The organism is Nocardioides marmorisolisilvae (genome assembly GCF_003725775.1).
Taxonomy (GTDB): domain Bacteria; phylum Actinomycetota; class Actinomycetes; order Propionibacteriales; family Nocardioidaceae; genus Marmoricola; species Marmoricola marmorisolisilvae.
Genome location: NZ_RJSG01000001.1, coordinates 402,746 through 458,353, shown reverse-complemented (window position 1 = coordinate 458,353; position 55,608 = coordinate 402,746). Strand labels below are relative to the sequence as shown.

58 protein-coding genes (1 of these 58 running past the window's edge) are annotated in these 55,608 nt (G+C 70.0%); 42 read left to right on the top strand and 16 right to left on the bottom strand.

Annotated features, from left to right (window positions below; translation table 11 throughout):
- From EFL95_RS02350 to EFL95_RS02300, 11 genes are all read left to right on the top strand, one after another.
- On the top strand, nucleotides 1-598 hold the 3' portion of the coding sequence (locus EFL95_RS02350) for an ABC transporter permease (RefSeq protein ID WP_221176289.1). 122 nt of this gene lie to the left of the window's left edge; only the last 598 of its 720 coding nucleotides appear in the window; its start codon lies off the left edge, out of view; the stop codon is at nucleotides 596-598.
- Nucleotides 599-735: 137 nt separating this feature from the next.
- Nucleotides 736-1,677, top strand: a complete 942-nt coding sequence (locus tag EFL95_RS02345) for an ABC transporter substrate-binding protein (protein WP_123232433.1) — start codon at nucleotides 736-738, stop codon at nucleotides 1,675-1,677.
- A gap of 120 nt (nucleotides 1,678-1,797) precedes the next feature.
- The gene (locus tag EFL95_RS02340; protein WP_123232432.1) at nucleotides 1,798-3,024 is read left to right on the top strand and encodes an AMP-binding protein; all 1,227 of its coding nucleotides are present in this window, start codon (nucleotides 1,798-1,800) and stop codon (nucleotides 3,022-3,024) included.
- A gap of 122 nt (nucleotides 3,025-3,146) precedes the next feature.
- Nucleotides 3,147-4,076 (top strand): Rossmann-like and DUF2520 domain-containing protein, encoded by a 930-nt coding sequence (locus tag EFL95_RS02335; RefSeq protein WP_123232431.1) that lies wholly within the window; start codon nucleotides 3,147-3,149, stop codon nucleotides 4,074-4,076.
- Entirely contained in the window at nucleotides 4,073-4,954 is an 882-nt protein-coding gene (gene panC, locus EFL95_RS02330) for a pantoate--beta-alanine ligase (RefSeq protein ID WP_123232430.1), read from the top strand. Before EFL95_RS02335 ends, panC begins: the two co-directional genes overlap by 4 nt.
- On the top strand, nucleotides 4,954-5,376 hold the full coding sequence (gene panD / locus EFL95_RS02325) for an aspartate 1-decarboxylase (protein ID WP_123232429.1): 423 nt from the start codon (nucleotides 4,954-4,956) through the stop codon (nucleotides 5,374-5,376). Before panC ends, panD begins: the two co-directional genes overlap by 1 nt.
- Nucleotides 5,377-5,385: 9 nt before the next feature.
- Complete coding sequence (locus tag EFL95_RS02320) at nucleotides 5,386-7,050, top strand: L-aspartate oxidase (RefSeq protein WP_123232428.1); 1,665 nt, start codon at nucleotides 5,386-5,388, stop codon at nucleotides 7,048-7,050.
- A complete protein-coding gene (gene nadC / locus EFL95_RS02315) occupies nucleotides 7,047-7,937 on the top strand; it encodes a carboxylating nicotinate-nucleotide diphosphorylase (protein ID WP_123232427.1) in 891 nt (296 codons plus the stop codon). The genes EFL95_RS02320 and nadC overlap by 4 nt, the downstream gene beginning before the upstream one ends.
- The gene (locus EFL95_RS02310; protein ID WP_123232426.1) at nucleotides 7,934-8,719 is read left to right on the top strand and encodes a type III pantothenate kinase; all 786 of its coding nucleotides are present in this window, start codon (nucleotides 7,934-7,936) and stop codon (nucleotides 8,717-8,719) included. Before nadC ends, EFL95_RS02310 begins: the two co-directional genes overlap by 4 nt.
- Nucleotides 8,720-8,754: 35 nt before the next feature.
- Nucleotides 8,755-10,281: a lysine--tRNA ligase gene (gene lysS, locus EFL95_RS02305; protein ID WP_123232425.1), complete on the top strand. Its 1,527-nt coding sequence runs from the start codon at nucleotides 8,755-8,757 to the stop codon at nucleotides 10,279-10,281.
- 74 nt (nucleotides 10,282-10,355) lie between these two features.
- On the top strand, nucleotides 10,356-10,667 hold the full coding sequence (locus tag EFL95_RS02300) for a histone-like nucleoid-structuring protein Lsr2 (protein ID WP_123232424.1): 312 nt from the start codon (nucleotides 10,356-10,358) through the stop codon (nucleotides 10,665-10,667).
- Here EFL95_RS02300 and EFL95_RS02295 read toward each other — a convergent pair whose 3' ends face one another.
- Complete coding sequence (locus EFL95_RS02295) at nucleotides 10,668-12,188, bottom strand: lysyl oxidase family protein (protein ID WP_123232423.1); 1,521 nt, start codon at nucleotides 12,186-12,188, stop codon at nucleotides 10,668-10,670. It abuts the gene before it with no gap.
- 210 nt (nucleotides 12,189-12,398) lie between these two features.
- Between EFL95_RS02295 and EFL95_RS02290 the strand changes: the two genes are divergently transcribed.
- Nucleotides 12,399-14,906, top strand: a complete 2,508-nt coding sequence (locus EFL95_RS02290; RefSeq protein ID WP_123232422.1) for an ATP-dependent Clp protease ATP-binding subunit — start codon at nucleotides 12,399-12,401, stop codon at nucleotides 14,904-14,906.
- Here the strand turns inward: EFL95_RS02290 and EFL95_RS02285 are convergent, their stop codons facing one another.
- Nucleotides 14,907-15,776, bottom strand: coding sequence for an HhH-GPD family protein (locus tag EFL95_RS02285; protein WP_246004755.1), 870 nt, complete (start codon nucleotides 15,774-15,776; stop codon nucleotides 14,907-14,909).
- Nucleotides 15,777-15,841: 65 nt separating this feature from the next.
- On the opposite strand from EFL95_RS02285, the gene EFL95_RS02280 reads away from it, so the two are divergent.
- The gene (locus EFL95_RS02280; RefSeq protein WP_148044944.1) at nucleotides 15,842-16,588 is read left to right on the top strand and encodes a hypothetical protein; all 747 of its coding nucleotides are present in this window, start codon (nucleotides 15,842-15,844) and stop codon (nucleotides 16,586-16,588) included.
- Nucleotides 16,589-16,694: 106 nt separating this feature from the next.
- On the opposite strand, the gene disA is transcribed toward EFL95_RS02280, so the two are convergent.
- Nucleotides 16,695-17,780: a DNA integrity scanning diadenylate cyclase DisA gene (gene disA, locus EFL95_RS02275; protein WP_123232420.1), complete on the bottom strand. Its 1,086-nt coding sequence runs from the start codon at nucleotides 17,778-17,780 to the stop codon at nucleotides 16,695-16,697.
- Nucleotides 17,781-18,006: 226 nt separating this feature from the next.
- On the opposite strand from disA, the gene EFL95_RS02270 reads away from it, so the two are divergent.
- The gene (locus EFL95_RS02270; protein WP_148044943.1) at nucleotides 18,007-18,600 is read left to right on the top strand and encodes a hypothetical protein; all 594 of its coding nucleotides are present in this window, start codon (nucleotides 18,007-18,009) and stop codon (nucleotides 18,598-18,600) included.
- 4 nt (nucleotides 18,601-18,604) lie between these two features.
- Here the strand turns inward: EFL95_RS02270 and radA are convergent, their stop codons facing one another.
- A complete protein-coding gene (gene radA / locus EFL95_RS02265; RefSeq protein WP_123232418.1) occupies nucleotides 18,605-20,008 on the bottom strand; it encodes a DNA repair protein RadA in 1,404 nt (467 codons plus the stop codon).
- 107 nt (nucleotides 20,009-20,115) lie between these two features.
- Here radA and EFL95_RS02260 point away from each other — a divergent pair, with 107 nt between their 5' ends.
- Nucleotides 20,116-21,153 (top strand): LacI family DNA-binding transcriptional regulator, encoded by a 1,038-nt coding sequence (locus EFL95_RS02260; protein ID WP_123232685.1) that lies wholly within the window; start codon nucleotides 20,116-20,118, stop codon nucleotides 21,151-21,153.
- Here EFL95_RS02260 and EFL95_RS02255 read toward each other — a convergent pair whose 3' ends face one another.
- From EFL95_RS02255 to EFL95_RS02245, 3 genes are all read right to left on the bottom strand, one after another.
- Nucleotides 21,154-21,837, bottom strand: coding sequence for a class I SAM-dependent methyltransferase (locus EFL95_RS02255; protein ID WP_246004754.1), 684 nt, complete (start codon nucleotides 21,835-21,837; stop codon nucleotides 21,154-21,156).
- Nucleotides 21,838-21,853: 16 nt separating this feature from the next.
- Nucleotides 21,854-22,492 (bottom strand): VOC family protein, encoded by a 639-nt coding sequence (locus tag EFL95_RS02250; protein ID WP_123232417.1) that lies wholly within the window; start codon nucleotides 22,490-22,492, stop codon nucleotides 21,854-21,856.
- A gap of 71 nt (nucleotides 22,493-22,563) precedes the next feature.
- Nucleotides 22,564-23,337 carry a DUF3109 family protein gene (locus EFL95_RS02245; protein WP_123232683.1) on the bottom strand — a complete coding sequence of 258 codons (774 nt, stop codon included), beginning with the start codon at nucleotides 23,335-23,337 and terminating at the stop codon, nucleotides 22,564-22,566.
- A gap of 72 nt (nucleotides 23,338-23,409) precedes the next feature.
- Between EFL95_RS02245 and EFL95_RS02240 the strand changes: the two genes are divergently transcribed.
- Nucleotides 23,410-24,351: a Ppx/GppA family phosphatase gene (locus EFL95_RS02240; RefSeq protein ID WP_123232416.1), complete on the top strand. Its 942-nt coding sequence runs from the start codon at nucleotides 23,410-23,412 to the stop codon at nucleotides 24,349-24,351.
- A gap of 13 nt (nucleotides 24,352-24,364) precedes the next feature.
- Complete coding sequence (locus EFL95_RS02235) at nucleotides 24,365-25,147, top strand: sugar phosphate isomerase/epimerase family protein (protein ID WP_425463953.1); 783 nt, start codon at nucleotides 24,365-24,367, stop codon at nucleotides 25,145-25,147.
- An 18-nt stretch (nucleotides 25,148-25,165) separates the two neighbouring features.
- Here the strand turns inward: EFL95_RS02235 and EFL95_RS19150 are convergent, their stop codons facing one another.
- Complete coding sequence (locus tag EFL95_RS19150; RefSeq protein ID WP_148044942.1) at nucleotides 25,166-25,819, bottom strand: hypothetical protein; 654 nt, start codon at nucleotides 25,817-25,819, stop codon at nucleotides 25,166-25,168.
- Nucleotides 25,816-26,484 carry a hypothetical protein gene (locus EFL95_RS19145; protein ID WP_148044941.1) on the bottom strand — a complete coding sequence of 223 codons (669 nt, stop codon included), beginning with the start codon at nucleotides 26,482-26,484 and terminating at the stop codon, nucleotides 25,816-25,818. The genes EFL95_RS19150 and EFL95_RS19145 overlap by 4 nt, the downstream gene beginning before the upstream one ends.
- Before the next feature lie 217 nt (nucleotides 26,485-26,701).
- Here EFL95_RS19145 and EFL95_RS02230 point away from each other — a divergent pair, with 217 nt between their 5' ends.
- From EFL95_RS02230 to EFL95_RS02185, 10 genes are all read left to right on the top strand, one after another.
- Nucleotides 26,702-27,292: a TetR/AcrR family transcriptional regulator gene (locus EFL95_RS02230; RefSeq protein WP_123232414.1), complete on the top strand. Its 591-nt coding sequence runs from the start codon at nucleotides 26,702-26,704 to the stop codon at nucleotides 27,290-27,292.
- A 27-nt stretch (nucleotides 27,293-27,319) separates the two neighbouring features.
- Complete coding sequence (locus tag EFL95_RS02225) at nucleotides 27,320-28,033, top strand: ABC transporter ATP-binding protein (protein WP_123232413.1); 714 nt, start codon at nucleotides 27,320-27,322, stop codon at nucleotides 28,031-28,033.
- Nucleotides 28,030-28,764, top strand: coding sequence for an ABC transporter permease (locus EFL95_RS02220; RefSeq protein ID WP_123232412.1), 735 nt, complete (start codon nucleotides 28,030-28,032; stop codon nucleotides 28,762-28,764). Before EFL95_RS02225 ends, EFL95_RS02220 begins: the two co-directional genes overlap by 4 nt.
- Before the next feature lie 147 nt (nucleotides 28,765-28,911).
- Complete coding sequence (locus EFL95_RS02215; protein ID WP_246004753.1) at nucleotides 28,912-29,760, top strand: proline dehydrogenase family protein; 849 nt, start codon at nucleotides 28,912-28,914, stop codon at nucleotides 29,758-29,760.
- Nucleotides 29,761-29,776: 16 nt separating this feature from the next.
- Nucleotides 29,777-30,577, top strand: coding sequence for a pyrroline-5-carboxylate reductase (gene proC, locus EFL95_RS02210; RefSeq protein ID WP_123232410.1), 801 nt, complete (start codon nucleotides 29,777-29,779; stop codon nucleotides 30,575-30,577).
- 71 nt (nucleotides 30,578-30,648) lie between these two features.
- Entirely contained in the window at nucleotides 30,649-31,764 is a 1,116-nt protein-coding gene (locus tag EFL95_RS02205) for an acetoin utilization protein AcuC (protein WP_123232409.1), read from the top strand.
- 139 nt (nucleotides 31,765-31,903) lie between these two features.
- A complete protein-coding gene (locus EFL95_RS02200; RefSeq protein WP_123232408.1) occupies nucleotides 31,904-32,110 on the top strand; it encodes a helix-turn-helix domain-containing protein in 207 nt (68 codons plus the stop codon).
- A gap of 117 nt (nucleotides 32,111-32,227) precedes the next feature.
- Complete coding sequence (locus tag EFL95_RS02195) at nucleotides 32,228-32,329, top strand: 30S ribosomal protein bS22 (RefSeq protein WP_081683056.1); 102 nt, start codon at nucleotides 32,228-32,230, stop codon at nucleotides 32,327-32,329.
- Between the two features lie 31 nt (nucleotides 32,330-32,360).
- The gene (locus tag EFL95_RS02190; protein ID WP_123232407.1) at nucleotides 32,361-33,407 is read left to right on the top strand and encodes an NAD-dependent epimerase/dehydratase family protein; all 1,047 of its coding nucleotides are present in this window, start codon (nucleotides 32,361-32,363) and stop codon (nucleotides 33,405-33,407) included.
- Entirely contained in the window at nucleotides 33,400-34,572 is a 1,173-nt protein-coding gene (locus tag EFL95_RS02185; protein ID WP_123232406.1) for a lysophospholipid acyltransferase family protein, read from the top strand. The genes EFL95_RS02190 and EFL95_RS02185 overlap by 8 nt, the downstream gene beginning before the upstream one ends.
- A gap of 117 nt (nucleotides 34,573-34,689) precedes the next feature.
- Here the strand turns inward: EFL95_RS02185 and EFL95_RS02180 are convergent, their stop codons facing one another.
- The 3 genes from EFL95_RS02180 to EFL95_RS02170 form a co-directional block, all read right to left on the bottom strand.
- On the bottom strand, nucleotides 34,690-35,835 hold the full coding sequence (locus tag EFL95_RS02180; RefSeq protein ID WP_123232405.1) for a DUF5667 domain-containing protein: 1,146 nt from the start codon (nucleotides 35,833-35,835) through the stop codon (nucleotides 34,690-34,692).
- A gap of 133 nt (nucleotides 35,836-35,968) precedes the next feature.
- Nucleotides 35,969-36,793, bottom strand: coding sequence for a sigma-70 family RNA polymerase sigma factor (locus tag EFL95_RS02175; protein WP_123232404.1), 825 nt, complete (start codon nucleotides 36,791-36,793; stop codon nucleotides 35,969-35,971).
- Between the two features lie 133 nt (nucleotides 36,794-36,926).
- Nucleotides 36,927-37,808 (bottom strand): HAD family hydrolase, encoded by an 882-nt coding sequence (locus tag EFL95_RS02170; RefSeq protein ID WP_123232403.1) that lies wholly within the window; start codon nucleotides 37,806-37,808, stop codon nucleotides 36,927-36,929.
- Between the two features lie 60 nt (nucleotides 37,809-37,868).
- On the opposite strand from EFL95_RS02170, the gene EFL95_RS02165 reads away from it, so the two are divergent.
- The 7 genes from EFL95_RS02165 (at nucleotide 37,869) to hemB (ending at nucleotide 45,424) form a co-directional block, all read left to right on the top strand.
- Complete coding sequence (locus EFL95_RS02165; protein WP_123232402.1) at nucleotides 37,869-39,446, top strand: class I adenylate-forming enzyme family protein; 1,578 nt, start codon at nucleotides 37,869-37,871, stop codon at nucleotides 39,444-39,446.
- A complete protein-coding gene (locus EFL95_RS02160) occupies nucleotides 39,443-39,685 on the top strand; it encodes a glutaredoxin family protein (protein WP_123232401.1) in 243 nt (80 codons plus the stop codon). Before EFL95_RS02165 ends, EFL95_RS02160 begins: the two co-directional genes overlap by 4 nt.
- A gap of 186 nt (nucleotides 39,686-39,871) precedes the next feature.
- Complete coding sequence (locus tag EFL95_RS02155; protein WP_425463951.1) at nucleotides 39,872-40,495, top strand: redox-sensing transcriptional repressor Rex; 624 nt, start codon at nucleotides 39,872-39,874, stop codon at nucleotides 40,493-40,495.
- Entirely contained in the window at nucleotides 40,495-41,787 is a 1,293-nt protein-coding gene (locus tag EFL95_RS02150) for a glutamyl-tRNA reductase (protein WP_123232399.1), read from the top strand. The genes EFL95_RS02155 and EFL95_RS02150 overlap by 1 nt, the downstream gene beginning before the upstream one ends.
- Nucleotides 41,784-42,752 (top strand): hydroxymethylbilane synthase, encoded by a 969-nt coding sequence (gene hemC / locus EFL95_RS02145; protein ID WP_123232398.1) that lies wholly within the window; start codon nucleotides 41,784-41,786, stop codon nucleotides 42,750-42,752. The genes EFL95_RS02150 and hemC overlap by 4 nt, the downstream gene beginning before the upstream one ends.
- Nucleotides 42,753-42,765: 13 nt before the next feature.
- The gene (locus EFL95_RS02140) at nucleotides 42,766-44,436 is read left to right on the top strand and encodes a bifunctional uroporphyrinogen-III C-methyltransferase/uroporphyrinogen-III synthase (RefSeq protein WP_123232682.1); all 1,671 of its coding nucleotides are present in this window, start codon (nucleotides 42,766-42,768) and stop codon (nucleotides 44,434-44,436) included.
- 10 nt (nucleotides 44,437-44,446) lie between these two features.
- Nucleotides 44,447-45,424, top strand: coding sequence for a porphobilinogen synthase (gene hemB, locus EFL95_RS02135; protein WP_123232397.1), 978 nt, complete (start codon nucleotides 44,447-44,449; stop codon nucleotides 45,422-45,424).
- A 7-nt stretch (nucleotides 45,425-45,431) separates the two neighbouring features.
- Here hemB and EFL95_RS02130 read toward each other — a convergent pair whose 3' ends face one another.
- Nucleotides 45,432-46,670, bottom strand: coding sequence for a lytic transglycosylase domain-containing protein (locus tag EFL95_RS02130; RefSeq protein ID WP_123232396.1), 1,239 nt, complete (start codon nucleotides 46,668-46,670; stop codon nucleotides 45,432-45,434).
- Between the two features lie 272 nt (nucleotides 46,671-46,942).
- On the opposite strand from EFL95_RS02130, the gene hemL reads away from it, so the two are divergent.
- From hemL to ccsB, 6 genes are read left to right on the top strand one after another with little or no spacing between them, the layout of a single operon-like run.
- Entirely contained in the window at nucleotides 46,943-48,301 is a 1,359-nt protein-coding gene (hemL, locus tag EFL95_RS02125) for a glutamate-1-semialdehyde 2,1-aminomutase (protein ID WP_246004752.1), read from the top strand.
- Nucleotides 48,298-49,005 carry a histidine phosphatase family protein gene (locus EFL95_RS02120; RefSeq protein ID WP_123232394.1) on the top strand — a complete coding sequence of 236 codons (708 nt, stop codon included), beginning with the start codon at nucleotides 48,298-48,300 and terminating at the stop codon, nucleotides 49,003-49,005. Before hemL ends, EFL95_RS02120 begins: the two co-directional genes overlap by 4 nt.
- Before the next feature lie 3 nt (nucleotides 49,006-49,008).
- A complete protein-coding gene (locus EFL95_RS02115; protein ID WP_123232393.1) occupies nucleotides 49,009-49,581 on the top strand; it encodes a TlpA disulfide reductase family protein in 573 nt (190 codons plus the stop codon).
- A complete protein-coding gene (locus EFL95_RS02110) occupies nucleotides 49,578-50,339 on the top strand; it encodes a cytochrome c biogenesis CcdA family protein (RefSeq protein ID WP_183406981.1) in 762 nt (253 codons plus the stop codon). Before EFL95_RS02115 ends, EFL95_RS02110 begins: the two co-directional genes overlap by 4 nt.
- Nucleotides 50,339-51,925, top strand: coding sequence for a cytochrome c biogenesis protein ResB (resB, locus tag EFL95_RS02105; protein ID WP_123232392.1), 1,587 nt, complete (start codon nucleotides 50,339-50,341; stop codon nucleotides 51,923-51,925). Before EFL95_RS02110 ends, resB begins: the two co-directional genes overlap by 1 nt.
- A complete protein-coding gene (gene ccsB / locus EFL95_RS02100; RefSeq protein WP_123232391.1) occupies nucleotides 51,922-52,902 on the top strand; it encodes a c-type cytochrome biogenesis protein CcsB in 981 nt (326 codons plus the stop codon). The genes resB and ccsB overlap by 4 nt, the downstream gene beginning before the upstream one ends.
- A 3-nt stretch (nucleotides 52,903-52,905) precedes the next feature.
- On the opposite strand, the gene EFL95_RS02095 is transcribed toward ccsB, so the two are convergent.
- Nucleotides 52,906-53,505, bottom strand: a complete 600-nt coding sequence (locus EFL95_RS02095) for a TetR/AcrR family transcriptional regulator (protein WP_123232390.1) — start codon at nucleotides 53,503-53,505, stop codon at nucleotides 52,906-52,908.
- A gap of 63 nt (nucleotides 53,506-53,568) precedes the next feature.
- On the opposite strand from EFL95_RS02095, the gene EFL95_RS02090 reads away from it, so the two are divergent.
- Entirely contained in the window at nucleotides 53,569-54,039 is a 471-nt protein-coding gene (locus EFL95_RS02090) for a cupin domain-containing protein (protein ID WP_183406980.1), read from the top strand.
- Nucleotides 54,040-54,041: 2 nt separating this feature from the next.
- Here EFL95_RS02090 and arr read toward each other — a convergent pair whose 3' ends face one another.
- A complete protein-coding gene (gene arr / locus EFL95_RS02085) occupies nucleotides 54,042-54,473 on the bottom strand; it encodes an NAD(+)--rifampin ADP-ribosyltransferase (RefSeq protein ID WP_123232388.1) in 432 nt (143 codons plus the stop codon).
- Between the two features lie 52 nt (nucleotides 54,474-54,525).
- Between arr and EFL95_RS02080 the strand changes: the two genes are divergently transcribed.
- A complete protein-coding gene (locus EFL95_RS02080) occupies nucleotides 54,526-54,795 on the top strand; it encodes a hypothetical protein (RefSeq protein WP_123232387.1) in 270 nt (89 codons plus the stop codon).
- 48 nt (nucleotides 54,796-54,843) lie between these two features.
- Here EFL95_RS02080 and EFL95_RS02075 read toward each other — a convergent pair.
- Nucleotides 54,844-55,608: HNH endonuclease signature motif containing protein (locus EFL95_RS02075; RefSeq protein WP_183406979.1), on the bottom strand; the 765-nt coding region annotated here is incomplete at its 5' end.

The following is a 55,608-nucleotide window of genomic DNA, read 5'->3' as shown; positions in this document are numbered from 1 at the left end:
GCTGACGCTGACCTCGGTGCTGATCGCGATCGCCGTCGGGTTCCCGCTCGCGCTCTGGCTCGGGCACCGGCACCGCGGCGGGATCCTGGTGATCAACCTGACCAACATCGGGCGCGCGGTCCCGATCGTCGCGCTGCTCGCGCTGTTCTCGCTCAGCGTCTTCGGCAACTCCTACCTCGGTCCTTACGGACGATCGGGTCTGGCCACCCTCGTCACGCTGGCGCTGTTCGCCCTGCCACCGATCGTGACCGCGACCTACACGGCGATGATCGAGGTCGACCCCGACGTCGTCGAGGCGGCCCGCGGTATGGGGATGTCCGAGACGACGCTGCTGCGCCGGGTCGAGCTGCCGCTGGCCGCGCCGCTGATCGTCTCCGGGCTGCGCCTGGCCTTCGTCCAGGTGTGGGCCACGGCGACCATCGCGGCGCTGGTGGCCGGGCCTGGACTGGGCAACATCATCACCCGCGGCTATGCCAACAACCAGACCGCCGAGGTCGTCTCCGGCTCCCTGATCGTGGCCTTCTTCGCGCTGCTGATGGAGATCGGCTTCCTCGGTCTGCAGCGGGCGGTCGACCCTCGCCCGCGGGTAACGGTCTGATTTCAGCCTCGGTTCTGTCCGCGCCATGTCCTAGGGTCGTGGACGCGGGCACGCGCGCCGGTCCTCCCTCCGGATGCGAGCAGGCCTGCCGGACACGCGCAGACCCGTGGGGGCTGCGGGACACAGAAGGCGGAGACATGAACAACAAGCTCGTACGACGGCTCTCGTTCGGCCTGGTGGTGCCGTTGGCGCTGCTCGCGGCCGGGTGCGGCAGCAGCAGCGACGACAAGAGCTCCGGGAAGGACCTCGGGTCGGTGACCATCGTCGGCCAGAAGTTCCCCGAGGCCGACATCATGGCCGAGCTCTACAAGGGCCTGCTGGACCACGCCGGCTTCAACGCCTCGGTGAAGGAGCTCGGCGGTCGCGACCTCTACCTCGACCCGCTCCAGAAGGGCACCGTGCAGGTCTCGACCGACTACCTGTCGTCGATGACCGAGGCCCTGAACCGCAAGGCCAACGGTGACGACGCCAAGGTCGTGGCCTCCCACGACGCGGCCGCCACCCTGCTCGAGCTGACCCAGCTCGCCAACAAGTACGGGATGACGCCGCTCAAGCCGGCCCAGGCGCAGGACGCCAACGCGTTCGCGGTGACCAAGAAGTTCGCCGACGAGAACAACCTCAAGACGCTCAGCGACCTGGCCGCGCTCGGCAAGAGCATCAAGCTCGGTGCCGCGCCGGACTGCGACAAGCGCCCGGACTGCAAGATCGGCCTGGAGAAGACCTACGGCCTGAAGATCAGCTCGGTGGTCCCGACCGGCTTCGGCACCGACGAGACCAAGGCGGACCTCAAGAGCGGGGCGACCCAGCTCGGCCAGGTCGGCACCAGCGACGGAACCCTGGCCAGCGCCGGCCTGGTCCTGCTCGAGGACGACAAGGGTCTGCAGAACGCCGAGAACCTGGTCCCGATCGCGAACACGGCCTGGCTCAAGGGCCACCAGGAAGCGGTCGCTGCACTGAACTCGCTGTCCGAGGTGCTCACCACCGACGACCTGGCAGCGATGATCACCCAGGTCTCCGTGGGTCGGGAGAAGGCGGCTGACGTCGCCGACGCCTACCTGAAGGCCAAGGGACTCATCTAGCGGCGACCGTCTCCACCTTCGTGCCGGGGGTGGGGCCTCGTCTGATCCCGTGACTGTGCCCCCGGTCGGTTCTCCGGCCGGGGGCACGGTGCGTCCCGGGGGCGGGTAATCTCGCGCTCCATGAGCGCCTCCGCCGTCGAGAGCAACCGGCTGATCGACGTCGCCACCGGGTCGGAACTGATCTGGTCCGAGCTCCCGGGCCGCGAGATCCCGGCGCCCGCGGCGGTCGTGGTCGGCTCTTCCTTCGAGGCGCTCTCCTGGGCCCGGGCGCACGCGCTGACCGGGGCCGAGCTGGTGCTGGTCGCCCAGGGGCGGATGGAGGAGAACCTGCGCGCCGAGCTGCTCGCGGCCGGGCTCGCCATCGTCGAGGACGGTTCCGTCACGCCATCGACGGCGCCGCGCGACCCGGAGGCCGACCGGCTGTGGCTGCTCACCTCCGGTTCCACCGGCCGACCGAAGCGGATCGGCCACACCCTCGCCTCGCTCACCACGGTGTCCGGTGACCTCGCTCCCCGGCGGTGGCTGTGCCCGTACTCGCCCGGTACCTACGCCTGGTGGCAGGTCGTCACCCTCGCGCTGGGCTCGCCCGGCCAGGACCTCGTCGTCGTCGACCCGACCTCGCTGGACGGGTGGGTCGAGGCGGCCGTGCGCCACCGGGTCACCGCAGCCTCGGGCACCCCGACCTTCTGGCGGCAGACCCTGATGACGCAGAAGGACCGGCTCGCCGAGGTGCCGTTCGAGCAGATCACCCTGGGTGGCGAGCCGGTCGACCAGGCGGTGCTCGACAAGCTGCGCGCCGTCTTCCCGGAGGCCCGGATCTCCTGGATCTACGCGTCCTCGGAGCTCGGCGCCTCGATCGTCGTGCACGACGGTCGGGCCGGCTTCCCGGTGGAGTGGCTCGAGCGCGACGACCCCGACCGACCGCGGCTCGCGGTGCGGGACGGCGAGCTGGTGATCGCCTCGCCGCACCACGGAGCGGGACTGGAGGGGGCGGTCCCCACCGGCGATGCCGTGGTGATCGAGGAGGCGCGCGTGGTGATCACCGGCCGGGTGAACAGCGACGAGATCAACGTCGGCGGTGCCAAGGTCTCGGCGGGCGTGGTCCGCGGCGAGCTCCAGAAGCACCCGGCGGTGGCCTGGGCTCGCGTCCGCGGCCGGAAGTCGCCCCTGGTCGGCAGCCTCGTGGTCGCCGACGTGGTGCTCGCCGAGGGCTTCGAGCAGAGCCCGGAGCTGCTCGCCGAGCTGACCCGCTGGTGCGCCGCCCGCCTGCCCGAGTACGGCGTACCGAGGCGGATCACGGTCCTGGACGAGATCGACAGCACCGAAACGGGCAAATCTGCCCTCTAGTTCGTGTGATGGAGCCCACGAACCCGTTCGCTGGTCGGGAACGAGCGGCCCGGCGTACGCTTTTTACGTCATCAAGTAGTGCGGTACCCGCCCGGGACTGCAACGAAAGGCGATGAGCCCACATGACCCGAATCGGGGTTGTTGGCGCCGGCAGGGTCGGCGCTGTCCTGGCCGCTGCGCTGCGCGCAGCCGGCCACGAGATCGTCTCCGCGGCCGGTGAGTCGACCGCGTCGAAGACGCGTATCGCCGACCTGCTCCCCGGGGTACCGGGCGGCAAGCCGACCGACGTGGCCCGCACCTGTGACCTGCTGCTGCTCACCGTGCCCGACGACATGCTCGAGAACGTCGTCACGATGCTCGTCGGCGCCGGCGCGATCCGTCCCGGTCAGTACGTCTGCCACACCAGCGGCCGCCACGGCCTCGCGGTCCTCGAGGCCGCGACCGCCATCGGCGCGAAGCCGCTCGCGATGCACCCGGCGATGACCTTCACCGGCACCGTCGTCGACCTGGACCGGCTCGCCGGGACCGTCTTCGGCGTGACCGCCGGCGAGGCCGACCGCGCCGAGCTCGAGTCCCTGGTGACCGACCTGCGCGGCGTCCCGATGTGGGTGCCGGAGGACAAGCGCACGCTGTACCACGCCGGTCTGGCGCACGGTGCCAACCACCTGGTCACCCTGGTCGCCCAGGCGATGGAGCTGCTGGCCGCCTCGGGAGCCGAGGACCCGGCCGCGACCCTGCGACCACTGCTCTCGGCCGCTCTCGACAACGCGCTGAACTCCGGCGACGCCGCGCTGACCGGCCCGATCGTGCGCGGTGACGTGAACACGGTCCGTGCCCACCTGGTGCAGATCGGCGAGACCGCGCCGGCGACGATCCCGTCGTACGTCGCGATGGCCAAGGCCACCGCCGACCGCGCCGTCCTCGACGGCCGGTTGCTGCCGATCCGCGCGGCCAAGATCGTCCGGCTCCTCGACGAGGCTCTCGCCCGGGTCGAGGAACCGCACCTCGTCCGGGGACGCCGGACCGACGCCGGGTGGTTCGAGAAGCAGTGAACGGCACCCTCGTCCGCGCCGATTCCCGCGCGGACCTGAGCAGTGCGCTCGCCACCTTCGGTGGCCGGGTCGGTTTCGTGCCGACCATGGGCGCGCTGCACGAGGGCCACGTCGCCCTGATCCACCGCGCCCGGGAGGAGGTCGGGCCGGACGGTGCCGTCGTCGTCTCGATCTTCGTGAACCCGACCCAGTTCGCTCCGGGTGAGGACCTGGACCGCTACCCGCGCACCCTGGACGCCGACCTCGAGGCCTGCGCCGCGGCCGGTGCCGACGTGGTCTTCACGCCCTCGGTCGAGGAGATGTACCCGACCGGCCTCGGCGGCGGTGTCACCGTCGACCCGGGTCCGCTCGGTGCCGTGCTCGAGGGCGCGGTCCGTCCCACGCACTTCCGCGGAGTGCTGACGGTCGTGGCCAAGCTGTTCGGCCTGGTCCGTCCCGACGTCGCGGTCTTCGGTCAGAAGGACTACCAGCAGCTCGCGCTGATCACCCGGATGGCGGCCGAGCTCTGCCAGGGCGTCGAGGTCATCGGCGCACCGACCGTCCGCGAGCCCGACGGTCTCGCGCTCTCGAGCCGCAACCGCTACCTGGACCCCGAGCAGCGCAGCAACGCGACGGTGCTCTCGCGCGCCCTGTTCGCCGCCCAGGACGACGCGGTCCGCGGGTCGGCAGCAGCACTCGGCGCTGCTCGCGCGGTGCTGCGCGGCGTTGCCGGCGTGGACCTGGACTACCTCGAGATCACCGCGCCGGACCTGGGCCCCGCCCCGGCCACCGGCGAGGCCCGGCTGCTCATCGCAGCGCGGCTGGGCGCCACCCGACTCATCGACAACGTCGCCCTGGAGCTGGGGTCGACGAGCAGCACCCCCGAAGGAGGCAACTGATGTTGCGCACCATGATGAAGAGCAAGATCCACCGGGCCACCGTGACCCAGGCCGACCTGCACTACGTCGGATCGGTCACCGTCGACGAGGACCTGCTCGACGCAGCCGACCTCCTGGCCGGCGAGCTCGTGCACATCGTCGACGTCACCAACGGCGCCCGCCTGGAGACGTACACGATCGCCGGCGAGCGCGGCTCGGGCGTGATCGGCATCAACGGCGCTGCAGCGCACCTGGTGCACCCCGGCGACATCGTCATCCTGATCGCCTACGCGCAGATGGAGACCGCGGAGGCCCGCACCTACGAGCCGCACGTCGTCTTCGTCGACGCCGACAACACGATCGTGACGCTCGGCAACGACCCGGCCGACGTGCCCGAGGGCAGCGGCCTCCTCCGCGGCGACCTGGTCGCGGCCGGCCGCTAGTCTCCACGGATGAGCGTCCACGTCCCGCAGCGGCTCGCGGCCGGTGAACCCGGCTGGTCGACCACCGCCGACGTCGTGGTCGTCGGCACCGGCATCGCCGGTCTGACGGCTGCACTCCGGTTGCGTGGCCAGGTCGACAAGATCCTGGTCGTCACCAAGGACGTGCTCTCCGCCGGATCCACGCAGTGGGCCCAGGGCGGCATCGCCGCCGCCCTCGGTCCGGGGGACACCCCGACCGAGCACGAGATCGACACCCTGGTCGCGGGTGCCGGCGCCTGCGACCTCGAGGCCGTCCGGGTGCTGGTCAACGAGGGCCCCGAGGCCGTCCGCGAGCTGATCGCCATCGGCGCCAACTTCGACCACGCGGAAGACGGCGAGCTGTCGCTGACCCGCGAGGGTGGCCACCACCGCGACCGGATCGCGCACGCCGGCGGCGACGCCACCGGTGCCGAGATCCAGCGCGCCCTGGTGGCGGCGATCCACGCCGCCCCGGACATCGAGGTGATCGAGCACGCCCTCGCCGTCGACCTGCTGCTGGCCGAGGACGGTGGGGTCGCGGGTCTGACCCTGCACGTGATCGGTGAGGGTCAGCGCGACGGCGTCGGCGCGGTCTACTGCCGGGCCGTGGTGCTCGCCTCCGGAGGACTCGGCCAGGTCTTCGCGCAGACCACCAACCCTGCGGTCTCCACCGGCGACGGGATGGCCGTGGCGCTGCGCGCGGGTGCGGTGCTGCGCGACCTGGAGTTCGTCCAGTTCCACCCGACCGTGATGTACCTCGGTCCGGACTCGACCGGCCAGCAGCCGTTGATCTCCGAGGCGGTCCGCGGTGAGGGCGCGTTCCTCGTCGACTTCGAGGGCAACCGCTTCATGCAGGGCGTGCACGAGCTCGCCGACCTCGCCCCGCGCGACGTCGTCGCCAAGGCGATCACCCGGCGGATGCTCGAGGAGGGCAAGCCGCACATGTGGTTGGACGCCCGGCACCTCTCCCCAGAAACAGGTACCGAGGAGTTCTGGGAGCGCCGCTTCCCCACCATCCTTGCGACTTTGCGCAGTCATGGGATCGATCCCGTCAGGGATCTGATCCCGGTGGCCCCCGCGTGCCACTACGCCTCCGGCGGTGTCGCCACCGACCTGTGGGGCCGGTCGACCGTTCCCGGCCTGTACGCGACCGGCGAGGTCGCCTGCTCCGGCGTGCACGGCGCCAACCGCCTCGCCTCCAACTCACTGCTCGAGGGCCTCGTCTTCTCCCGCCGGATCGCTCAGGTGCTGCCCGGGGAGCTCGGGCCCTGGCGCGAGCCGGCCGCGGACGAGCGCCAGGTCGGCGTCATCGTCGGCGAGGTCCGCCCGGCGCTCCAGGCGACCATGACCGAGCGGGTCGGGGTGCTCCGCAGCGCCGACGGCCTCGCGATCGCCGCCAAGGAGCTGGCCGGCTACGCGGCCCGCGGCCGCGAGGACGGTACGCCGGACTGGGAGACCACCAACCTGGTGACCATCAGCGCTGCTCTGACCGAGGTGGCCACCCTGCGCCAGGAGACGCGCGGGTCGCACTGGCGCGAGGACTTCGGCCAGCGCGACGACGCCGACTTCGCCGGGCACTTCGACGTGGTGCTGGTCGAGGGCTCCCCGGTCGCCACCTTCGACCTCTCCGAGGCCACCGACAAGGGACAGCTATGAGCGATCTCAAGGAAGTTCTCGACACCGAGCTCGAGGAAGCCGGCCTCGACCCGGAGCGGGTGCGCGCGCAGATCGCGGACGCTCTCGCCGAGGACCTGCCCCCGGACGGCACCGGCGTCGACGTCACCAGCGAGGCCACCCTTCCCGACGTACGGGTGACGGCGGAGTTCGGCGTCCGCGAGGACGGTGTGGTGGCCGGCCTCGCCATCGCCGCGCTGGTGTTCTCCGAGGTGCTCGGTGACGACGTCGAGATCACCGACCGCATCGCCGACGGCAGCCGGGTCAGGGCCGGGGACGTCGTCATGCGCATCACCGGCCCGGTCCGGGGCGTGCTGATCGCCGAGCGGACCGCGCTGAACTACGCCACCCACCTGTCCGGGATCGCGACCGCGACGGCCCACTGGGTCGCCGCTCTGGAGGGGACCCGGGCGAAGGTGCTCGACACCCGCAAGACGCTGCCGGGCTACCGGGCACTGCAGAAGTACGCCGTGCGCTGCGGCGGCGGCGTGAACCACCGGTTCAGCCTCTCGGACATGGCGCTGGTCAAGGACAACCACGTCGTCGCTGCCGGCGGGGTGCTCCCGGCGTACCTGGCCGTGAAGGCGCGGTACCCGGACCTGCCGGTGGAGGTGGAGGTCACCGACCTCGACGAGCTCCGCCTGCTGCTCGACGCCGGCTGCGAACGGGTGCTGCTGGACAACATGAGCAACGAGATGATGGCCGAGGCGGTCGCCCTGACCGACGGCCGCGCGGTGCTCGAAGCCTCCGGAGGGATGACCCTGGAACGTGCCCGTGAGGTCGCCGAGACGGGGGTGGACTTCATCTCCGTCGGTGCGTTGACGCACTCGGTGAAGGTGCTCGACCTCGGGATGGACCTCCCCGGATGACGTTGCTCTGCGCCGACATCGGCAACTCGCACACGACGCTCGGGCTGCTCTCCGACGGAGACGTCCGCGACCACTGGCGCGTCTCGACGCTGGAGACCCGGACCGCCGACGAGTGGTACGTGCTCATCCGCGGCCTGATGTACAGCAGCAGCGCTCTCGGGGGCGGTGCTCGTCCGGACGGCATCTCGGTCTGCGCCACCGTCCCTGCGGTATTGCACGAGTGGCGCGACATGCTGGCCCGGCACTTCGCCGACGTGCCGGCCGTCGTGGTCGAGCCGGGCGTCCGCACCGGCGTACCGGTCCTGATGGACAACCCGCGCGAGGTGGGCGCGGACCGGGTGATCAACGCCCTGGCGGCCGCCACCCTGTACGAGGGGCCGGCGATCGTCGTCGATTTCGGCACCGCGACCACCTTCGACGTGGTCAGCCCGCGCGGCGAGTACATCGGCGGCGCGATCTCGCCCGGCATCGACATCTCGCTCGAGGCGCTCGGCCGAAGGGGTGCCCAGCTGCGCAAGGTCGAGCTGCTCAAGCCGCGCACGGTGATCGCCAAGAACACCGTCGAGGCCCTGCAGTCCGGCATGGTCTTCGGGTTCGCCAGCCAGGTCGACGGCATCGTCGAGAGGATGATCGGCGAGCTCGGCGTCCCCGCCGAGACCGTGAACGTGATCGCCACCGGTGGGCTGGCCCCGGTCGTCGTCGACGAGTGCCGCTCGATCACCCAGCACCAGCCCTGGCTCACCCTGCGCGGCCTCGAGCTGGTCTTCGACCGCAACCAGTGAGGGCGGTCCGGTCCGCCGCCGATAACCTTCTCCCCATGACCGACCAGCACGACGCCACCGCCGACGCAGCGGCCGATGACCTGCCGGAGCAGATGCAGGTCCGCCGCGACAAGCGTGCGCGGCTGCTGGAGGCCGGCAAGCAGGCCTACCCGATCGCGGTGGAGCGGACGCACACGGTCAAGGAGATCCGCGCGAAGTACGACCCGCAGCTCGAGGCCGGCTCGCTCGAGCCCGACACGATGACCGGCGAGCAGGTGGCGATCACCGGCCGGGTGATCTTCCTGCGCAACACCGGCAAGCTCTGCTTCGTCCGGCTGCGCGAGGGCGACGGCTCGGAGATCCAGGTGATGCTGTCCCTGGCGGACCTCGGCGAGGAGTCGCTGGCCGACTTCAAGGCGCTGGTCGACCTCGGTGACCTGCTCGCCGTCAGCGGCGAGGTGATCACCAGCCGCCGCGGCGAGCTCTCGGTGCAGGCAAGCACGTGGCAGATCGCGGCCAAGACGCTGCGTCCGCTGCCGAACGAGCACAAGCCGCTGTCCGACGAGGCCCGGATCCGGCTCCGGTACGTCGACATGATGATCCGGCCCGAGGCCCGGGACATGGTTCGCACCAAGGCGACGGTGCTGCGCAGCCTGCGCAACACCCTGGACTCGCAGGGCTACCTCGAGGTCGAGACGCCGATCCTGCAGCTCACCAACGGTGGCGCCGCCGCCCGGCCGTTCAAGACCCACCTGAACGCGCTGGACCAGCCGATGCTGCTGCGCATCGCGCTCGAGCTCGACCTCAAGCGGGCGATGATCGGCGGCGTCGACAAGGTCTACGAGATCGGCCGGACCTTCCGCAACGAGGGCCTGGACTCCACCCACGCGGCCGAGTTCTCGATGCTGGAGGCTTATCAGGCCTACGGCGACCAGTTCACGATGATGCAGCTGACCCGGGACCTGGTGCTCGACGCCGCACGCGCGGTCGGCCGCACCGTGGTGCCCAGTCGGGACGGTTCCGAGATCGACCTGGAGGCCGAGTGGCGCCAGGCCCCGATCCTGGACCTGGTCTCCGACGCTCTCGGCGAGGAGATCACCGTCGACACGACCGCGGACGCGTTGCGGAAGCACGCCGCCGCCCGCGAGGTCGAACTGCAGCCGAAATGGGGTTCGGAAGAGATTGTTGTCGAGCTGTACGAACAGCTCGTCGAGGATTCTCTGATCAATCCGACTTTCGTGATGGATTATCCGTCCGCGGTGAAGCCTCTCGCCAAGGCACACCGGTCAAAGAATGGGCTCAACGAGGCGTGGGACCTCATCATCAACGGCGTCGAGCTGGCTCCGGCCTATTCCGAGCTCAACGACCCGGTGGTGCAGCGTGAACGACTCACCGCACAGTCCCTGCTCGCTGCAGCGGGGGATCCCGAGGCCATGGAGCTCGACGAGGTGTTCCTCAAGGCGATGGAGTACGGGATGCCGCCCGCCGGCGGAATGGGCATGGGCGTCGACCGGTTGATCATGCTGCTCACCGGAGCCGGTATTCGCGAAACTATTCTGTTTCCCCTGCTTCGCCCCGAATAAATAACCTCGGGTATGGTCTGGAATACAGCTCGGGCCACGCTCTTAACGGGCACAGAAAGAAACGGGGAATCGGCATGGCGCAAAAGGTGAGCATCGTTCTCGTCGACGACATCGACGGCTCCGAGGCCTCCGAGACCGTCAGCTTCGCGCTGGACGGGCGTGACTACGAGATCGACCTCAATTCCAAGAACGCCGACAAGCTCCGCGACGCGCTGGCCCTCTACGTCGGCCACGCCCGCCGGGCCGGTTCCCGCAAGCGTGGGCGTTCCGGTGGCGGCCCCAGCCCGGCCGACATCCGGACCTGGGCCCGCGAGAACGGCTTCGAGGTTCCGGACCGCGGCCGCGTCTCCCAGCAGGTCAAGGACGCCTACGTAGCGGCTCACTGATCACGGGGCCTCCCCCTGGTCGAAGTAGATCTTCTCGCTGTCGATCACTCCGACCGGGGGAACGCTCACCGTGCGCGCTCCAGCCTTGCCGCTGATCAGGACCTTGCGCACCGAGATGTTGTTCGAGGTCGAGACCTCGTGCAGCCGTCCGGCCGGGTTCGCGGTGATCCGCAGGTAGTAGGTGCCGTTGGGGAGCGTGGTGATGTCCATCGACTGGCCCGCCCGCTCCTGGGTGTACGTGTCGCCCCAGCCCGCGGCGAGCACCTCGCGGACCCAGATCGAGGACAGGTCTCCGCACGCGGTGGCCAGGTCGCCGTTCCCGGGGTTCACCGCCGCGTGGGGGAGCAGCAGGTCGATGGCGTCGGTCGGTGCGAGGCAGAAAGCCTCCTTGCCGCTGGTGCGGACCCGGTAGCCCTTGGCGTTCCACAGGTCGTAGGTCGCGAAGTCCTCGAAGTGCCAGTGCTGGTGGCTGGGGCGGCTGTCGTACTCCATCGTCCCGACCTTCTCGGTGCCGACCAGCGTGCTGCCGCGGTAGAAGCGCTGGTAGGCGTCCATCACCGGCTCGCTGCCGCGCCGGTAGCCCTCGGCGACCAGCGGCCCCTTGCCCCCGTTGTAGACCGTCGCCGCGAAGTCCAGGTAGTCCCCGGTGTCCTCGTGGTGGGTCGACATCCCGAAGGACGGCAGCGGGATCAGGTCGGGGAGCGCGTCAGCGGGCGGCGCGGTCGTGCTCACCCGCGGAACGGCACGGCGGCTCTCGCTCGAGGCCGGGGCGATCGTGTCCGGGCTGCCCGCGGAGTGTGCGGCCGTCCCCGGGGTCGGCTCGGGCGTCGGCGGGTCCACCGGATCGGTGACCCGCTCGACGGTGATCTTCAGGTGCAGCACCTGGTCGCTGGCCGGGATCCGGAGGATCGTCGCGAGGTCCTTGCGCATCGCCACGTCGAGGGTCGGGTGGTTGCCGAGCTTGGAGGTGTCTGGGGTCTCGATCCCGTAGCTCAGCACCTGCCGCGCCCAGCCCGAGTCGACGCCCCATCGCTGGCTGCGGGTGAACGGGTTGAAGCCGCAGCCCCACGCGAAGACCGTCCGGGACGCCGCGGAGGGTGACAGGGGGCTCGCCTGCCCCTCGTTCGGGCACCAGTCCACCTTGGTCTGGGAGATCCGGCCACCGCCGGCCTTGCGCCACGTCAGCACGAACGCGTGCTGGATGCCCTGCCACCCGTCGAGCATCGACTCCGGAATGGTCCGCGGCGTGCCGCCGACGGTGGCCACGGCGTGGAGCGGGTCGGAGAAGCTGGTCCGCCGGACGTCGATCTCGAACCGGGCGCCGACCGCCTTGAGGTAGATGGAGGGGTTGAAGTCCACCCACTGGTCCGGGCCGGGGTTGTGGATGGTCATCGTCAGCTCGGGCTGCGGGCTGAACAGGCGGACCGAGCCGGTGGCGGCGGTCGCGGACGGCAGGCCCGGTGCGAGCGCGAGGGCTCCGGCGGCGAGGGCGACAGGCAGGGCGGTACGGACGCGGCGCACGGGACCTCCGAGGGCAGGTGTCGGAGCCGGCTCGCCCGGCTCGCTGCTCTCTAGACGCTCCCCGAGCGGTTTTGGTTGCGTGCGGCCCGGAGGTCCCGTGTTCGCTAACAGCGAAGACGGCGTTCGGTCGGAACACGTAGGGTGGATACAGGGTTTGAGAGTCGTGCGGGTCGCACGTTTCTCGACCCGCGTAGTCAAGGAGCGATGCCCATGTTCGAACGGTTCACAGACCGTGCGCGTCGAGTTGTCGTGCTGGCCCAGGAAGAGGCCCGCATGCTCTCGCACAACTACATCGGGACCGAGCACATCCTGCTCGGCCTGATCCACGAGGGGGACGGCATTGCGGCCAAGGCTCTGGAGAGCCTCGGTATCTCGCTGGAGGGCGTCCGTGCTCAGGTCGAGGAGATCATCGGCCAGGGCCAGCAGGCTCCCAGCGGTCACATCCCGTTCACCCCGCGCGCCAAGAAGGTTCTCGAGCTCTCGCTGCGCGAGGCGCTGCAGCTCGGCCACAACTACATCGGGACCGAGCACATCCTGCTCGGCCTGATCCGCGAGGGCGAGGGCGTTGCCGCCCAGGTGCTGCAGAAGCTCGGCGCGGACCTGAACCGCGTCCGCCAGCAGGTCATCCAGCTGCTCTCCGGCTACCAGGGCAAGGAGGCGCAGGCCGCCGGCACCGCCCCGGAAGCCGCTCCGTCCAGCTCCCTGGTCCTCGACCAGTTCGGCCGCAACTACACCCAGGCCGCCAAGGAGGGGAAGCTCGACCCGGTCATCGGGCGCGAGAAGGAGATCGAGCGGGTCATGCAGGTGCTGTCCCGCCGCACCAAGAACAACCCGGTGCTGATCGGCGAGCCCGGCGTCGGCAAGACCGCGTGCGTCGAGGGCCTGGCCCAGGCGATCGTCCGCGGCGACGTCCCGGAGACGCTCAAGGACAAGCAGATCTACTCGCTCGACCTCGGTGCGCTCGTCGCCGGCTCCCGCTACCGCGGTGACTTCGAGGAGCGCCTGAAGAAGGTCCTGAAGGAGATCAAGACCCGCGGCGACATCGTGCTGTTCATCGACGAGCTGCACACGCTCGTCGGCGCCGGTGCGGCCGAGGGCGCGATCGACGCCGCCAGCATCCTCAAGCCGATGCTGGCCCGCGGCGAGCTGCAGACCATCGGTGCCACCACGCTGGACGAGTACCGCAAGCACCTGGAGAAGGACGCCGCGCTCGAGCGCCGCTTCCAGCCGATCCAGGTCGCCGAGCCGTCGATCGCGCACACCATCGAGATCCTCAAGGGTCTGCGCGACCGCTACGAGGCGCACCACCGGGTGACGATCACCGACGAGGCCCTGGTCTCGGCGGCGACGTTGGCCGACCGGTACGTCTCCGACCGGTTCCTGCCGGACAAGGCGATCGACCTCATCGACGAGGCGGGCTCGCGCCTGCGGATCCGCCGGATGACGGCTCCGCCGGACCTGCGCGAGTTCGACGACAAGATCGGCGACGTCCGCCGGCGCAAGGAAGGCGCCATCGACGGCCAGGACTTCGAGGCCGCAGCGCGCCTGCGCGACGAGGAGAAGCAGCTGATCCTGGCCAAGGCCGAGCGCGAGAAGCAGTGGCGCGCCGGTGACATGGACGTCGTGGCCGAGGTCGACGAGGAGCTCATCGCCGAGGTCCTGGCGGTGGCGACCGGCATCCCGATCGTGAAGCTCTCCGAGGAGGAGTCCACCCGACTGCTCAAGATGGAGGACGAGCTCCACAAGCGGGTCATCGGTCAGGAGGAGGCCGTCAAGGCGCTCTCCCGTGCCATCCGTCGTACCCGTGCCGGCCTGAAGGACCCGAAGCGCCCCGGCGGTTCGTTCATCTTCGCCGGCCCGTCGGGCGTCGGTAAGACCTGGCTGTCCAAGACGCTGGCCGAGTTCCTCTTCGGTGACGAGGACGCGCTCATCCAGCTCGACATGTCGGAGTTCTCCGAGAAGCACACGGTCTCGCGGCTGTTCGGTTCGCCTCCGGGCTACGTCGGCTACGAAGAGGGCGGCCAGCTCACCGAGAAGGTGCGCCGCAAGCCGTTCTCGGTCGTGCTGTTCGACGAGGTCGAGAAGGCGCACCCGGACATCTTCAACAGCCTGCTGCAGATCCTGGAGGAAGGTCGCCTGACCGACTCCCAGGGCCGGGTCGTCGACTTCAAGAACACCGTGATCATCATGACCACGAACCTCGGCACCCGCGACATCAGCAAGGGCGTCAGCCTGGGCTTCGGCAACAGCTCGGACACCCAGGGCACCTACGAGCGGATGAAGGCGAAGGTCTCCGAAGAGCTCAAGCAGCACTTCCGCCCGGAGTTCCTCAACCGTGTCGACGAGATGATCGTCTTCCCGCCGCTGACGAAGGAGCAGATCGTCGCGATGGTGGACAACATGATCGCCTCCGTCGAGCTGCGGTTGCGGGACCGGGACATGTCGATCGAGCTGACCCAGGCCGCGAAGGACATGCTCGCGGTCAAGGGCTTCGACCCGGTGCTGGGCGCACGTCCGCTGCGGCGGACCGTCCAGCGCGAGATCGAGGACGTGCTGGCCGAGAAGATGCTCTACGGCGAGGTCGGCCCCGGCCAGATCGTCGTCGTGGACGTCGAGGGCGAGGGCGCCGAGGCGGCGTTCACGTTCAAGGGCACTCCGCGAGCCGTGCTCCCGGACACCCCCGAGACGGTGGAGGTCGGCGCCGGCGACGGCGAGTGATCACCCCGGAAGACTGAACCTCTGGCCTTCCTGCACGACGAGACCATCGTCGAGCAGGGAGGCCAGAGCTCTTTCCCGCTGTGACACGTCGGACCAGGCGGCCTCGAGCCGCGACGCCGCGACCGGACCTTCGGAGTCCCGCAGCACGGCCAGCAGCCGACCACGGCACTGGCGGTCGGTGCCGGCGTAGGTCTGGCCCTTGCGCGGTGGACCGTCGTACGGCGGCTTCCCGAGCCTGCGCCACTGGCACATCTCCTGCACCGGGCACTGTGCGCAGCGCGGGTTCGCGGCCGTGCAGACCAGCGCCCCGAGCTCCATCACCGCGACCGCCCACAGCTCGGGGTGGACCTCCGGCACCAGGGCCGTCGCCAGCTCGCGCTCGCTCCTGGTGACCGAGGGGGCGGGGAACTCGACACCACCGACCGCCCGCCCCAGCACGCGTCGGACGTTCGTGTCGAGCACCGCGTGCGCGCGCCCGAAGGCGAACGAGGCGATCGCCGCCGCGGTGTAGTCGCCGACCCCGGGGAGTGAGCGGAGCTCCTCGTAGGTGTCCGGCACCTCGCCGCCGTGCTCGGTGGTGATCGCCACCGCGCAGGCGTGCAGCCTCAGGGCGCGCCGCGGGTAGCCGAGTCGACCCCAGGCGCGGACAGCCTCGCCGCTGGGGACGGCGGCCAGGTCGGCCGGGGTGGGCCAGCTGCTCATCCAGGCCTCGTAGACCGGGAGCACCCGGCTGACCGGCGTCTGCTGGAGCATGAACTCCGAGACCATCACCGCCCACGGGCTCGTGCCGGGACGGCGCCAGGGCAGGTCGCGCGCGTTCTCGTCGTACCAGGAGAGGATCGGCTCCTCCAGCGCGTTCGTGCCACTCACGCGGTCACCCTACGGTCCGGTGTGGCTCCCCCAACCGGCGCCCGATATTTCCTACCGTTGCCTGCATGACCACGTCCAGGCGACCGGTGCGCAGGCTGCCTGCCCGGGTCTACTGGTTCCGGCGAGCGATGGTGCTCGGAACGGTCTTCGCCGTGATCTTCGCTGTCGCGCACCTGCTCGGGGGCGGAGGCGGTGGGGGCGGAGCCGCCACGCAGACCGCGGCTGACCTGGGCAAGGCGAAGCAGACGGCCAACGGGGGGCCGCTCGGACCGCGCCCGGTGAGCGGCCCGAGCGCCACGGCCACCGGTACGCCGCCCGCCTCGGCTCTCGCCGTACCGGACGGCCCGTGCTCGCTCGACGACATCACGGTCACGCCCGTGATGGGTGACGTCGCCGCAGGCTCCGCCATCAGCCTGGTGCTGCAGCTCAGCGGTGTGCAGCCGGCCTGCAACTTCAAGGTCTCCTCGCACACCCTGGTCGCGAAGGTGACGCACTGGGGCCAGACCGTCTGGTCGAGCCAGCAGTGCACGGCAGCCATCCCGAAGCAGACCGTGGTCGTGCGCAGCGCCCAGCCGACGACGGTGCAGGTCAGCTGGAGCGGTCGGCGCTCGGACGACACCTGCAGCCGCTCCACCAGCTGGGCGCCGCCGACCTCGTACCGGCTGATCGCCTCGGTGGTCGGCTCGGAGCCCGGTCAGACGGCGTTCAAGCTGACGATGCCGCCGCAGGCCGTGGTGACCACGACCGTGCACCCGAAGCCGCACAAGGCGAAGAGGCAGACGCCGACCGCGACCGCCAACGCGGGCCGTTAGTCCGCGGGTATCGCTCCAGGCTTCGACACGCTCGGACTCGGCTTCGCAAGCTCAGCCGAGCTCGCTGCTCAACCACCGACGATCAAGTCCGCTGACGCGTCCTTGATCAGACGTAACGCTCGAGGATCGAGGACTCAGCCAGCCGGGAGAGTCCCTCCCGCACGCTGCGGGCGCGCAGCTCGCCGACGCCCTCGACGATCTGCAGGTCCTCGACGCCGGCCGAGAGCAGCTTCTGCAGGGAGTCGAACTGCTCGATCAGGCCGTCCACGACGTTGCTGGGCAGGCGCGGGACCTTGGCCAGCAGGCGGAAGCCGCGCGGCGTGACCGCACCGTCGAGGTGCTCGCCCTGGCCGAGGCCGAGCGCCTTGGCAACGATCGAGATGTCGACGAGGTCGGTCGGGGAGAGGCCTTCGAGGGCAGACAGCACGCCCTCCGGAGTCAGCTTGCGGCGACCGCCGGGCAGGTAGTCCTTGACCACCAGCTCGCGCTCGGCGTCCACGCCGGTGACGAGCTCCTCGAGCTGCAGGGAGAGCAGCCGGCCGTCGGTGCCGAGCTCGAGCACGTAGTTCTCGATCTCACGCGCGATCCTGGTGACCATCTCCAGCCGCTGGGCCACGACCGCGACGTCGCGCACGGTGACCAGGTCCTCGATCTCCAGGGCCGAGAGCGTGCTGGAGACCTCGTCGAGGCGCAGCTTGTAGCGCTCGAGGGTGGCGAGCGCCTGGTTCGCGCGGGACAGGATCGAGCCGGAGTCCTCCAGGACGTACCGGGTCTCCCCGACGTAGGCCGCGATGATCTGCATCGACTGCGATACCGAGATGACCGGGAACCCGGTCTGCTTGGCGACGCGGTCGGCGGTGCGGTGCCGGGTGCCGGTCTCCTCGCTGGGGATCGTGTGGTCGGGCATCAGGTGGACGTTGGCCCGGTGGATCCGGCTGACGTCGCTGGACAGCACGATCGCGCCGTCCATCTTCGCCAGCTCGCGCAGCCCGGTCGCGGAGAACGGGACGTCGAGGGTGAAACCGCCGGTCGAGATGGTGTCGACGACCTTGTCCTGACCGAGCACGATCAGGGCGCCGGTGCGACCGCGCAGGATGCGCTCCAGACCGTCGCGCAGGGAGGTTCCCGGCGCGATGCTGGCGAGGGTCGCGCGCAGGCGCTCGGCCTCGTGCGCGTCGTCGGTGGCAACCACGCGAGGAAGTCTAGGGCTAGACCGGCGCGCGCCCGACCGAGTTCGCGTTACTCGGCGGGAGCCGGCCGAGGGCGGCGCTCGGCCGATCGAGGTTTTCGCCACCGCCCGGTACAGGAAATTCTTCAGTCCGCGAACAGCGGGGTCTCTCGGGTAATACCGTGGCGGGCGGCCCGTCAGATCTGTGCGCCTCGGGGGTGAGCGCGCACAGCAGAAAGAGGTAGCACCCATGTCCCGACCCACCCATCGCCGCACGCAGCGACCCCGGAGGGTGTTCCTCCTCGGTGTCGCGGCCCTGATCATCGCCGCCTTCGGCAGCGGCTACGCCGCCGACGCCTACGCGGCGGCCCGCGGGGCGGTCGTGCCGTCGGAGCTCAACCGCGAGGAGACCGCCGACCACCTCAGTGGTCAGACCGCGATCTCGGCCTGCGTGATCCGGCTCGACGACTCCAAGGTGACCGGCGAGGGCAACCCGTCCATCCACACGAACAGCGCCCACTTCTGCTCGGGCGTGACCTCCGTCGAGCGAGACGTCAACGGCGACCTCCGGGTGACCCACGACTCCGGCGGGGCGATCGGCGCCTGCATCGCCAAGGAGGACGAGACCCTCGCCCAGAAGGCGATCCAGAGCGGGTGCTCAGGCGGCACCGGGCTCACGGTCGTCCGGTTCTACAAGATGGGGAAGCACGTCCGGATCCAGGACATCAACGCCTCCACCGCCAACGTGTGGCTGCTCTGGGTCGCGGACCCGGGTGAGAACCACCCGACCGATCCGCCGACGCCGACCGAGACCCCGACCCCGACGGAGACTCCGGTCGAGTAGACGCTCAGCCTCCTGCGACGCTGCTCTCCTGGCCCGTCATCCCCAGCATCCGCAGGGCGGTGGCGATCGTGTCGACGTCGACCACGCGGAGCCCGTCCATCAGCCTGCTCTGGCCCACGGTGCTGGACGCTTCGGCTGGCACGGCGGCGGAGCGGAACCCCATCCGGCCGGCCTCGGCCAGCCGGATGTCGAGGTCCCGCACCCGGCGCAGTTCGCCGGAGAGCCCGAGCTCGCCGACCGCCACGACCTGACGACCGAGCGACTGGCCGTGGTGGGCCGAGACGATCGCCAGGGCGATCGCCAGGTCGTTGCTGGGCTCGGTCAGGCGGGCTCCGCCGACGCTGGAGACGAAGACGTCGTGGGAGTGCAGCCGGATACCGGCGTGCTGCTGGAGGATCGCCAGGATCATGGCGACGCGCGCCGAGTCGACGCCGGACGTGGTGCGGCGCGGACGCTCGGACGCCGACAGCGTGACCAGTGCCTGCACCTCGCTGAGCAGCGGACGGCGGCCTTCCATCGCGACGGCGACGCAGGTGCCGGGGACCGGGCCGTGCCGGGTGTCGAGGAACAGGCCGGTCGGGTCGGTGATCGCGACGATGCCGCTGGCCGAGAGGTCGAAGCAGCCGACCTCGTCGACCGGGCCGAAGCGGTTCTTCATCGCCCGGACCATCCGCAGCCGCGACGAGCGCTCGCCCTCGAAGTGCAGCACCACGTCGACCAGGTGCTCCAGCACCCGCGGGCCGGCGATGCTGCCGTCCTTGGTGACGTGGCCGACCAGGACGAGGGTGATGTTGCGCAGCTTGGCCATCCGGATCAGTGCGGCTGCGACCTCCTTGACCTGGGTGACGCCGCCGGGGACGCCGTCGACGTCGCTGGCGCTGATCGTCTGGATCGAGTCGATGACCAGCAGGGTCGGCTTCACGTCCTCGACGTGGCCGAGCACGGCTCCGAGGTCGGTCTCGGCCGCGAGGTAGAGCTCGTCCTGGATGCCGCCGGTGCGGTCGGCGCGCAGCCGGACCTGGGCGGCGGACTCCTCGCCGGTCAGGTAGAGCGTGCGGTGCTTGTTGCGGGCGGTCTGCGCAGCGACCTCCAGCAGCAACGTCGACTTGCCGACGCCCGGTTCGCCGGCGAGCAGGATCGCGGCGCCCGGGACGAGTCCGCCGCCGAGAACCCGGTCGAGCTCGGGGACCCCGCTGCCGCGCGCCTGGGACTCCTCGATCGGGATCTCCCCGATGGGCATCGCCTTCTGGGTCACCGGCCCGGCCTGGACCCGGCTCTTCGGCGCGGAGCGCTCGACGAGGGTTCCCCAGGCCTGGCACTCGCCGCAGCGACCGACCCATTTCGCGGTCTCCCACCCGCACTCGCTGCACTGGTACGGGGAGGGGGCGGTCTTCGCCTTAGCTGCCATGATTCGAACATAGGTGCGAACGCCGACAAGTTCGGTGAGGCGCGCCCGCGGCCCTCTACTATTGGATCGTTCAACACGGGGGCAGGACTGATCTGGAGGTGCACGCGATGAGCCCGAGCCGTCGGCTCACCGGGCCGCACCCGACCCTCGCCACCGTCGCCGAGCGTGCCGGGGTCTCGCGCCAGACCGTGTCCAACGCGCTGAACAACCCCGAGCTGCTCCGCGAGGACACCCTGGCCCGGGTGCAGGCCGTGATCGAGGAGCTCGGTTACACGCCCAACCGTGCTGCTCGCGCGCTCCGCACCCGTGCCTCGCACATGATCGGCCTGCGGTTCGAGCCGGCGCAGGAGGGCACCAGCAACGCGTTGATCGACCGGTTCGTGCACAGCCTGGTCGAGGCGACGGCGCGGACCGGTCACCACATCATCCTGTTCTCCGGGGACCCCGACGACCTGCTCGACGGGTACGACGAGCTGCTCCGCGCGACCGCGGTCGATGCCTTCGTCATCACCGACACCTACGCCGGCACCCCGCAGGTCGACCTGCTCGACCGTGTCGGCGCCCCGTTCGTGACCTTCGGTCGGCCCTGGGACGACCCGAGCGCGAAGTACCCCTGGGTCGACGTCGACGGTGCCCGCGGTGCCGAGCTCGCGACCGAGCACCTGATCGCCGCCGGCCACCAGCGGATCGCCTGGCTCGGTTGGGAGAAGACCTCGCGCATCGGCGAGGACCGTCGCTCGGGTTGGTCGCGCGCGCTCGCTGCTGCCGGCATCGATGCCGCCGGGCTCGGCGTACGGATCACCGACAACGTGGACGCCGCACGGATGGCAGCGCACGAGCTGCTCGAGGACGGCACCGTCACCGGCTTCGCCTGCGCCAGCGACACGATCGCGATCGGCGTGCTGCACGCGCTCGCCGAACGGAACCTGCGGCCAGGGGCCGACGTCGGCGTCGTCGGCTTCGACGACTCCCTCGGCGCCCAGGTCACCTGGCCCGGCCTGACCTCCGTGCGTCAGCCGCTCGAGCAGGTCGCGATCGAGGTCATCGACCTGCTGCACACCGTGCTGTCGCTGAAGACCCCGGAGAACCCGGCCCGGATGCTCGAGCCGTCCCTCGTCGTACGGCGCTCGACGCGGCGCGACTGATCAGAACCGCTTCCACCACAGGTTGACCGCGTAGTCGACCCCGGTCGCATCTGGGTGCTCCGCCAGCACCTCTTCGGCGACGGCCGTCGGCAGCTCGATCCGTACGACGGACTCGAAGTCCTCGCGCGAGTCGAAGTCCCAGCGGATACCCAGGCGCTCGCGCGACCAGCCGCGTTCGATCCAGAACGCCTCGACGACCACCGGGTCGACGTCGGGAAACCCGCGCCGGAACCAGCCGCCGAAGGTGGAGGTGGTCGGGTCGTTGTCGATCACGAACGCCGTGCCGCCGGGACGCAGGACCCGTTCGAGCGCGGCCAGTCCGGGTTCGCTGCCCGGTCCGAAGAAGTAGGCCCAGCGCGCATGGGCGACATCGATCGAGGCGTCGGCGAGCGACAGATCCGCCGCGCCCTCGTTCAACACCGTGGTGTTGAACAGCCGTCGCGTGCGTCGCGTCGCGATAGCCGCCAGCGGCGGGTGCGGTTCGACGCCGACGACCGAGCGCGCCGATGCGGCGAAACGCGGCAGGTGGAACCCGGTACCGCAGCCGACGTCGAGGACGTCCTTGTCCGACCAGTCGGCGATCGAGCGCATCGTCGCCTCGATCAGGCCGGCACGATCGACCGCGAGGTTCTCGACCTCGTAGACCGCCGGGTTGTCCCAGATGTTGGGGCTGCGTCGGATCAAGGGCGCCGGCGAACCGTCAGAGCCGGACGAGGCCGTTCGGGGTCTGGAAGGCGACGGCGACGATGCCCGGGGTTCCGTTCGGGGCGACCCAGTCGACCTTCACGTCCTCCAGGGGCTGCTCGACCGGAGCGCCCAGCCACTCGGTGACCCGGGCCGGGTCGCCGGCGATCTCCAGGGACTCCAGCGAGATGTTGCCCGTGGCGCCGGTCGACGGGTGCAGCTCGGCGGCGGTCTCCCACTGCACGAAGAACGGGAGCTGCGGGTCGGACTGCAGGCCCTTGACGCCCAGCTGCTTCCAGAGCAGCTCGGTTCCGTCGGGACGGTGCCGGTTGCCCTTGACGGCTTCACGACCGAGGCGCTGCTCGAGCGGGGTGATGTCGTCGACCGCGACGACCCAACCCATCCAGCCGCCACCGAGCTCGGAACGCGCGCGCACCGCCTGGCCGAACGGAGCCTTGTCCGAAGCCGGGTGGTCGAGCACCTCGACGAGCTCGAGGTAGGTGCCGTCGGTCAGCGGGAGGATCCGGTTCCGGGTACCGAAGCGCGGGTGCACACCGCCATCGATGAAGTCCTCGCCGAGCAGCGCGGAAAGACGGGAAGCGGTCCCGGCGAGACCGTCCGGTCCGGCGGCGAAGACGATGTGGTCGAGGCGCATGAACTGATTCTGACTCCCCTGCGATGCAGGTCACACACCGGGGTCGGATTAGCTGCGAGGAGCGCGATCGCTCACTTCGGCGAGGCTGGGTGCAGCGCCAATTGCGACCGCGACCGCAGGTGCTTCTCGCAGGCCGACGCGAGCAGGTCGTACGACGCCTGCCCCATCAGTGCGATCAGCTCGTTGGCGTTCGACAGGTAGACCGGTTCGGCGCCGACGTGAGCCTCGGTGTTGCCCGAGCAGTACCAGTCGAGGTCGTGCCCGCCGGGTCCCCACCCGCGCCGGTCGTACTCCCCGATGGTCACCTCGGTGTACTCGGTCTCGTCCTGGCGCTTGATCGTCCGGAAGGTGCGCCGGATCGGCAGCTGCCAGCAGACGTCCGGCTTGGTCTCGACGAAGTGCACGCCTTCGCGCAGGGCGAGAGCGTGCAGCGCGCAGCCGTAGCCGCCCTCGAAGTCGCGGCTGTTGTGGAAGATGCACGCCGGCCCGGTCTTGCCCTTGACCACGCGGGTCTTGCGCTCGCCGTCCTCCAGCTCGATCCACTTCTTGCGCGACACCGTGCCCTTCTTGGTGGCCACCTCCGGGCGTCGCTCCCACAGCGAGTCGTCGAGCTTGTCGACCCAGGCGGCAACCCGCTTCTCGTCGTCGGCGTCGGAGAAGTGCGCACCCAGGGTGCAGCAGCCGGCGTCCGGCGAGGTGTCGTAGATGCCCTGGCAGCCGTTGCCGAAGATGCAGGTCCAGTTCGAGGTCAGCCAGGTCAGGTCGCACTTGTAGATCTGGTCGCCGTCCTCGGGGTCGACGAACTCGATGTACGCGCGGGGAAAGACGAGATCGACTTCGGGCACCGGCACAGCCTAGGCGTTCGGCTGCTGGCGTCTCGACAAGCTCGGCGTCCGAAGGCTAGTAACCTCGACGGTATGCGTCTCGGCGTCCTCGACATCGGCTCCAACACCGGGCACCTCCTGGTGGTGGACGCGCACGCCGGTGCGGCGCCGATGCCGGCCTCGTCGTACAAGGAGCCGCTGCGTCTCGCCGAGCACCTCGACGCCGAAGGAGCGGTCAGCCAGAGCGGCGTGGACGCCCTCACCGACTTCGTCGCCTCCGCACTGCGACTGGCCGAGGACAAGGGCTGCGAGCAGATCTACGCGTTCGCCACCTCCGCGGTGCGGGATGCCACCAACGCCGACGACGTCCTGGCCCACGTGCACGACCACACCGGTGCGGACATCAGCGTGCTGTCCGGTGAGGACGAGGCACGGCTAACCTTCCTCGCCGTACGACGCTGGTTCGGCTGGTCGTCCGGACGGCTCGGTGTCTTCGACATCGGCGGCGGATCGCTGGAGATCGCGGCCGGTGCGGCCGAGGCTCCGGACGTCGCCTGGTCGCTGCCGCTGGGCGCCGGCCGGCTGGCGCGCGAGTACTTCAGCTCCGGCCGCCCCGACGAGGACCGGCTCCGCGAGCTCCGCAAGCGGATCCGCGCCGCGATGGCCCGCGACGCCGGCAGCCTGCTCCGCGGTGGTCCGCTCGATCACGCGGTCGCGACCTCGAAGACCTTCCGCTCGCTCTCGCGCATCTGCGGAGCCGCTCCTTCCGAGGAGGGCCTGTTCGTACGCCGGATGCTGCCGGCCTCCGAGCTGGAGGAGTGGCTGCCCAAGCTCGTCGACATGACCGTCGAGGAGATCAAGGAGCTGCCCGGCGTATCCCCGGACCGGGCGCACCAGGTCGTCGCCGGTGCCTTCGTCGCCTCGGCGGTGATGGACATCTTCGAGCTCGAGGAGCTGGAGATCTGCCCGTGGGCGCTGCGCGAGGGGATCATCCTCGAGCGGCTCGACCAGATGCGGTTCCTGGGCCGGTCGTGAGCCGCTCGTGAGCCTGTTCGCGCTCTCCACGGCTTCGGTCTACCCGGAGTCGGTGGCGCACGCCTTCGAGTACGCCTCGTCCCTCGGATACGACGCGGTCGAGGTGATGGTCAGCATCGACGCGATCAGCCAGGACCCGGACAAGGTCCGCCGGCTCCGCGACTACCACGAGGTCCCGGTCTGTGCGGTGCACGCGCCCTGCCTGCTGATCACCCAGCGGGTGTGGGGGACCGACCCGTGGGAGAAGCTCGAGCGGAGTGCCGAGATGGCGCACGAGCTCGACGCCGACGTGGTCGTCGTGCACCCGCCGTTCCGCTGGCAGAAGGAGTACGCCGCCGGTTTCGTCGAGGGCATCGCCGACCTGGAGAAGCGCACGGGCATCGCGTTCGCGGTGGAGAACATGTACCCGTGGCGGGCGACGGCCCGACGCGAGATGGACGTCTACCAACCGCACTGGGACCCGAGCCTCGAGGACTACGCGAACACCACCATCGACCTCTCCCACGCCGCCACCGCGCACTCCGACCCGGTCGAGATGGCCAAGCGCCTGGGTGACCGGCTGCGCCACATCCACATGACCGACGGCAGCGGCTCCGCCAAGGACGAGCACCTGGTGCCCGGCCGCGGGACCCAGCCCTGCGGGGAGTTCCTCGAGCACCTGGCCGAGACCGGCTTCGACGGGCACATCGTCATGGAGATCAACACCCGGCGGGCTGCGACCAAGGAAGCCCGGGAAGCCGATCTGTTGGAGTCACTCGCCTTCGGCCGGCTGCACTTCGCGACTGCTGCTCGGTGAGCAGCAGTCGCGAAGCGATTACTGCTTCGTCGGGAGGTTCGCTCCGGTGATCAGGCTCGGTGATCCAACTCCAGCGCGGCCGTCCAACACCTCACCGGACGCCGCGTCGATCGCGATCGTGTAGCCCTTTGCAGGCGCGACCTTCGCGCCTGGACGAACCGACAGGCCCGCAAACGGCCCGTCGACAGAGACGACCCAAACGCATCGGGTCGTCGCGATGAGCGGGCTGGGCCCGCCACCAAATATTTCCAAAGCCTGGTTGTAGGGGACTCTCGCCGCCGCAGACCGGTTGACCTTGCTCGGCTCCGACGATGCCTGATCTGCCTGTCGGATCGCCGCATCGCGATCAAGAGCTTCGCTCGGGTCGAGAGCTTGGGCGAACGGCGTTGCGTCCAACGCCTTCCTCAAACGGGAGTCGGCATTGGAAGGCAGCGTGGGCACTGCTTCCAGTTCGCACGTCGCGTCGCGGATCGCCGACGGTGCTGTCGCCGGCGGGCTGGGCGGTGTGCTCGCGGCCGTGGACGCAGCGTCGGAACGAACTGGCGCGTTGGCTGCATCGGTTCGGACTCTCGGTGTGCCCGATTGCCCAGATGAATGGGTGAATCCGTATCCGAGCGCGATTGTTGTGAGCACTGCGACGCTGGTGCTGGCGGTTTTGATCATCGCGTTCATTCAGGGACTCTCCATTTCCAGGTTGACTCGCTGGGTCGCTGGCCGTACAGGTCCGCCGGACCAGAGCCGGCAGCTGTGTCGTTCGCGGGCCACGCGACATCGGTTGCCAGGTTTGCCTTGGCGCCCGAACTGGTGATGCCTTTGCCATACATCGTGAAAAGGCTCGAAGTGGCGTAGGCAGAGGCGACCTCGGCGCCGAGTTGCTGGTTCACGGAAGACCAGAAACCGGGTGACGTGCCGGTTGTCCAAAGTTGTCCATCGAAGTACACGTTCCAGGAGTAGGTCGTCCCGGCGCGGCTGATCTGAAATTCATCGGTCACCGCGTCGTCGAGCGTGATTCCTCCGAAGCTGTGAAAGCCGACGACGCCGCTGCGATTCCACTCGGCGAATGCCCGGTTGCCGACGCCAGGAGCACCTGCGAAGAACCCATTCTTGATGCCGGTCTCGACCCAAGGGGCCGATGAGTTCGTGCTTTGGGCAAGCCACATCTCCGAGTTGATGAATCGCTGGTTCGCGGCGGTCGGGTTTCCAGCTGAAAGGCAGCTCGATTCCAGGTGCCGTACATGCCGTAGAACGTGGTTCCGGTCGCGTCCAGAATCGCGTAGCAGTGAGTTGCTGGAGTTGCAGGGCTGCAGTCTGGAGTGGCCGCGTTTGACGACGGCCACGGTATGCAGCCCAAAAGGGCGAGCGTTGCAAGCGCAACGAGAGACAATCTTCGAATCATGGGTGAGCACTCCTCGATGGATGCAGCCAGCGGGGTGATGACCGCGGGGAGTTGACGTGGCTTCGGATGAGAGATGACGGTCGAACGGTGATGAACTTGGGTGAGAATCTCGGAGGCCTTGGCGACAGTGCTTCCGGCGGCCGGTGGGGTAGGTCCGGATGACCGCCGCATCCCGCGGGCGCCGCAAGGGCTCACCGGACACCAAGGCCGCGATCCTCGACGCGGCTCGGACCCTGTTCGCGGAGAACGGTTTCTCGGGCACCTCGGTGCGTGCGGTGGCGGGCGCCGCCGGGGTGGACCCGGCGCTGGTGCACCACTACTTCGGCAGCAAGGACGACCTGTTCGTGGCGGCTCTCTCGCTGCCGGTCGACCCGCGCGCGGTGTTCGAGGTCATCGCGACCCAAGGGCTGGACGGTGCCGGCGAACGGCTGCTGCGCGGCTTCCTCTCGGTGTGGGACGACCCGAGCATCCAGCCGTCGATGATCGGGTTCGCCCGCGGTCTGCTCGACCCCTCGGCCTCAGAGCTGGTGAAGAACGGCTTCCTGGAGGTGGTGATCAAGCCCCTCGGAACGGCGCTCGGCATCGACGATCCGGGGCGTCGGATGCCGCTGGTGGCCAGCCAGATGATCGGCATCGTGATGTTCCGCTACCTGGTTCGGGTCGAGCCGCTGGTCTCGATGTCGGCGGACGAGGTGGTCGCGGTCTACGCGCCGACGATCCAGCGCTACCTGACCGGGGACTTGTCATGAACCTGATCCATGATCTAAATTCATCACATGATGAAAAACGGAGTGGCGATCGACGCCCTCACTGTCGTGCGCGGCGGTAACACCGTCCTCGACGACGTGACCCTGGAGATCCCGGCCGGTCAGGTGACCGGACTGCTCGGCCCGTCGGGCTGCGGCAAGAGCACGCTGATGCGCACCGTCGTCGGCGTCCAGCGGATCACCTCCGGCACCGTGACGGTCTTCGGCGAGGCGGCCGGCTCGGCCGCCCTGCGCAGTCGCATCGGCTACGTCACCCAGGCGCCGAGCGTGTACGACGACCTCACCGTCGCCGAGAACCTCGAGTTCTTCGCCTCGGTGCTCGGGGTGCCGAAGGCCCGGGTGGACTCGTGCCTCGCGCTCGTCGACCTGACCTCGTACGCCGACCGCGTGGTCGCCCGACTCTCGGGCGGTCAGCGCTCGCGGGTCTCGCTCGCGGTGGCGCTGCTCGGTGAACCGCAGCTGATCGTGCTGGACGAGCCGACCGTGGGTCTGGACCCGGTACTGCGCCAGGACCTCTGGCAGACCTTCCACCGCCTGGCGGACGACGGCGCCGCGGTGTTCGTCTCCAGCCACGTGATGGACGAGGCGAACCGGTGCGACCGGCTGGTGCTGATGCGCGAGGGCCGGGTGATCGCCGACGACACTCCGTCCGCCCTGCTCGCGAGCACCGGGGCCGACGACATCGAATCGGCGTTCCTCGACCTGGTCGGCGGTGCGGCATGAACGCGCGCATCACGTTCGCAGTCGCCCGGCGGGTGCTGATCCAGCTGCGGCGTGACCGTCGCACGCTGGCGATGCTGATCGTGCTGCCCTGCGTGATCATGACCCTGCTGTGGTGGATGTTCACCGACCGTCCGGGCCCGGGATTCAGTGCGCTCGCTCCGGCCCTGCTGGCCCTGATCCCGTTCATCGTGATGTTCCTGGTGACCTCGGTGACCACGCTGCGCGAGCGGACCTCGGGCACCCTCGAGCGACTGCTGGCGATGCCGATGGGCAAGGGCGACTTCCTGCTCGGCTACGCGATCGCGTTCGGCGTCGTCGCCGCGATCCAGTCGGCGCTGGCGGTCGCGGTCTCCACCTGGTTCCTCGACCTGAACGTTGCCGGACCGGTGTGGGTGCTGATGGTGGTCGCGGTCGCCGACGCGGTGCTGGGCTCGGCGCTCGGGCTCTTCGTCTCCGCGTTCGCGCAGACCGAGTTCCAGGCGGTCCAGTTCATGCCCGCGCTGGTGATCCCGCAGATCCTGTTGTGCGGGCTGTTCGTGCACCGTGACGAGCTGCCGGGCTTCCTGCACGGCGTCTCCGACGTGCTGCCGCTCTCCTACGCGGTCGACGCGATGAACGCGGTCACCGGCAGCACCGACCCGGCGGTGCTCGGCGATCTCTCGGTGATCGTCGGCTTCGCCCTCGCGGCGCTGGTCCTCGGAGCCCTGACCCTGCGGCGCCGGACGGCCTGAGGCGGCGTACCGTAGACCGAGCGGCACAACGAGGTGCCGCGTGTGTCGCAGGGAGTGTTCAGAGAAGTGCTTCGCCAGGGTTTGCTGCTCCTCTCCAGGAGCCGACAAGTCAAGGATCTCGTCACCCGTCTCCCGGTCAGCAGCGGTGTGGTCTCCCGCTACGTGCCCGGTGAGCAGATCGCCGACGTGGTCGAGGCCACTCGGGCGCTGGTCGCCGACGGCCGGCTGACGACGATCGACTTCCTCGGCGAGGACACCCTCGACGAGGAGCAGGCCGAGGCCACCGTCACGGCGTACCTGGAGCTGCTGGAGGCGTTGAACGCCGAGGGTCTGTCCCGCAGCGCCGAGGTCAGCGTCAAGCTCAGCGCGATCGGTCAGGCGCTGCCGGAGATCGGTCCGAAGCTCAGCCTCGAGAACGCCCGCCGGATCGCCAAGGCGGCCCGCGCGGTCGGAACCACCATGACGCTGGACATGGAGGACCACACCACCACCGACCTGACCCTGGAGACCCTGCGCGAGCTGCGCAAGGACTACCCGGAGACCGGCGCGGTGGTGCAGGCCTACCTGCGCCGGACCGAGGACGACTGCCGGGCGCTGGCGTTCGAGGGCTCGCGGGTCCGGCTCTGCAAGGGCGCCTACAACGAGCCCGAGACCGTCGCCTTCACCGACCGGCACGAGGTCGACAAGTCCTACGTCCGCTGCCTCAAGGTCCTCATGGCCGGCCAGGGCTACCCGATGGTGGCCAGCCACGACCCGCGGATGATCAAGATCGCCGGCGCGCTCGCGACCCGGTTCGACCGGCCGCCGGGCAGCTACGAGTACCAGATGCTGTTCGGCATCCGCTCCGAGGAGCAGAAGCGCCTCGCCGCCAGCGGTGAGCGGATGCGCGTCTACATCCCGTACGGCACCGAGTGGTACGGCTACTTGATGAGAAGGCTCGCCGAGCGGCCGTCCAACCTGACATTCTTCTTGCGTTCACTGCTGTCCCAGAAGTAACCGTGAGGAGGTCCGGATGACTGTCGCCATCATCGGTGCCGGCGTGATGGGGGAGACCCTGCTGTCCGGGCTGATCCGCGGTGGCCGCGACGTGGCCGACCTCGCCGTCGGGGAGAAGCGCCCCGAGCGCGCTGCCGAGCTGCGCGAGAAGTACGGCGTGAACGTGGTCAGCAACGTCGAGGCCGCGGGCGCCGAGACCGTCGTGCTGGTGGTCAAGCCGCAGGACATGACCGACGTGCTGGCCGAGATCTCGCCGCACCTACGCGCCGGCCAGCTGGTCGTCTCGCTGGCCGCCGGCATCACCACCGCGCTGATCGAGAAGCACATCCCGGACGGCGTCGCCGTGGTCCGGGTCATGCCGAACACCCCCGCCCTGGTCGACGAGGGCATGGCGGCGATCTCCGCCGGCTCGCACTGCGACGAGGAGCACCTCGCGGTGGCCGAGGGACTGCTGGCCACGACCGGACGGGTCGTCCGGGTGCCGGAGAAGCAGCAGGACGCGGTCACCGCCATCTCCGGTTCGGGGCCGGCGTACCTGTTCTTCGTGGTCGAGTCGATGATCGAGGCCGGCGTCCACCTGGGCCTTCCGCGGACGACGGCCACCGAGCTGGTGGTCCAGACCGTTGTGGGCTCCGCGAAGCTGCTCCGGGAGACCGGGGAACACCCCACGGTGCTCCGCGAGCAGGTCACCTCGCCCGGCGGGACCACCGCCGCGGCGATCCGTGAGCTCGAGGACCACAAGGTGCGGGCTGCGTTCATCACGGCGATGGAAGCCGCCAGCGACCGCTCCCGAGCCCTGGCGAAGGACCTCGACTGAGCTGCGCCGGCGGAGCCTGCGTCGTCTTCGACGAGACGCTGACCGACTACAACTTCGGTGCGGCGCACCCGATGAACCCGGTACGGGTCGACCTGACGATGTCGCTCGCCCGCAGCCTGGGCGTCGTCGGCGCTGACGCGCTGTCGGCGGTGCCCGCGCCGGAGGCGACGGACGCCGACCTGCTGCTGGTGCACGAGCAGTCCCTGATCGACGCCGTACGCCGCAGCAGTGCCGACCCCGCGCTGCGGCAGCCGCAGTTCGGGCTCGGCACCGACGACAACCCGACCTTCGCGGGGATGCACCAGGCCGCCCGGCACGTCGTCGGCGCCAGCGTCGAGGCCGCGCGCCGGGTCTGGAGCGGTGAGGTCGTGCACGCCGCGAACATCGCCGGCGGGCTGCACCACGCGATGCCGGCGGCCACCAGCGGCTTCTGCGTCTACAACGACGTCGCGGTCGCCATCCAGTGGCTCCTGAACGCCGGAGCGCGTCGAATCGCCTACGTGGACGTGGATGTGCACCACGGCGACGGCGTGCAGAAGATCTTCTACGACGACCCGCGGGTGCTCACGATCTCGCTGCACGAGACCGGTCAGATGCTGTTCCCGGGCACCGGGTTCCCGGTCGAGACGGGCGGTCCGAACGCCCCCGGCAGCTCGGTGAACGTCGCCCTGCCGCCCGGGACCACCGACGGCGGGTGGCTGCGCGCCTTCCACGCCGTGGTGCCCCCGCTGGTGCGCGCGTTCGCCCCCGACGTCCTGGTCACCCAGCACGGCTGCGACTCCCACCGGGAGGACCCGCTGGCGCACCTGATGCTCACCGTGGACGGGCACCGGGCCAGCTACCTGGCGCTGCACGACCTGGCCCATGAGGTGTGCGGCGGGCGTTGGGTCGCCACCGGGGGAGGCGGCTACGCGGTCGCCGAGGTCGTGCCTCGGTCCTGGTCCCACCTGCTGGCCATCGTGGGAGGGGCTCCGCTCGATCCGGGAGCCGCGACGCCGGCCGGCTGGCGCACCGAGGTGGCCGACCGGGTCGGCGTCCGGGCTCCGGAGGAGATGACAGACGGAGCAGTACCGGAATTCCGGGACTTCTCGGAAGGTTTCGACCCGGATTCGTGGCTGGACCGCGCCGTTGCGGAGACGCGTTCCGCGGTGTTCCCAGAGCACGGAATTGACCCGATGTCCTGGTAATCAGGAAAATTGGGGCAACAGAAGTCTTCTCGTTGCACCCCTTCCCCACAAGTCACACCAGGCTCTATCCTCGGGACACGAGCACGCGTCACCTCCGGTGGGGAAGCCGGAGAGCGTGCCCTGGAAAGTGCGGTGCGTGATGGGTTCGAACCTGTCCGGAGACATCTCCGAGGTGAAGTTCCTGACCATTGCCGAGGTTGCTTCGGTGATGCGGGTTTCGAAGATGACGGTTTACCGTCTGGTGCACGGTGGCGAGCTGCCGGCCGTGCGCGTGGGTCGTTCGTTCCGCGTCAGCGAGAACGACGTCAACGAGTACCTGCGCAACAGCTTCTTCCAGACCGGCTGAGGCCCTCTGCGCCACAGCTTCATCGAGTCGGACGTGAGTGCGCTCACGTCCGATTCGTATGTCCCCCTGCGTGCAAGTAGGCTGAGGCCTTCCAAGCCGTAGTAGAAAAGGTCACCCGTGGGTTCAGTCATCAAGAAGCGCCGCAAGCGTATGGCGAAGAAGAAGCACCGCAAGCTGCTCAAGAAGACGCGCGTCCAGCGTCGTCGTCTCGGCAAGTAACCGCTTCGGCGAGAAGTTTCAGGGGACTCCTGTGGGCCGTGTCGTTCTCGTCACCGGGGTCGCTCGCGACCTCGGTCGTCGGTTCGCGCGCCAGCTCGCAGCGGCGCCCGACGTCGACCGCGTGATCGGTGTCGACGTCCAGCCGCCCCGGGGAGACCTGGGCGCGGTGTCGTTCGTCCGCGCCGACATCCGCAACCCGGTGATCGCCAAGGTCATCATGCGCGAGCACGTCGACACGGTCGTGCACATGAGCGTGCTGCCGTCCTCGGGCTCCGGCAGCAGCAGTGCCGCCAAGGAGCTGAACGTCATCGGCACGATGCAGCTCCTCGCTGCGTGCCAGCAGTCCCCGGACCTCGAGCACTTCGTGCTCAAGTCCAGTACGTCGGTCTACGGGTCCTCGAACCGCGACCCCGCCATGTTCACCGAGGACATGGCGGCCAAGCGCGTCGGCGGCTTCGGCTTCGTCAAGGACATCAACGAGGTCGAGAGCTACGTGCGCGGCTTCGCGCGCCGTCGCCCCGACGTCCGGACGACCACCCTGCGCACCGCGAACGCGCTCGGCCCGGGGCTGAACACCCCGACCGCGGCGTACTTCAAGCTGCCGGTGATCCCGACCGTCCTCGGCTTCGACCCGCGGATGCAGTTCCTCAACGACACCGACCTGATCGACGTCCTCGAGCACGCGACGCTGACCGACATCGGCGGCACCTTCAACGTGGCCGGCGACGGCGTGATGATGCTGTCCCAGGCGATCCGTCGCCTCGGCCGCCCCGCCCTGCCGCTGCCGGGCTTCGCCGTCGGCCCGCTGGGGTCGGCGATGCGCCAGGCCCGGGTCGCGGACTTCTCCCGCGAGCAGGTCGCCTTCCTCGCCTACGGCCGTGGTGTGGACACCACCCGGATGCGCGAGGTCCTCGGTTTCAAGCCGTCGCGGACCACCGAGCAGGCCTTCGGTGAGTTCGCCGCCTCGATCGAGCCCGGTGTGGTCTCCGAGCGCCGGGTACGTGCCGCTGAGAACGCCCTGGTCGGCGCTCTGGGCGGGAACCGTGACACCACGACCTCGGGAGAGCTCCATGGGTGACGCAGAGATCATTCCGATCGGTACCCGCGGCAAGCCCGGGCGCGGCACCGGCAGCGCCAAGCCTTCCTCCTCGGCCCGCGGTCTGGCGCCGAAGGCGGCCACGAAGACGGCCACCAAGAACCCCACGCCCAAGCCGCTGATCGACCCGATCGGCCAGGGCGTCTTCGACGCACCGTCCGGGCAGGTCCCGGCGCCCCGCACACCGGCCGAGGAGGTCGCCCGCGCGGTGCACCCCGCCGGTGCGCGTACCGCGGAGCGTCAGCCGACCGCCGGCATCCCCGCCGTCGACTGGCTGGCCGGCTTCACCAGCGCAGCCGTCGAGGTGTTCGGAGCGGACTGGGAGCCCCGCCTGGCGGCCTTCCTGGCCTTCCTGCGCCGCCGTCTGACCGGTGACTACACCGTCGACGAGTACGGCTTCGACGCCGAGATCACCCAGTACTTCTTCATGGCTGCGATCCGCCCGGTGGCGGAGAAGTGGTTCCGCATCGAGGTCCGTGGCGTGGAGAACATCCCGTCGACCGGCGGTGCGCTGGTCGTCTCGAACCACTCCGGGACGATCCCGGTGGACGGCCTGATGACCGCGGTCACGATCCACGACCACGCGCACCGCTTCCTGCGCCCGCTCGGCGCCGACCTGGTCTTCCGGATGCCGGTGGTCAGCGAGATCGCCCGCAAGGGCGGCGTGACGCTGGCGTGCAACGAGGACGCCGAGCGGATGCTCAAGAACGGCGAGATCGTCGGTGTCTGGCCCGAGGGCTTCAAGGGCATCGGCAAGCCCTACAGCGAGCGCTACAAGCTCCAGCGGTTCGGTCGCGGCGGGTTCGTCTCGGCGGCCATCCGCACCGGCGTACCCATCGTGCCCACGTCCGTGGTCGGTGCGGAGGAGATCTACCCGCTGGTCGGCAACATCCCCTCGCTGGCCCGCCTGCTCGGGGTGCCGTACATCCCGATCACGCCGTTCTTCCCGCTGCTCGGGCCGCTGGGTCTGGTCCCGCTGCCCTCGAAGTGGATCATCGAGTTCGGCGAGCCGATCCGCACCGACGAGTACGACGCCGGCTCGGCCGACGACCCGATGCTGGTCTTCAACGTCACCGACCAGGTGCGCGAGACCATCCAGCAGACGCTCTACGGGCTGCTGATGCAGCGCAAGTCCGTCTTCGGCTGACGACAGATACCTGAGCGCGCAACTCACCAGGTTTCGACACGCTCGGTCTCGGCTTCGCAAGCTCAGCCGAGCTCGCTGCTCAACCACCGACGATCTGATCCGCTGACGCGGCTCAGATCACGGCAGCAGGCCGTGCAGCGTGGTGTTGACCGTCGTGGTCAGCGGAGCGGTCACGCCACCGGTGGCCTGGTCAACCTGCCCCAGAAGCGCGTCAACTCCGGACGTGAGTCCGGAGAGCGCGCCGTTCAGGGATCCCGTGGGATCGCCAGGATCAGGAAGCGTGACGGGAGGCCCGTCGCCACCGGGAGTGACGGACGGAGGTGTGACGGTTCCCGGCTTTCCGGTCACGGAGTGCTTGATGTTCTTGGCGGCCTGGTCTGCCTTGTGCGCCAGGTCGCTGTTGCGGGCGGCCTCGGCGGCTGCCTGCTGGGCCTGGGTGATCGGGCCGCTGAGCAGGCTGTCCAGTGCCTGGGCCGAGGTCACCGCGACAGCCGCGCTGCTGGCCTGCGGACCGCAGCTGCCGCAGAGGGCGCTGGCCTGCTGGTCGAGGTCGGAGAGCATCGTGCGGGCCGAGGCGAAGGCCGGCTTCGAGCCGTTCGGCGCCTTGTCGGACAGCTGGTCGAGCTGGTTCAGCTGGGAGCCGAGCATCGTCCGCAGGCGGGTGATCTCCTGCGGGTCGCCGTTGCGCTGGTAGGCGACGAAAAGCAGGTCGGCTCCGTTGGTCGCGCTGCGCTGGAAGGAGCTCAGCGTGTGGTTGATCTCCGAGGCCGAGCTGTCGGAGCTGATGAGGCCGTCGACCTCGTCGAGACGCGTGCTGGCCTGGCGGAGCAGGTCCTGGCCCTTGCCGGAGTCGCTCGAGTTCAGGGAGACCTGGGCGCTCTCGATTCCGCGCTTGAGCGGGTAGAGGGCGTCACCGGGCAGGGAGCTCTCGGCAGCGGCAGCCACACCGGCGGTGCCGCCGATGACGACGAACGCGGCGGCGGCGATGCTGATCCGGCGCTGGCGGCGGTTGCTCGGGGCGCTCAGCGGCAGGACCGGAGCGAGCTCCGCGTCGGCCGGCAGGAGCAGGGTGTCAGCGGCGTCCATCAGCCGCATCCGCAGGTCGGCGACGAAATCGGCACGCGGCGCAGGGATCTCCTGCTCGCGAAGCACGTCAACCGTGGAGAGGAGCTCGGCGTAGCGCTCGGCTACCGCCCCTCGCGGTCCGTCGACCACGCTGGCGAACTCCTCAGCGGCTCTGCGCGCCGGGTTCAGCCTGATCATGAGGTCAATCCTGATTCGTGGGAGGGTGAGCACGGCCTTCCCGCGTGGGTGCTGCGGTCCCCCGTGCTTTCGTACACCAAGTCAAACGACGCGCCTCCCGCGAGGGTTACGCGTGATCCACAAGACATTCTGCTCATGACTCACGCTCCGCGGCGGGAATCAATTTCGCCAGATTCCGGACACCCCGCAGCTGGAGCTGCTTCACGGCGCCGGAGCTGCGGCCCAGGATCTCGGCGGTCTCCGCGATCGAGAGGCCCTGGAGGAACCGCATGATCAGGCACTCGCGCTGCTCGGTGGGCAGTTCGCCGAGGGCCTTGAGCAGTGCCTCGTTGGTGAGCGAGGACAGCACCTCGATCTCCGGGGACTCCGAGGTGGTGTCCAGGGTCTGCATGTCCTCGGTGGTCTGCTCGAGGCGCGTGCGACCGGCCTTGAAGTGGTCCGCGGTCAGGTTCCGGGCGATGGTCATCAGCCAGGCGCCGAAGTCCTTGCCCTGCCAGCGGAACGAGTGCATCGACCGCAGCGCCCGGAAGAAGGTCTCCGCGGTGAGGTCCTCGGCCAGGGTCATCGAGCCGACCCGGTAGTAGAGGAACCGGTAGACCGAGGGCTGGTAGTGGTCGTAGAGCTGCCCGAAGGCCTCCTTGTCGCCGTTGCGGGCGAGCTCGACCAGCGCGATCAGCCGGGTTCCGACGGCCTCGTCCTCGGCGGATGATGCCGCCAGGTCGGCGTCGCCGTGGTCCTCAGGGGGGTTGGGGACCGGGGTGAGGCCGGGACCCTTCTCGCCCGCGGCGTGCCGACGGTGGGAACCGACGGTGGCGGAGCTGAGCAGGATGCGGTCGTCGTAGAGCCAGGAGGGGAGCGAACCGCCGCCGGAGACGGCGAGAACGGGGGTGGCGGAGACTTCTGCCAGGGCACGTCGGAGCGCCGCGAGACCGCGCGCGTACTCCCGACTCACGCCCATCGACAGATTCTCCCTCCCGGCCCCCCGCCAGGTATGACCTCGTCAGGATAGACGTCAGCACAGATGTTTGGGAACGAGTTCGACAAATCGGTCGAGCCGGGAAGATCGGTCCAGACCAGTCTGGATCGGCGAGCTAGCTCAGGCGCTTCCGGATCGCCGTACCGGCCGCGACCGAGCCGACCGCCGCCCCCGCGACCGCCGCCGTGAAGACGCCGGCGCGTGCGGCCTTCCGGCCGGTCCGGTAGTCGCGGATCCGCCAGCCCTCGGCCTTCGCGTGGGCGCGCAGCTTGGCGTCCGGGTTGACCGCGCACGGGTCGCCGACCAGGGACAGCATGGTGAGGTCGTTGTAGGAGTCCGAGTACGCCGAGCAGCGGGACAGGTCGAGCCCCTCGCGGGCGGCCAGCGCCAGCACCGCCTCGCCCTTGGCCGGACCGTGCAGCATCTCGCCGACCAGCCGTCCGGTGTAGACCCCGTTGATGTGCTCGGCGACCGTGCCGAGCGCGCCGGTCAGACCCAGGCGGCGAGCGATGATCGTGGCGATCTCGATCGGGGCCGCGGTGACCAGCCAGACCCGTTGCCCCTGGTCGAGGTGCAGCTGGGCCAGCGCGCGGGTGCCCGGCCAGATCCGGTGCGCCATCGCCTCGTCGAAGATCTCCTCGCCGAGCGACTCGAGCTCCTCGGTGGTGTGGCCGGCGATGAAGGCCAGGGCAGCGGACCGTGCCTCGGCGACGTGCTCGGGGTCCTCGACCCCGACGACGCGGAAGTAGGCCTGCTTCCAGGCCGCACCGACGATGTCCTTGGTGGTGAAGAACTTCCTGCGGTGCAGGCCCCGTGCCAGGTGGAAGATCGAGGCGCCCTGCATGACCGTGTTGTCGACGTCGAAGAACGCGGCACTCGTCTCGTCCGGCCCGACGTCGAGGCTGTTCTCCACCTCGGCCGCAGCCGCGGAGGCCTCCCCTGCGAGCCGGGAGCGGCGCTTCAGGTTCACGGGTGTCGGACGGTTCGGCGGCGTCACACGTGAAGCCTATTGCGTCCTCGGCGTACACGGCCCAATCACCTGTGCAAGGATCCAACGATGGAGACCACCGTCGCCGATCTCCTGGCTGCCGCGGCTCGTGCCGAGCCCTCGAAGATCGCCCTGTCCGAGGCTGCCACCGGCCGCACCGTGACCTGGGCCGCGCTCGACGATCTCGCCGACCGGGTCGCCCACGGACTGCAGACCGCGGGGATGATCGCCGGCTACCGGGTGATGATCGCGGTGACGAACCGGATCGAGTTCGTCGCGACCTACCTCGGCGTCCTGCGCGCCCGCATGGTCGCCGTACCGATCAATCCGCGCAGCGCCACCGGCGAGGTCGTCCGGATGCTCGTGGACTCAGGCTCCCGGATGGTCCTGGCCGACGGCACCACGATCGGCACCGTGCGCGGTGCGGTCGCGGGGGTCAACGCTGCCCTGGCCGGCTCGGAGAACGACGGCGTGCGTCCGCGCATCGTGAGCGTCGGCACCACGCTCGAGCCCGGCGAGCGTTCCTGGGACCACCTGGTGATGGAGACCGGCGCCGACCTTCCGGGGGAGACCGACCCGGAGTCGCTCGCCGTGCTGCTCTACACCAGCGGAACCTCGGGTCGCCCGCGCGCCGCGATGCTCAGCCACCGGGCGCTCTCGGCGAACATCGAGCAGGCCGCCGCCGTGGTGCCGCCGATGATCAACGGCCGCGACGTCGTCCTCGGCGTGCTGCCGCTGTTCCACGTCTACGGCCTGAACGCCGTGCTCGGGCAGGTGCTGCGCCAGCACGCCCGGATGGTGCTGGTCGACGGCTTCGACCCCGAGGGCTCGCTGGACATCATCGAGGACGAGGCGATCTCCGTGCTGCCGGTCGCGCCGCCGGTCTTCGCCTACTGGATGCAGCTCTCCAGCATCGAGGACAGGTTCGGGCCGGTGCGCACGATCCTGTCCGGCTCGGCGCCGCTGGCCCCCGAGCTGACCGAGGCGTTCAGCGCCCGGACCGGGCTGGAGATCCAGCAGGGCTACGGCCTGACCGAGGCCGCACCCGTGGTCACCTCGACCCAGTGCAGTGCGGAATCCGACCCGCGCTCGGTCGGCGCGCCGCTGCCCGGCATCGAGGTCCGACTGGTCGACGAGGCCGGCGGGCGCCCCGAGGACGACGATCCCGGCGAGATCCACATCCGCGGCCCGAACCTGTTCTCCGGGTACTGGCCCGACGGCGCCGACGGACCGGACGCCGAGGGCTGGTGGGCCACCGGGGACGTCGGCTACCTGAGCGCGGCCGGGGACCTGTTCCTGGTGGACCGCCTCAAGGAGCTGGTCATCGTCTCGGGGTTCAACGTCTACCCGAGCGAGGTCGAGGACGTGATCACCGAGCTGGCCGACGTGGCCGGTGCCGCGGTGATCGGCGTCGACGACCCCGAGACCGGGGAGGCGGTGGTCGCCTACGTGAAGCCGGTCGGCGAGGTCGACCCCGACGAGCTCGCGGCCCGGGTCAGCGCCCACTGCGCCGGCCGGCTGGCCAGCTTCAAGCGGCCCTCGGTGGTCAACGTCGTCGAGGCGCTGCCGATGACCGGCACCGGCAAGGTCGCCAAGGGCCTGCTGCGGGCCACCGAGCGCCGCCGGGCTCTGGGGCTGCTGGAGTGACGACGTCCCGGGTCCTGCTGTACTCCAAGCCGGGCTGCCACCTGTGCGACGACGCCCGGACCGTGATCGCTCAGGTCTGCGCAGACCTCGGCACCGGATTCGAGGAGGTCGACATCACCACCGACCCCGCCCTGATGCACGCGTACGGCGAGCAGATCCCGGTGACGTTCGTGGACGGCGCCCAGCACGACTTCTGGCGGGTCGACGAGCAACGCCTCAGAACGGCGCTCACGCGGTAGCACACCCCGCCGAGTGGCAAACGTCTCACCCGTGCTAGTTCAGTTTGTTCGCACGTTCACAAACTCTTATTGTGTTTGGGCTGACGTCTTTCACCACAGGTTCCGTATGACGAGCCCGGAGGCGTCGCTGGAGAGTTGACCGTGAGCCCTACGCGCATTCCTGAGGCGACAGTCGCGCGCCTTCCGGTGTACCTGCGGGCACTCAATTCTCTCCTCGACTCCGACATCCGGTCGTGCTCGAGCGAGGAGCTGGCGACCGCCGCGGGCGTGAACAGCGCCAAGCTGCGCAAGGACCTCTCCCACCTCGGCTCGTACGGCACCCGCGGCGTCGGTTACGACGTGGAGTACCTGCGCTACCAGATCTCCCGCGAGATCGGCCTGACCCAGGACTGGCCCGTCGTCATCGTCGGCATCGGCAACCTGGGCCACGCGCTCGCGAACTTCTCCGGCTTCAGCTCGCGCGGCTTCCGCACCGTCGCGCTGCTCGACGCCGACGAGAGCCGGCACGGCGAGCTGGTCGCCGGGTGCCCGATCCGTGACTTCGGCGAGCTCGGCCAGATCGTGCGCGAGCACGGCGTCGCCATCGGCGTCATCGCCACCCCGGCCAGTGCCGCCCAGGCGGTCTGCGACCAGATGATCGCGGCCGGTATCCGCAGCGTGCTGAACTTCGCACCGACCGTGCTCTCGGTCCCCGAGGACGTCGACGTCCGGATGGTCGACCTGTCCTCCGAGCTTCAGATCCTGGCCTACCACGAGCAGCGCAAGGCGCCGCACGTCGAGGGCGCCCCGGGAACCGAGGGGGTGGCCTGATGAGCGTGCTCGTGGTGGGCATCTCCCACAACTCGGCGCCGGTCCCGGTCCTCGAGCTGATCGCCCGTGACTCCGACGGCACCGCGAAGCTGATCCGCGACGTGGCCGACAACGAGCACGTCGTCGAGGCCACGGTGCTCTCGACCTGCAACCGCATCGAGGTCTACGCCGAGGTCGACCGGTTCCACGGCAGCGTCGAGGCGATCTCGCGGATGCTGCTGACCCCGGCTCCCGGCTCGCCCGACGAGTACGTCCCGCACCTGTACGTGCACTACGACGACGGCGCCGTCTCGCACCTGTTCCACGTCGCCTCCGGTCTCGACTCGATGGTCGTCGGCGAGAGCCAGATCCTCGGCCAGGCCCGGGAGGCCCTGCGCGTCGGCCAGGAGGCCGGCACCGTCGGACCGGCCCTCAACTCGCTCTTCCAGCAGGCGCTGCGGGTCGGCAAGCGCTCGCACGCCGAGACCGACATCGACCGCGCCGGTCCCTCGCTGGTGGCGTACGCGATCGACCAGGCGACCCGCCACCTCGGCCGGGACACCGACCTCAAGGCGCTGGTCGTCGGCGCCGGCGCGATGGCCGGGCTGGCGGTCGCGACGCTGTCACGCGGACCGGCCTCGTCGGTCGTCGTCGCCAACCGCACCGCCACCCGCGCCGAGCGGCTGGCCGAGGCGTACGGCGGGCGGGCCGTCGGCCTGGACGCGATCGCCGCAGAGGCTGCCGACGTCGACGTGGTCATCACCTGCACCGACTCGACCGGCATCCAGCTCGACGTCGAGCGCTTCCGCGCCGCCCGCGCCGACTCCTCGCGTCCGGTCGCGGTCATCGACCTCGCCCTGCCGCGCGACGTCGACCCCGCGGTCGGCCACGAGCCCGGCGTCGCGCTGATCGACCTCGCCACCCTGGCCACCGAGCTCGAGCAGGCCGGCGAGCGCAGCGAGGTCGCCGACGTCCGCAAGATCGTCGGCCAGGAGCTCCAGGCGTTCCTCGCGGCCCGGCACGCCGCCGCCGTCACCCCGACGGTGGTCGCGCTGCGGACGATGGCCACCGGCGTCGTCGAGACCGAGCTCCAGCGTCTGGCCGGGCGGCTGCCCGAGCTCGACGACGCTGCCCGCGCCGAGATCGAGCAGGCCGTGCGGCGGGTGGCCGACAAGCTGCTCCACCAGCCGACCGTGCGGGTCAAGGAGCTGGCCAACAGCACCGGCGCCGTCTCCTACGCGGCCGCCCTGGCCGAGCTGTTCTCCCTGGACCCCGAGGCCGTCGACGCCGTGACCCGGGTGGAGGGCGTATGACCCTTCGAGGCTCGCAGGCTCGCACCTCAGGGCAAGCCGCAATCCGCATCGGGACCCGCGCCTCGGCGCTGGCCCGTACCCAGTCCGGTCTGGTGGCCGAGCAGCTCTCCGAGGCCACCGGTCGCGACGTCGTGCTCGTCACTGTTTCGACCGAGGGCGACGTGAACACGGCGCCGCTGGCGACCATGGGTGGAACGGGCGTCTTCGTCAGCGCGCTGCGCGACGCCCTGCTGGCCGACGAGGTCGACCTCGCCGTGCACTCGCTCAAGGACCTGCCGACCTACGCGCAGGACGGCATCACCCTCGCCGCGATCCCGACGCGCGAGGACCCTCGCGACGTCGTCGTCGCCCGTGACGGGCTCACTCTCGGCGAGCTGCCGCAGGGCGCGACGGTCGGCACCGGCTCGCCGCGTCGCGTCGCGCAGATCGAGGCCCTCGGTCTCGGCGTCGAGCTGGTCGGGGTCCGCGGCAACGTGGACACCCGCATCGGCAAGGTGACGTCCGGCGAGCTGGACGCCGTCGTGCTCGCCCGCGCCGGCTTGACGCGTCTGGGCCGTCTGGACGAGGTCACCGAGGTGCTCGACCCGATCCAGGTCCTGCCCGCGCCGGGTCAGGGTGCGCTCGCGGTCGAGTGCCGCAGCAGCGACACCGAGCTGGCCGCCCTGGTGGCCGAGGCGCTCGACGACCCGAACACCCGCGCGGCCGTCGAGTGCGAGCGGATGGTGCTCGCCGAGCTCGAGGCCGGCTGCTCCGCCCCGGTCGGCGCGCTCGCCGAGGTGGTCGAGGGCGAGGACGGACCCGAGCTCTGGGTCCGCGCCGTCGCGACCTCCCTGGACGGCGCCCTGGCCGTACGCCGCTCCGCCTCCGGCCCCTACGACGACCCGATCGGCCTCGGCCGCAAGCTCGCCGCCGAGATGGTGGCCGACGGCGCCCACGAACTTCTCAACCCCGCACCGCACAGCTAGAAAGCAAGTGACCATGACTGCATCGAGCACGACTGCCCGCCAGACCAGGTGGGTGTCCTTCGTCGGCGCCGGACCCGGCGACCCCGATCTGCTGACCGTGCGCGCGGCCGAGCTGTTGCGGGACGCGGAGGTCGTGATCACCGAGCTGCCCGAGCACGAGACGCTGGTGCGCGGACTGCTCGGCCTGCCCGAACCGGTGGAGGCCGACGAGGACGCCGAGGTCGAGACGGTCGAGGCGTCCGCCGGTCCGCTGTTCGTCGACGGTGGCTTCGGCGAGGACGGCCAGCCGCTGACCCACGCCGCGCGCGCCAAGGTCGTGATCAAGCACGCCAAGTCCGGCAAGCGCGTGGTCCGGCTGATGGCCGGCGACCCGTTCCTCTACGCCTCGGGCCCCGAGGAGGCGCAGGCCTGCACGAAGGCCGAGATCGGTTTCGAGATCGTTCCCGGCGTCTCGTCGGTCAACGCGGTGCCGGCGTACGCGGGCATCCCGCTGACCACCAAGAACCACCGCGAGCTGACGGTGCTGTCCTGCAGCGGCGCGAGCATCGACTGGTCCTCGTACGCCGACCGCCAGACCCTGGTGCTGCTCTCCGCCGTCGGCAGCATCGCCGACATCGCGCGCGAGCTGATCGCCGCCGGTCGCCCGGCCGAGACCCCGGTCTCGATGACCCGGACCGGCACGGTCACCACCCAGCGCACGCTGGTCTCCACCCTCGGCTCGATCGGTGCCGACGCCCGGGCCGCCCGGATGGAGGCGCCCGCCGTGACTGTCATCGGCCAGGTCGTCGACCTGCGCGACCAGCTCTCCTGGTTCGAGAACAAGCCGCTCTTCGGGTGGCGGGTGCTGGTGCCGCGCACCAAGGAGCAGGCCGCCTCGTTGTCGACCCGCCTTCGTGGGTACGGCGCCGAGCCGGAGGAGGTGCCGACCATCTCGGTCGAGCCGCCGCGCAACCCGCAGCAGATGGACAAGGCCGTCCGCGGACTGGTCGAGGGTCGCTACGAGTGGATCGCCTTCACCTCCTACAACGCCGTCCGCGCGGTGAAGGAGAAGTTCGAGGAGTACGGCCTGGACGCTCGCGCGTTCTCCGGCCTGAAGATCGCCGCGGTCGGTGAGAAGACCGCCGCGACCCTGGCCGACTGGGGCCTGCGCGCCGACCTGGTGCCGTCCGGCGAGCAGTCCGCCGCCGGTCTGCTCGAGGACTGGCCCGAGTACGACGAGGTCCTCGACCCGATCAACCGCGTCTTCCTGCCGCGCGCCGACATCGCCACCGAGAACCTGGTCGCCGGCCTGGTCGACCTCGGCTGGGAGGTCGACGACGTCACCGCCTACCGCACCGTCCGGGCAGCGCCGCCGCCGGCGCCGACCCGCGAGGCGATCAAGGCCGGGAAGTTCGACGCCGTCGTCTTCACCTCGTCCTCGACCGTGCGCAACCTGGTCGGCATCGCCGGCAAGCCGCACGCCTCGACGATCATCGCGGTGATCGGTCCGGCCACGGCGAAGACCGCCGAGGAGCACGGCCTGCGCGTCGACGTGATGGCGCCGAGCCCGTCGGTCGAGGTCCTCGCCGAGGCGCTGGCCGACTTCGGGTCGGCACGCCGTGCGTCGATGATCGAGGCCGGCCAGCCGGTCACCAAGCCGTCCGAGCGTCGCGCTTCGGGCCGTCGTCGGGCGTCGTCGAAGTAGCCTGGAACGCATGACGTACCCGGACATCCGACCCCGCCGCCTGCGACGCACCCCTGCGCTGCGGCGGCTGGTCGCCGAGTCCGGGATCGCACCGCGCCAGCTCGTGCTGCCGCTGTTCGTCCGTGAGGGCGCGACCGAGACGACTCCGATCAGCTCGATGCCGGGCGTCGTCCAGCACACCCGCGAGACCTTGAAGAAGACCGCCAACGAAGCGGTCGCGGCTGGTCTCGGCGGGGTGATGCTGTTCGGCATCCCCGAGGAGAAGGACGCCGTCGGCTCGGGTGCCGTCGACCCGCACGGGATCCTCAACCTGGCGATCACCGACGTGGTCGCCGAGGTCGGCGACGAGCTCACCGTGATGTCGGACCTGTGCCTCGACGAGTTCACCGACCACGGGCACTGCGGCGTCCTGGACGGCGACGGCAACGTCGACAACGACCGCACCCTCGACGTGTACGCGGCGATGGCGGTGGCGCAGGCCGCTGCCGGTGTCGACCTGGTCGCGCCCAGCGGCATGATGGACGGCCAGGTGCGGATGATCCGCAGCGCGCTGGACGCCGAGGAGCACACCGGCATCGGCATCCTGGCCTACTCCGCCAAGTACGCCTCGTCGTTCTACGGCCCGTTCCGCGAGGCCGTCGACTCCTCGTTGCAGGGTGATCGACGGACCTACCAGCAGGATCCGGCCAACCGGCTCGAGGGCGTGCGCGAAGCGAAGCTGGACGTCAGCGAGGGCGCCGACATCGTGATGGTGAAGCCGGCCCTCGGTTACCTCGACGTGCTGTCCGCGGTGAAGGACGCGGTCGACGTCCCCGTCGCGGCGTACAACGTCTCGGGGGAGTACTCGATGGTCGAGGCTGCTGCGGCGCGCGGCTGGATCGACCGCGAGGCCGCGATCCTCGAGACGCTCACGTCGATCCACCGCGCAGGCGCGGACATCGTGCTGACCTACTGGGCGCTCGAAGCCGCCCAGCTGCTCAAGCGCTGACGTTCAGTCAGGCCTTGCCCAGTCCGAGCCAGGCCAGGATCGTGGTCAGCGTGTTCGGGATGACGGCAGCAGCGTCGGTCTCGGTCATGCCCTGAACCTTGGTCGCGCACTTGTTCTTCGCGGCGTCGAGCAGGTGCAGCGGGTCCGGGATCGTCGCGAACTGGCTGTTGCAGAAGTCCAGGGCCTCGGTCAGCGTCGACAGCGTGCTCACCAGCGGCTGGGTGATGCCCCCCAGGCCCTTGGTCAGCGGGTCGGTGATCGGCGCCAGCGGGTTCTTCGGCGCGGTGGGCGTGCTCGGCGTCGACGGCTCCGTCGGGGTGCTCGGCCCGTTGTCCCCGCCGGTCGATCCGCCCGTGCTCGGGCTGCTCGGCTTCACCGTCTTGGACGGCTTGTGGGTCCGGTTCTGGACGGCCGAGGAGTAGCTCGGGGTGAAGACCGTGCCGCCGTAGGTGCCCGACGGGATCGCGGTGTAGTCGCCCTGGCTGTAGGCCTCCATGATGCGGAGCACCAGGTCGACGTACGCGCGGCTGTGGTTGTAGCGGTAGACCGCGGCCTCCTGGCCGGCGCGGTTCGACAGGTCGTCGGTGCCGGAGCAGAGGTACACGCCGGTCGCCAGCGAGGCGTCGTCGATGTCCTGCGGGTTGCGCTGGCCGTCGCCGTCGGCGTCGACCTTGACCGAGGACCAGGTCGAGGGGATGAACTGCATCGGGCCGACCGCGCGGTCGTAGACGGTGTCGTGGTCGAGCTGGCCGCCGTCGGTGTCCATGATCGCCTGGGTGCCGTTCTCGCCGTTCAGCTCCGGGCCGTAGATGCCGGGGGTGCTGACGCCGTCGCTGCCCAAGGTGTTGCCGTCGTACTGGCCGTGGTCGGACTCGACGCGACCGATCGCGGCGATGAGCTCCCAGCCGACGTTGCAGGTCGGGTCGGCGGCGTCGATGATCTGGGCGCCGCGCTGGTAGGCGGACAGGGCGGCGGAGGGGATGCCGCTGGTCGAGGCGCCGGCGACCACGGAGTCGGCGGTGCCGTCCGGGACGCTCGGGGCGATCGAGCCGGGTACCGGCACGCTGGCGGGAGCCTTGATGGCCTGGCTGGGCACGGCGGTGCCGTCGGGGAGGTCGCTGGCCTTGGTCTTGCTTGCCGACGCGGTATCGATACCAGTCAGGCTCGCAGTCCATGCTGCGCACACGAGTGCGAGCGGAACGAGCGTGGCTGCCTTGCTCCTGCGGCTCTTGAGCAGTCCGGTCATGCGGCGAGTTCTCCCTGGTGCGTAATCCGTCCGATTGCGATAAATCGGACGTACCCCTATTCAACGATTATCCCCGTTAAGGGTCACGGTGGGCCAAATGTCTAGTTTCTGCTAGACCAGATGGGCACTGTGCAGGGATGAGACGGGAGGAACCCGGAATCATGTCGCCGAATTGAGGGACCGAAATTCCTTATCCGAATTTCAGGGCCCCTCCCGGTCAGCCCGTGGACCGCGATTCGTCGCTGGCAGGCGCCGTCGGCGAGAATGCCCGGGTGCCCAGGTCCGTGTCCGCAGTTCCCGCTGACGTCCCCGGTTCGCAGGCGTGGTTCGACCGCGCGCGTGGGGTCACGCCGGGCGGGGTGAACTCTCCGGTCCGCGCCTTCGCCGCCGTCGGTGGCACGCCGCGGTTCATGGCGTCCGGAGCCGGCGCCTGGCTGACCGACGTGGACGGGAACTCCTACGTCGACCTGGTCTGCTCCTGGGGCCCGATGCTGCTGGGCCACGCGCACCCCGAGGTCATCGAGGCGGTCACCCGCGCGATCGCGCGCGGCACCTCCTACGGCACCCCGACGACGACCGAGGTCGAGCTCGCCGCTGAGATCGTCGGGCGCACCCCGATCGACAAGGTCCGCCTCGTCAGCTCCGGTACCGAGGCCACCATGTCGGCGATCCGCCTGGCCCGCGGCTTCACCGGTCGCGACCTGGTCGTGAAGTTCGCCGGCTGCTACCACGGTCACGTCGACTCGCTGCTGGCCAGCGCCGGCTCGGGCCTGGCCACTCTCGGCGTCAGCAGCACCCCCGGGGTCCCGGCGTCGGCCGCGGCGCAGACGATCGTGCTGCCGTACAACGACCGGGCAGCGGTCGAGGCCGCCTTCGCCGAGCACGGCGACGCGATCGCCTGCCTGATCACCGAGGCCTCACCGGGGAACATGGGCGTGGTCCCGCCCGAGCCCGGCTTCAACGCGTTCCTCGCCGAGATCTGCCACCGCCACGGAGCGCTCTTCGTCTCCGACGAGGTGATGACCGGCTTCCGCGTGAGTCGCAGCGGCCAGTGGGGGACCGACGGTGCCGTTGAGGGCTGGACGCCGGACCTGATGACCTTCGGCAAGGTGATGGGCGGCGGGTTCCCGGCCGCTGCTTTCGGCGGCCGCTCCGACGTGATGGCGCTGCTCTCGCCGGAGGGTCCGGTCTACCAGGCAGGCACGCTCTCGGGGAACCCGGTCGCCACCGCTGCCGGCCTCGCGACGCTGCGTCTCGCTGACGAGTCGGTCTACGCCCAGGTCGACGACGTCGCCGCGACGATCTCGAAAGAGTCCTCGGCGGCGCTGACCGAGGCGGGCGTGCCGCACGTGCTCCAGAGCAACGGCAACATGTTCTCGATCTTCTTCGGCGACCTGCCTCCGGTCCGCGACTACGCGACCGCGCAGACCCAGGACGTCGCGGGCTTCAAGGCCTTCTTCCACGCGATGCTCGACGCCGGCGTGTACCTGCCGCCGAGCGCCTACGAGGCCTGGTTCGTCTCCAGCGCCCACGACGACCGTGCCGTCCAGCAGGTGCTGGACGCTCTTCCCGCTGCCGCCACCGCGGCAGCCCGGGTTTCGACCGGCTCGACCAGCGAGGAACGTGCATGACCACGACCACCGTCCACCTGCTGCGCCACGGCGAGGTCTTCAACCCCGACGGCATCCTGTACGGACGCGCGCCCGGGTTCTACCTCTCCGATCGCGGGCTCGCGATGGCCGAGCGCGTCGCCGAGCGGATCGGTGACCGCGACATCACCCACGTGGTCGCCTCGCCGCTGGAGCGCGCGCAGCAGACCGCCGCACCGATCGCCACGGTGCGTGGCGTCGACATCGTCACCGACGAGCGGGTGATCGAGTCGACGAACATCTTCGAGGGCCGCCCGTTCTCGGTCGGAGACGGCGTGCTGCGCCGCCCGAGTGCGTGGAAGCACCTCTGGAACCCGTTCAAGCCGTCGTGGGGCGAGCCGTACGCCGAGGTCGCCGCGCGGATGTGGGCCGCCGTCGAGGACGCGCGCACTGCTGCCGAGGGCCACGAGGCGCTGATCGTCTCCCACCAGCTGCCGATCTGGATCTGCCGGCTGCACGCGGAGAAGCGCCGCTTCATGCACGACCCGCGCAAGCGCCAGTGCACGTTGTGCAGCCTGACGTCGTTCACCTTCGAGGGCACCGAGCTCGTCACCGTCGGCTACGCCGAGCCAGCCGGCGACATGATCCCCGAGGCCGAGCGCCGTGCTGCGTTCTCGTCCGGTACCGGCTTCACGGAGCCGAACGACCTCTCCGCCCAGCCCGGCTCGAACCCGGACGCCGACTGACCCATGCCCCGTTCTGCTCGCGCTCTGCTGCCGCTGGTCCTCGTCGTCCTGACGTTGGCCACCGGTTGCGGTCGCGGGATGACCTGCTCGCTGGACACCGGTTTCCAGTGCGGCGACGGCGCGATCACGCTGCTTCCGCCGGCGAAGCGCAAGCAGCCGGACGCCGTGACGGGCACGACGCTCACCGGCACGACGGTGGCCCTGTCGCAGTTCCAGGGCAAGGTCGTGGTGATCAACGTCTGGGGTTCGTGGTGCGGTCCGTGCCGGTCCGAGGCGGACGACCTGGCGCTGGCGGCGAAGGAGCTCCTGCCCCAGGGCGTGGTCTTCCTCGGCATCAACACCCGTGACAACAGCCGGGACACCGCGCTCGCCTTCGTGCGCAAGCACGCGATGCCGTACGACTCGATCTTCGACCCGGGCGGCCGAACCCTCGGCTCCTTCCACCGCACGCTCAGCCCGAACGCGATCCCGAGCACCGTGGTGATCGACGCCCAGGGCCGGGTCGCTGCCAGCATCATCGGTGAGGTCACCAGTGCGCGCACGCTGATCGACCTGGTCGACGAGGTCCAGAAGTGATCCTGCTCGAGACCGGGAGCTGGCTGCGCCAGACGATCAACGACGGGTCGCTGCTGCTCGCGATCCCCGTCGCCCTGGTCGCGGGCCTGGTCTCGTTCTTCAGCCCGTGCGTGGTGCCGCTGCTGCCCGGCTACCTCTCGTACACGACCGGGCTCGCCGGCGCAGACCTCGAGTCCGCGAAGCGCGGCCGGATGCTCGCCGGATCGCTGTTGTTCGTGTCCGGGTTCTCGTTCGTCTTCGTCTCCTACGGCGCCCTGTTCGGTGGCCTGGGCGACTGGTTGTGGGAGTACCAGGACCAGATCACCTACGTCCTCGGCGCGGTGATCATCCTGCTCGGCATCGCCTTCCTGGGCGCGGTCCCGTGGCTGCAGCGCGACTGGCGCTTCCACCGCGTTCCGGCCGTCGGGCTGGCGGCCGCTCCGCTGCTCGGCGTGATGTTCGGTCTCGGCTGGACCCCGTGCATCGGGCCGACGCTGGGCGCCATCACCAGCCTGTCGCTCAACGAAGGCAGTGCGGAGCGCGGCGCGCTCCTCAGTGCTGTCTACTGCCTCGGACTGGGCGTGCCGTTCATCGCTGCCGCCCTGGCCTACCGGCGCATGCTCGGCACCGTCCGCTGGGTCCGCAAGCACCAGGCCTGGGTCACCCGCATCGGCGGTCTGATGCTCATCGCGGTCGGTGTCCTGCTCGTCACCGGCTGGTGGGACGCCCTGGTCGGTGACCTGCGCGGCTGGGTCTCCGGAAGCACCGTGGGGATCTGATGAGCGAGCCGACGAGCAGCGACGACACGTCCGGCGTTCCGGCGTACGGGCACACCCGCGACACCGAGACGGGGGCGGCACCGCTCGCACCCAAGGAGTTCCTGCGCTGGACCTGGCGGCAGCTGACGTCCATGCGGACCGCGCTGATCCTGCTGTTCCTGCTGGCCCTCGGCGCGATCCCGGGATCGGTCATCCCGCAGGACAACGTCGACGCGCTGCTGGCCGCGCAGTGGCGCCGCGAGCACACCACGCTGGCGCCGATCTACGAGAAGCTCGGCCTGTTCTCGGTCTACGACTCGGCCTGGTTCGCGGCGATCTACCTGCTGCTGATGATCTCGCTGGTCGGCTGCATCCTGCCGCGCACGCGGGTCTACCTGCGGGCCGCGCTGGCACGACCCCCGAAGACGCCGCGGAACCTGTCGCGGCTGCCGGAGTACCGGACGTTCACCACCGACGACGAGTCGGACGCGGTTCTCGAGCGCGCCCAGGCGGCACTGCGCGGCTACCGGGTCGACCGGCACGACGACTCGCTGTCGGCCGAGCGCGGCTACCTGCGCGAGGCCGGCAACCTGTTGTTCCACCTCTCGGTGCTGATCGTGCTCGTCGGCTTCGCGAGCGGCTCGCTGCTCGGCTACAAGGGCGGTGTGATCGTGGTGACCGGCGGTCAGTTCGCGAACGTCGCCAGTCAGTACGACGAGTTCGACCCGGGCACGTTGTTCGACGACAAGAACCTGAAGCCGTTCTCGTTCAAGCTCACCGACTTCAAGGTGAACTTCATCAAGCAGGGTCGCGAGATCGGGATGGCGCAGAAGTTCTCGGCCGGCCTGGACTACCAGACCGGCCCGAACGCCAAGCAGCAGCACACCCGGATCGAGGTCAACCACCCGTTGTCGATCGACGGGTCGAAGGTCTACCTGATCGGCCACGGCTATGCGCCGAACGTCACGGTGCGCGACGGCAACGGGAAGATCGCGTTCTCCGGTCCCGTGGTGTTCACCCCCGAGGACAGCAGCTTCCGCTCGAGCGGTGTCATCAAGGTTCCCGACGCCGACCCGAAGCAGCTCGGCTTCCGAGGCGAGTTCTACCCGACGTACGGGTTCACCGACGCGACCGGCCCGTTCTCGGCCTACCCCGACGCGAAGAACCCGGCGCTGGTGCTGCTCGCCTACGCGGGTGACCTCGGCATGGACCGCGGTGTGCCGCAGTCGGTCTACGCCCTGGACACCGATGGCCTGAAGCAGCTGACGAAGAGCAACGGCAAGATGTTCCGCGTCGAGCTGGAGAAGGGGCAGACGCAGGCACTGCCGAACGGTCTCGGCTCGATCACCTTCAACGGGGTCGACCGGTTCGTGAAGCTCCAGGTCAGCCGCAACCCCGGGGGCTGGATCGCACTGCTGGGCATGATCCTGGCGCTCACCGGCCTGCTCGGGTCGCTGTTCATCCGGCCTCGCCGGATCTGGGTCTCGGTACGCCGTGAGGGCGGGCGTACTGTCGTCGAGGTTGCCGGACTGGACCGTTCGTCCGGTGGCAACCTCACCGACCGGGTCGATGACCTGGTCGGGTCCTTGGAGGAGAAGAAGGCATGACGCACGACCAGTTCGAGGTTCTGAGCAACCAGGCCATCGCCATCTGCGGTGCGGCGTACTTCGTCGCCCTGCTGCTGCACCTGGCCGAGTGGGCCGCGGGGCGCAGGGTTCCGGTCGACGCACCCGTCGCCGCCACCGTAGGGGCAGGCGCCGAGTCCCGGCCGACCGAGGCCGCCGAGGCAGCGGAGGTCGAGGACCACGACGCCGCGGAGAAGATGGAGCGCTTCGGGCGCTGGGGCCTGGTCGCCACCATCGTCGCTGCCGGCGTCCACCTGGTTGCGGTCGTCTCCCGCGGTCTCGCTGCGGACCCGGTCCGGGTGCCGTGGGGCAACATGTACGAGTTCACGATGACCGGCACGCTGGTCGTCGTTGCCGGATACCTGCTGATGTACCGGCGCTTCTCGCTCCAGTGGCTCTCCCCGGTCGTGACCGGCTTCGTGCTGATCACGCTGATGGTCGACGTGCTGCTGCTCTACACCCCGGTCGTCCCGCTGCGCGACGCGCTGCAGTCGCCGTGGCTGGTGATCCACGTGATCGCAGCGATCACCGCGACCGGTGCGTTCACGCTCGGTGGCATGGCTTCGGTGCTCTACCTGATCAAGGAACGCTGGCTCGAGCGCGGCGGCTCCGAGGCCTCGAACGGCTACCTGGCGCGCCTGCCCGGCCTGAACGAGCTCGACCGGATGGCCTACCGGACGCACGCGTTCGCGTTCCCGGTGTGGACCTTCGCGGCGCTGATCGCCGGCCCGATCTGGGCGCAGGCGGCGTGGGGCCGCTACTGGGGTTGGGACCCCAAGGAGGTCTGGGCGTTCATCACCTGGGTCGTGTACGCCGCGTACCTGCACGCGCGGGCGACCGCCGGGTGGAAGGGCCGCGCAGCCGCGATCATCGCGCTGATCGGCCTGGCGACCCTGTGGTTCAACTTCGTGGGGATCAACTTCTTCTTCGGCAGCGGGTCCCAGCACTCCTACGCCTGATCGTCACACCGGCGGCGGAACCTCGGTGGCCCGCTCGATGAGCGCGTCGATCATCCAGCGCTGCAAGACGCCGACCTCGTCCGGCGCCAGGCCCGCGATGTCGGACAGCCAGACGCGCGTCTCGATCCCGCACACCGCGCGGAGCGCCACGGCAAGTCGCTGCACGGTCGCTTCGTCCAGTGATGCGCGGAGTGGAGCCAGCGCTTCGGCGAACCACGGGATGACCCGCCCCTGCCGGAGCGGGAGCTCGTGCGGTTGGTCACCGAGGGAGAGGCGCAGCATCGCGCGCTGCTGGGGCTCGGTGTCGCGGATGCGCTCGATCACGTAGTCCGCGACCGCGGCGACCCGGTCATCGACCGCTTCCGGCGGAGGATCCGGGAGCGCCGAGGTCGTCTGGGTCTCGGGGAAGGCGGCAGCGAGAAGTTCGGTGCGCGACGGGAAGTAGCGGTACGCGGTCGTCCGCGAGATGCCGGCTGCCTCGGCGACCTCCTCGACCGTCGGGGTGTCCCCGGAATTGATCAGCGCGCGGGCTGCTGCGAGCAGGTGATCCCGGGTGCGGCGCTTCTGACCGCTCCGACCTGATTCGACGTAGCCCGTTGACATGGCCTTTATGGTATGCGAATCTCGTTATGGGACTCCAGTCCCACGAAAGATCGGAGTGTCGCGATGGCGGAGAAGACGAAGGTCGGGCCGGTGGTCCTGCGGGCCGGTGAGGGCGAGAAGCGCTGGTTCTTCGGTGGCGGAGTGTGGACCTGGAAGCTCGACAGCGAGCAGGGCGACATCTCCCTGGTCGAGGTCGACATGGTCGAGGGCAAGTGGACGCCAGTGCACACTCACCCGGTCTCGGAGTCGATGTGGGTCCTCGAGGGTCGGATCGGCTACCGCATCAACGACGACGAGCACGAGATCGGCTCCGGGGACTTCGTGATGGTGCCTGCCGGCGTGCCGCACGCGTTCACGGTGCTGAGCCCGACCGCCAAGGTGCTCGGGATCCAGCCCACCTGCGAGTGCGAACCGTTCTACCGCGGCGCGAGCGAGCCGTTCGAGGGCTCGGCGTGCGCGGTGGACTTCTCCCGGGTCATGCAGAGTGCCGCGGACACCGGCGGGATGCAGGTCGTCGGACCGCCGCCCGCCTGAGGTCAGTCCTCGATCGCGGTCGGGCCGCGGCGCAGTGCTTCGGCCGCGCCCGCCCGCATCGACTCCAGGGCCTCGGGTGCGTGACCGAGCCAGTCGGTGACCTCACCGACGACGCGCAGCGGCTCGAGGCTGCGGAACGACTGCGTCGGGTTGCCCGGGAACTTCTTGTCGGTGACGTTCGGATCGTCCTCGAACTCACCGGTCGGCTCGACGACGTAGATCCGGCCGCGGCCCTCGCCCTGGGCGAGCTCGGCGCCCCAGGTTGCCGCGTCGAGGGTCGCGGTGAAGTAGATGTAGTTCATCACCCGGCCGCGCTCGAAGTTCGACTCCCGTCCCGGCACGAGCAGGTCACCGACCGCGAGATCCGCCTTCGTGCCGTGGAGGTAGACGCCCTCCTCGTAGATCTCGAAAGGGACTGACGGCCGAGGTGCCATGCACCGAGGTTAGCCGCGCAGGTTCTGGGCACAGCAGAAGCGGAGGTGCCTGATGGGCAAGACCGAGAACGAGACGCCGAGCATCCTGGACAACGGCGGCATCGACACCGATGCACGCGCGGGGCGCAGCATGGGGATCGACCTCACCGCTGAGCCGGACGAGGAGACGAAGCGGGAGATCGAGGCCGAGCGGGAACGTCGCCTCGACCCGGCGAACCGGCCCGAGGGGGCCGAGGTCGACAACACCGGCCGGACGTTCGACGTCCAGCGCGGTGAGTTCATCGACGAGGAGGAGCCCAGTCCCTCGGGCGACGAGTCGTAGCCAGCGAACGCCTTCTCGATCGCGGGGATCAGCTTCTCCAGCTCGGCGTCACGTCCGCCGGGTGAACCGCACGTCACCGTTCGGGAGTTCCTGGGTGAGGTAGCGGGTGTCGTGGGCGCGGTGGTGGTGGTGCGAGCAGAGGAGCTTGCCGTCGGCGAGGTCGGTGCGCCCGCCGTGGCTCCACGGCGACCGGAAGTGGTGTCCTTCGCACCACGTCGCCGGCACGCTGCAGCCCTCGGCTCGGCAGTGCTTGTCGCGCACTGCCATCGCCTTGCGCTGGGCCGGGCTGAAGAGCCGGGAGCCGCGGCCGAGGTCGAGGATCTCGGACTTGCCGCCGAGCACGACCGGGATGATCGTGGCGGTGCACGCGAGCCGGCGGACCTCGCCGGCGCTGATCCGCTCGGCCCCGAAGCCGGCGCCGAGGTCGGCGCCGCCGAGGCCTGTGCGGAGTTGGTCGAGGGTGATGGTGACCATCACCGTGGTCGCGTCACCGCCGTGCAGGGGCAGTCGTTTCGGGTCGATGGATTCCAGCAGGGCGCCGAAGGCGAGTCCTTTGGCCTGGTAGGACGGCATCCGATCGGCCAGGCCGGTGGCGTCCCCGGTGGGACGGCGCGGTGAGGTGAAGGCTTGAAGGTAGGTCTCCAGGCGGGCGGCCACGGCGTCGGCGACCCGCAGGCTGATGCGCGTGGTCCCGTCACCGAGTCGCTGGCTGAAGTAGGCCGTCACGCGCTCGGCCCGTGCCTCCTCGCGCTCCAGCGCGATCCGTTCCTGATCCTCGGCGACCTCGGGGGCGACCACCTCCAGGATCCGCCT

Coding starts and splice junctions, on each gene's coding strand:
- radA (WP_123232418.1), bottom strand. CDS start 20,008: ATGGCAGCTAAGGCGAAGACCGCCCCCTCCCCGTACCAGTGCAGCGAG.
- EFL95_RS02260 (WP_123232685.1), top strand. CDS start 20,116: ATGAGCCCGAGCCGTCGGCTCACCGGGCCGCACCCGACCCTCGCCACC.
- EFL95_RS02230 (WP_123232414.1), top strand. CDS start 26,702: ATGACCGCCGCATCCCGCGGGCGCCGCAAGGGCTCACCGGACACCAAG.
- EFL95_RS02240 (WP_123232416.1), top strand. CDS start 23,410: ATGCGTCTCGGCGTCCTCGACATCGGCTCCAACACCGGGCACCTCCTG.
- EFL95_RS02080 (WP_123232387.1), top strand. CDS start 54,526: ATGGGCAAGACCGAGAACGAGACGCCGAGCATCCTGGACAACGGCGGC.
- EFL95_RS02270 (WP_148044943.1), top strand. CDS start 18,007: ATGTCCCGACCCACCCATCGCCGCACGCAGCGACCCCGGAGGGTGTTC.
- EFL95_RS02320 (WP_123232428.1), top strand. CDS start 5,386: ATGAGCGTCCACGTCCCGCAGCGGCTCGCGGCCGGTGAACCCGGCTGG.
- nadC (WP_123232427.1), top strand. CDS start 7,047: ATGAGCGATCTCAAGGAAGTTCTCGACACCGAGCTCGAGGAAGCCGGC.
- ccsB (WP_123232391.1), top strand. CDS start 51,922: ATGACGCACGACCAGTTCGAGGTTCTGAGCAACCAGGCCATCGCCATC.
- EFL95_RS02225 (WP_123232413.1), top strand. CDS start 27,320: ATGATGAAAAACGGAGTGGCGATCGACGCCCTCACTGTCGTGCGCGGC.
- EFL95_RS02290 (WP_123232422.1), top strand. CDS start 12,399: ATGTTCGAACGGTTCACAGACCGTGCGCGTCGAGTTGTCGTGCTGGCC.
- lysS (WP_123232425.1), top strand. CDS start 8,755: ATGACCGACCAGCACGACGCCACCGCCGACGCAGCGGCCGATGACCTG.
- panD (WP_123232429.1), top strand. CDS start 4,954: ATGTTGCGCACCATGATGAAGAGCAAGATCCACCGGGCCACCGTGACC.
- EFL95_RS02200 (WP_123232408.1), top strand. CDS start 31,904: ATGGGTTCGAACCTGTCCGGAGACATCTCCGAGGTGAAGTTCCTGACC.
- arr (WP_123232388.1), bottom strand. CDS start 54,473: ATGGCACCTCGGCCGTCAGTCCCTTTCGAGATCTACGAGGAGGGCGTC.
- EFL95_RS02220 (WP_123232412.1), top strand. CDS start 28,030: ATGAACGCGCGCATCACGTTCGCAGTCGCCCGGCGGGTGCTGATCCAG.
- EFL95_RS02180 (WP_123232405.1), bottom strand. CDS start 35,835: ATGATCAGGCTGAACCCGGCGCGCAGAGCCGCTGAGGAGTTCGCCAGC.
- EFL95_RS02130 (WP_123232396.1), bottom strand. CDS start 46,670: ATGACCGGACTGCTCAAGAGCCGCAGGAGCAAGGCAGCCACGCTCGTT.
- EFL95_RS02140 (WP_123232682.1), top strand. CDS start 42,766: ATGACTGCATCGAGCACGACTGCCCGCCAGACCAGGTGGGTGTCCTTC.
- EFL95_RS02185 (WP_123232406.1), top strand. CDS start 33,400: ATGGGTGACGCAGAGATCATTCCGATCGGTACCCGCGGCAAGCCCGGG.
- EFL95_RS02205 (WP_123232409.1), top strand. CDS start 30,649: ATGAACCCGGTACGGGTCGACCTGACGATGTCGCTCGCCCGCAGCCTG.
- EFL95_RS02095 (WP_123232390.1), bottom strand. CDS start 53,505: ATGTCAACGGGCTACGTCGAATCAGGTCGGAGCGGTCAGAAGCGCCGC.
- EFL95_RS02150 (WP_123232399.1), top strand. CDS start 40,495: ATGAGCGTGCTCGTGGTGGGCATCTCCCACAACTCGGCGCCGGTCCCG.
- EFL95_RS02345 (WP_123232433.1), top strand. CDS start 736: ATGAACAACAAGCTCGTACGACGGCTCTCGTTCGGCCTGGTGGTGCCG.
- EFL95_RS02340 (WP_123232432.1), top strand. CDS start 1,798: ATGAGCGCCTCCGCCGTCGAGAGCAACCGGCTGATCGACGTCGCCACC.
- hemB (WP_123232397.1), top strand. CDS start 44,447: ATGACGTACCCGGACATCCGACCCCGCCGCCTGCGACGCACCCCTGCG.
- EFL95_RS02335 (WP_123232431.1), top strand. CDS start 3,147: ATGACCCGAATCGGGGTTGTTGGCGCCGGCAGGGTCGGCGCTGTCCTG.
- EFL95_RS02120 (WP_123232394.1), top strand. CDS start 48,298: ATGACCACGACCACCGTCCACCTGCTGCGCCACGGCGAGGTCTTCAAC.
- EFL95_RS02090 (WP_183406980.1), top strand. CDS start 53,569: ATGGCGGAGAAGACGAAGGTCGGGCCGGTGGTCCTGCGGGCCGGTGAG.
- EFL95_RS02310 (WP_123232426.1), top strand. CDS start 7,934: ATGACGTTGCTCTGCGCCGACATCGGCAACTCGCACACGACGCTCGGG.
- EFL95_RS02280 (WP_148044944.1), top strand. CDS start 15,842: ATGACCACGTCCAGGCGACCGGTGCGCAGGCTGCCTGCCCGGGTCTAC.
- EFL95_RS02300 (WP_123232424.1), top strand. CDS start 10,356: ATGGCGCAAAAGGTGAGCATCGTTCTCGTCGACGACATCGACGGCTCC.
- hemC (WP_123232398.1), top strand. CDS start 41,784: ATGACCCTTCGAGGCTCGCAGGCTCGCACCTCAGGGCAAGCCGCAATC.
- EFL95_RS02165 (WP_123232402.1), top strand. CDS start 37,869: ATGGAGACCACCGTCGCCGATCTCCTGGCTGCCGCGGCTCGTGCCGAG.
- EFL95_RS02115 (WP_123232393.1), top strand. CDS start 49,009: ATGCCCCGTTCTGCTCGCGCTCTGCTGCCGCTGGTCCTCGTCGTCCTG.
- resB (WP_123232392.1), top strand. CDS start 50,339: ATGAGCGAGCCGACGAGCAGCGACGACACGTCCGGCGTTCCGGCGTAC.
- EFL95_RS19150 (WP_148044942.1), bottom strand. CDS start 25,819: ATGAACGCGATGATCAAAACCGCCAGCACCAGCGTCGCAGTGCTCACA.
- EFL95_RS02250 (WP_123232417.1), bottom strand. CDS start 22,492: ATGCGCCTCGACCACATCGTCTTCGCCGCCGGACCGGACGGTCTCGCC.
- proC (WP_123232410.1), top strand. CDS start 29,777: ATGACTGTCGCCATCATCGGTGCCGGCGTGATGGGGGAGACCCTGCTG.
- EFL95_RS02175 (WP_123232404.1), bottom strand. CDS start 36,793: ATGGGCGTGAGTCGGGAGTACGCGCGCGGTCTCGCGGCGCTCCGACGT.